This window comes from Clostridium sp. AF17-21AC, assembly GCF_003461365.1.
GTDB classification, from domain to species: Bacteria; Bacillota; Clostridia; order Lachnospirales; family Lachnospiraceae; genus Coprococcus; species Coprococcus ammoniilyticus.
In genome coordinates this window covers 346,030-403,700 of sequence record NZ_QTWY01000001.1, presented here as the reverse complement: position 1 = coordinate 403,700, position 57,671 = coordinate 346,030, and the positions used below count along the sequence as shown (strand labels likewise).

The 57,671-nt window shown below is 41.2% G+C and carries 51 protein-coding genes and 1 tRNA gene (2 of these 52 only partly in view); 2 read left to right on the top strand and 50 right to left on the bottom strand.

Annotation, left to right across the window (positions count from 1 at the left end; all coding sequences use genetic code 11):
- From DWW85_RS01850 to DWW85_RS01740, 24 genes are all read right to left on the bottom strand, one after another.
- On the bottom strand, positions 1 to 679 hold the 5' portion of the coding sequence (locus tag DWW85_RS01850) for a tRNA-dihydrouridine synthase family protein (RefSeq protein ID WP_242995987.1). Its footprint begins 260 nt before the window's first position; only the first 679 of its 939 coding nucleotides appear in the window; it begins with the start codon at positions 677 to 679; its stop codon lies beyond the left edge, outside the window.
- Between the two features lie 182 nt (positions 680 to 861).
- The gene (guaB, locus tag DWW85_RS01845) at positions 862 to 2,313 is read right to left on the bottom strand and encodes an IMP dehydrogenase (RefSeq protein WP_008401827.1); all 1,452 of its coding nucleotides are present in this window, start codon (positions 2,311 to 2,313) and stop codon (positions 862 to 864) included.
- A gap of 172 nt (positions 2,314 to 2,485) precedes the next feature.
- Entirely contained in the window at positions 2,486 to 4,531 is a 2,046-nt protein-coding gene (locus DWW85_RS01840; RefSeq protein WP_117807324.1) for an LTA synthase family protein, read from the bottom strand.
- A gap of 455 nt (positions 4,532 to 4,986) precedes the next feature.
- Positions 4,987 to 5,058: transfer RNA gene (locus tag DWW85_RS01835), tRNA-Gly, on the bottom strand.
- A gap of 127 nt (positions 5,059 to 5,185) precedes the next feature.
- A complete protein-coding gene (gene lgt, locus DWW85_RS01830; RefSeq protein WP_117807323.1) occupies positions 5,186 to 6,166 on the bottom strand; it encodes a prolipoprotein diacylglyceryl transferase in 981 nt (326 codons plus the stop codon).
- A 29-nt stretch (positions 6,167 to 6,195) separates the two neighbouring features.
- The gene (gene ychF, locus DWW85_RS01825) at positions 6,196 to 7,293 is read right to left on the bottom strand and encodes a redox-regulated ATPase YchF (RefSeq protein WP_117807322.1); all 1,098 of its coding nucleotides are present in this window, start codon (positions 7,291 to 7,293) and stop codon (positions 6,196 to 6,198) included.
- 233 nt (positions 7,294 to 7,526) lie between these two features.
- Positions 7,527 to 8,228 (bottom strand): TraX family protein, encoded by a 702-nt coding sequence (locus tag DWW85_RS01820; protein WP_008401875.1) that lies wholly within the window; start codon positions 8,226 to 8,228, stop codon positions 7,527 to 7,529.
- Between the two features lie 19 nt (positions 8,229 to 8,247).
- Complete coding sequence (rlmD, locus tag DWW85_RS01815) at positions 8,248 to 9,456, bottom strand: 23S rRNA (uracil(1939)-C(5))-methyltransferase RlmD (RefSeq protein WP_117807321.1); 1,209 nt, start codon at positions 9,454 to 9,456, stop codon at positions 8,248 to 8,250.
- A gap of 107 nt (positions 9,457 to 9,563) precedes the next feature.
- Positions 9,564 to 10,154, bottom strand: coding sequence for a prolyl-tRNA synthetase associated domain-containing protein (locus tag DWW85_RS01810; protein ID WP_330599184.1), 591 nt, complete (start codon positions 10,152 to 10,154; stop codon positions 9,564 to 9,566).
- The gene (locus tag DWW85_RS01805) at positions 10,138 to 11,805 is read right to left on the bottom strand and encodes a GGDEF domain-containing phosphodiesterase (RefSeq protein ID WP_147340889.1); all 1,668 of its coding nucleotides are present in this window, start codon (positions 11,803 to 11,805) and stop codon (positions 10,138 to 10,140) included. Before DWW85_RS01805 ends, DWW85_RS01810 begins: the two co-directional genes overlap by 17 nt.
- 152 nt (positions 11,806 to 11,957) lie before the next feature.
- The gene (locus DWW85_RS01800; RefSeq protein WP_117807319.1) at positions 11,958 to 12,443 is read right to left on the bottom strand and encodes a low molecular weight protein-tyrosine-phosphatase; all 486 of its coding nucleotides are present in this window, start codon (positions 12,441 to 12,443) and stop codon (positions 11,958 to 11,960) included.
- Positions 12,444 to 12,638: 195 nt separating this feature from the next.
- Positions 12,639 to 13,052 (bottom strand): hypothetical protein, encoded by a 414-nt coding sequence (locus DWW85_RS01795; RefSeq protein ID WP_117807318.1) that lies wholly within the window; start codon positions 13,050 to 13,052, stop codon positions 12,639 to 12,641.
- A gap of 72 nt (positions 13,053 to 13,124) precedes the next feature.
- A complete protein-coding gene (locus tag DWW85_RS13030) occupies positions 13,125 to 13,250 on the bottom strand; it encodes a hypothetical protein (protein WP_278286972.1) in 126 nt (41 codons plus the stop codon).
- Positions 13,251 to 13,716: 466 nt separating this feature from the next.
- Positions 13,717 to 15,006, bottom strand: a complete 1,290-nt coding sequence (locus DWW85_RS01790; RefSeq protein ID WP_117807317.1) for an IS110 family transposase — start codon at positions 15,004 to 15,006, stop codon at positions 13,717 to 13,719.
- A 115-nt stretch (positions 15,007 to 15,121) separates the two neighbouring features.
- A complete protein-coding gene (locus DWW85_RS01785) occupies positions 15,122 to 15,865 on the bottom strand; it encodes a hypothetical protein (RefSeq protein WP_117807316.1) in 744 nt (247 codons plus the stop codon).
- Positions 15,866 to 15,904: 39 nt separating this feature from the next.
- Positions 15,905 to 16,546 carry a hypothetical protein gene (locus tag DWW85_RS01780; protein WP_117807315.1) on the bottom strand — a complete coding sequence of 214 codons (642 nt, stop codon included), beginning with the start codon at positions 16,544 to 16,546 and terminating at the stop codon, positions 15,905 to 15,907.
- A 14-nt stretch (positions 16,547 to 16,560) separates the two neighbouring features.
- Positions 16,561 to 16,917, bottom strand: a complete 357-nt coding sequence (locus DWW85_RS12845; protein WP_242995983.1) for a P-loop NTPase fold protein — start codon at positions 16,915 to 16,917, stop codon at positions 16,561 to 16,563.
- A 244-nt stretch (positions 16,918 to 17,161) separates the two neighbouring features.
- Positions 17,162 to 18,052 carry a Fic family protein gene (locus tag DWW85_RS01770; RefSeq protein ID WP_117807314.1) on the bottom strand — a complete coding sequence of 297 codons (891 nt, stop codon included), beginning with the start codon at positions 18,050 to 18,052 and terminating at the stop codon, positions 17,162 to 17,164.
- 296 nt (positions 18,053 to 18,348) lie between these two features.
- Positions 18,349 to 19,395 carry a Fic family protein gene (locus DWW85_RS01765; protein ID WP_117807313.1) on the bottom strand — a complete coding sequence of 349 codons (1,047 nt, stop codon included), beginning with the start codon at positions 19,393 to 19,395 and terminating at the stop codon, positions 18,349 to 18,351.
- A 119-nt stretch (positions 19,396 to 19,514) separates the two neighbouring features.
- Positions 19,515 to 19,889, bottom strand: coding sequence for a DUF4186 domain-containing protein (locus DWW85_RS01760; protein ID WP_117807312.1), 375 nt, complete (start codon positions 19,887 to 19,889; stop codon positions 19,515 to 19,517).
- A gap of 73 nt (positions 19,890 to 19,962) precedes the next feature.
- On the bottom strand, positions 19,963 to 22,977 hold the full coding sequence (locus DWW85_RS01755; RefSeq protein ID WP_117807311.1) for a diguanylate cyclase: 3,015 nt from the start codon (positions 22,975 to 22,977) through the stop codon (positions 19,963 to 19,965).
- 118 nt (positions 22,978 to 23,095) lie between these two features.
- Complete coding sequence (locus DWW85_RS01750; protein ID WP_226800974.1) at positions 23,096 to 23,929, bottom strand: class I SAM-dependent methyltransferase; 834 nt, start codon at positions 23,927 to 23,929, stop codon at positions 23,096 to 23,098.
- 81 nt (positions 23,930 to 24,010) lie between these two features.
- On the bottom strand, positions 24,011 to 24,607 hold the full coding sequence (locus tag DWW85_RS01745; protein ID WP_117807310.1) for a TetR/AcrR family transcriptional regulator: 597 nt from the start codon (positions 24,605 to 24,607) through the stop codon (positions 24,011 to 24,013).
- 35 nt (positions 24,608 to 24,642) lie between these two features.
- On the bottom strand, positions 24,643 to 25,449 hold the full coding sequence (locus DWW85_RS01740) for a 4Fe-4S binding protein (protein WP_117807309.1): 807 nt from the start codon (positions 25,447 to 25,449) through the stop codon (positions 24,643 to 24,645).
- A 209-nt stretch (positions 25,450 to 25,658) separates the two neighbouring features.
- Here DWW85_RS01740 and DWW85_RS01735 point away from each other — a divergent pair, with 209 nt between their 5' ends.
- Positions 25,659 to 26,333 (top strand): Crp/Fnr family transcriptional regulator, encoded by a 675-nt coding sequence (locus DWW85_RS01735; protein ID WP_117807308.1) that lies wholly within the window; start codon positions 25,659 to 25,661, stop codon positions 26,331 to 26,333.
- Between the two features lie 203 nt (positions 26,334 to 26,536).
- Here the strand turns inward: DWW85_RS01735 and DWW85_RS01730 are convergent, their stop codons facing one another.
- Both DWW85_RS01730 and pflB read right to left on the bottom strand, forming a co-directional pair.
- A complete protein-coding gene (locus DWW85_RS01730) occupies positions 26,537 to 27,382 on the bottom strand; it encodes a radical SAM protein (RefSeq protein ID WP_117807307.1) in 846 nt (281 codons plus the stop codon).
- Positions 27,383 to 27,773: 391 nt separating this feature from the next.
- On the bottom strand, positions 27,774 to 30,050 hold the full coding sequence (pflB, locus tag DWW85_RS01725) for a formate C-acetyltransferase (RefSeq protein ID WP_117807306.1): 2,277 nt from the start codon (positions 30,048 to 30,050) through the stop codon (positions 27,774 to 27,776).
- A gap of 228 nt (positions 30,051 to 30,278) precedes the next feature.
- On the opposite strand from pflB, the gene DWW85_RS13025 reads away from it, so the two are divergent.
- A complete protein-coding gene (locus tag DWW85_RS13025; RefSeq protein ID WP_264293231.1) occupies positions 30,279 to 30,407 on the top strand; it encodes a hypothetical protein in 129 nt (42 codons plus the stop codon).
- 481 nt (positions 30,408 to 30,888) lie between these two features.
- Here DWW85_RS13025 and DWW85_RS12640 read toward each other — a convergent pair whose 3' ends face one another.
- From DWW85_RS12640 to DWW85_RS01610, 24 genes are all read right to left on the bottom strand, one after another.
- Positions 30,889 to 31,035, bottom strand: coding sequence for a hypothetical protein (locus tag DWW85_RS12640; RefSeq protein WP_008401909.1), 147 nt, complete (start codon positions 31,033 to 31,035; stop codon positions 30,889 to 30,891).
- Between the two features lie 36 nt (positions 31,036 to 31,071).
- Complete coding sequence (locus tag DWW85_RS01720; RefSeq protein ID WP_147340888.1) at positions 31,072 to 31,491, bottom strand: hypothetical protein; 420 nt, start codon at positions 31,489 to 31,491, stop codon at positions 31,072 to 31,074.
- 145 nt (positions 31,492 to 31,636) lie between these two features.
- Positions 31,637 to 32,425 (bottom strand): YoaK family protein, encoded by a 789-nt coding sequence (locus tag DWW85_RS01715; protein ID WP_347470663.1) that lies wholly within the window; start codon positions 32,423 to 32,425, stop codon positions 31,637 to 31,639.
- A 164-nt stretch (positions 32,426 to 32,589) separates the two neighbouring features.
- A complete protein-coding gene (pckA, locus tag DWW85_RS01710; protein WP_008401912.1) occupies positions 32,590 to 34,194 on the bottom strand; it encodes a phosphoenolpyruvate carboxykinase (ATP) in 1,605 nt (534 codons plus the stop codon).
- A 185-nt stretch (positions 34,195 to 34,379) separates the two neighbouring features.
- Entirely contained in the window at positions 34,380 to 36,728 is a 2,349-nt protein-coding gene (gene feoB, locus DWW85_RS01705) for a ferrous iron transport protein B (RefSeq protein ID WP_117807304.1), read from the bottom strand.
- A 20-nt stretch (positions 36,729 to 36,748) separates the two neighbouring features.
- Positions 36,749 to 37,564: an HAD family hydrolase gene (locus tag DWW85_RS01700; RefSeq protein ID WP_117807303.1), complete on the bottom strand. Its 816-nt coding sequence runs from the start codon at positions 37,562 to 37,564 to the stop codon at positions 36,749 to 36,751.
- An 84-nt stretch (positions 37,565 to 37,648) separates the two neighbouring features.
- Entirely contained in the window at positions 37,649 to 38,842 is a 1,194-nt protein-coding gene (locus DWW85_RS01695) for a nucleotidyltransferase family protein (protein WP_117807302.1), read from the bottom strand.
- A 13-nt stretch (positions 38,843 to 38,855) separates the two neighbouring features.
- Complete coding sequence (locus tag DWW85_RS01690; RefSeq protein WP_117807301.1) at positions 38,856 to 40,580, bottom strand: ABC transporter ATP-binding protein; 1,725 nt, start codon at positions 40,578 to 40,580, stop codon at positions 38,856 to 38,858.
- Positions 40,577 to 41,047 (bottom strand): hypothetical protein, encoded by a 471-nt coding sequence (locus DWW85_RS01685; RefSeq protein WP_117807300.1) that lies wholly within the window; start codon positions 41,045 to 41,047, stop codon positions 40,577 to 40,579. Before DWW85_RS01685 ends, DWW85_RS01690 begins: the two co-directional genes overlap by 4 nt.
- A 27-nt stretch (positions 41,048 to 41,074) precedes the next feature.
- Complete coding sequence (locus DWW85_RS01680; protein ID WP_117807299.1) at positions 41,075 to 41,335, bottom strand: PqqD family protein; 261 nt, start codon at positions 41,333 to 41,335, stop codon at positions 41,075 to 41,077.
- A 50-nt stretch (positions 41,336 to 41,385) separates the two neighbouring features.
- Positions 41,386 to 42,189 (bottom strand): hypothetical protein, encoded by an 804-nt coding sequence (locus DWW85_RS01675; protein WP_242995981.1) that lies wholly within the window; start codon positions 42,187 to 42,189, stop codon positions 41,386 to 41,388.
- Positions 42,190 to 42,324: 135 nt separating this feature from the next.
- Positions 42,325 to 42,942 (bottom strand): hypothetical protein, encoded by a 618-nt coding sequence (locus tag DWW85_RS01670; protein ID WP_117807298.1) that lies wholly within the window; start codon positions 42,940 to 42,942, stop codon positions 42,325 to 42,327.
- A gap of 193 nt (positions 42,943 to 43,135) precedes the next feature.
- On the bottom strand, positions 43,136 to 43,855 hold the full coding sequence (locus tag DWW85_RS01665; protein WP_021944103.1) for a CpsD/CapB family tyrosine-protein kinase: 720 nt from the start codon (positions 43,853 to 43,855) through the stop codon (positions 43,136 to 43,138).
- A complete protein-coding gene (locus tag DWW85_RS01660) occupies positions 43,852 to 44,676 on the bottom strand; it encodes a Wzz/FepE/Etk N-terminal domain-containing protein (protein WP_117807297.1) in 825 nt (274 codons plus the stop codon). The genes DWW85_RS01665 and DWW85_RS01660 overlap by 4 nt, the downstream gene beginning before the upstream one ends.
- Before the next feature lie 23 nt (positions 44,677 to 44,699).
- The gene (locus DWW85_RS01655; protein WP_021944101.1) at positions 44,700 to 45,713 is read right to left on the bottom strand and encodes an LCP family protein; all 1,014 of its coding nucleotides are present in this window, start codon (positions 45,711 to 45,713) and stop codon (positions 44,700 to 44,702) included.
- Between the two features lie 153 nt (positions 45,714 to 45,866).
- Positions 45,867 to 46,583 (bottom strand): CpsB/CapC family capsule biosynthesis tyrosine phosphatase, encoded by a 717-nt coding sequence (locus DWW85_RS01650; RefSeq protein WP_117807296.1) that lies wholly within the window; start codon positions 46,581 to 46,583, stop codon positions 45,867 to 45,869.
- 271 nt (positions 46,584 to 46,854) lie between these two features.
- Positions 46,855 to 48,105 carry an ABC transporter permease gene (locus DWW85_RS01645; protein WP_021944098.1) on the bottom strand — a complete coding sequence of 417 codons (1,251 nt, stop codon included), beginning with the start codon at positions 48,103 to 48,105 and terminating at the stop codon, positions 46,855 to 46,857.
- Positions 48,106 to 48,110: 5 nt separating this feature from the next.
- Entirely contained in the window at positions 48,111 to 49,121 is a 1,011-nt protein-coding gene (locus tag DWW85_RS01640; protein WP_242995979.1) for an ATP-binding cassette domain-containing protein, read from the bottom strand.
- Between the two features lie 162 nt (positions 49,122 to 49,283).
- A complete protein-coding gene (locus tag DWW85_RS01635; RefSeq protein WP_117807294.1) occupies positions 49,284 to 51,263 on the bottom strand; it encodes an NAD(+) synthase in 1,980 nt (659 codons plus the stop codon).
- Between the two features lie 332 nt (positions 51,264 to 51,595).
- On the bottom strand, positions 51,596 to 52,795 hold the full coding sequence (gene hydF / locus DWW85_RS01630) for a [FeFe] hydrogenase H-cluster maturation GTPase HydF (RefSeq protein ID WP_117807293.1): 1,200 nt from the start codon (positions 52,793 to 52,795) through the stop codon (positions 51,596 to 51,598).
- 105 nt (positions 52,796 to 52,900) lie between these two features.
- On the bottom strand, positions 52,901 to 54,322 hold the full coding sequence (hydG, locus tag DWW85_RS01625) for a [FeFe] hydrogenase H-cluster radical SAM maturase HydG (protein WP_117807292.1): 1,422 nt from the start codon (positions 54,320 to 54,322) through the stop codon (positions 52,901 to 52,903).
- Positions 54,323 to 54,585: 263 nt separating this feature from the next.
- Positions 54,586 to 55,368 (bottom strand): ZIP family metal transporter, encoded by a 783-nt coding sequence (locus tag DWW85_RS01620; RefSeq protein WP_117807291.1) that lies wholly within the window; start codon positions 55,366 to 55,368, stop codon positions 54,586 to 54,588.
- A gap of 285 nt (positions 55,369 to 55,653) precedes the next feature.
- Positions 55,654 to 57,051 (bottom strand): sodium-dependent transporter, encoded by a 1,398-nt coding sequence (locus DWW85_RS01615; protein ID WP_117807290.1) that lies wholly within the window; start codon positions 57,049 to 57,051, stop codon positions 55,654 to 55,656.
- Between the two features lie 190 nt (positions 57,052 to 57,241).
- Positions 57,242 to 57,671: the final stretch of an MATE family efflux transporter gene (locus DWW85_RS01610; protein ID WP_173783328.1), read on the bottom strand. The gene runs 953 nt beyond the window's last position; the window shows 430 of its 1,383 coding nt (coding positions 954-1,383); its start codon lies off the right edge, out of view — the gene reads right to left on this strand; its stop codon occupies positions 57,242 to 57,244.

Sequence of the window (57,671 nt, the reverse complement as noted above, 5' to 3'; positions counted from 1 at the left end):
TTCCTATGATTCCACGTCCGATCATGATCTTATCAACCTGTGTATATCGTTCCTGAATATGTTTATAGCCGGCAACATCGGTAATATCACCATTATAACAAAGGACACTTTCTGCCTGCTCTCCGTACCGTTCTACTGCCAGATCGAACATAGTAAGGTCTACGCTGCCACCATAATAATCTTCTCTGGTTCTTGGATGAATGATCACTTCGGTAAATGGATATTTCATTAATACATCCAGTATATCCGGGAATTCATCTGCAAATTCCATTCCCAGTCTGGTCTTTACTGATATTTTGCAGATACCGGCTGCAAATATCTCCTCAAGGAAATGATCCAGCTTTACGGGATCTGCCAGCATTCCTGAACCTTTCCCTTTCGAAACAACCGTACCGGAAGGACAGCCCATGTTTATATTAATCTCATCATATCCCATATCAGCTAAAGCTTTTGCCGCTTTTATAAAGCCTTCTGAATGATTCGTCAGAATCTGCGGGATCACTGTTATTCCGGTATTATGTTCAGGGAGAACATCAGCCAGTTCGCGATGTCTGAATGGTTTCCCCTTTGCCGGAGCAATAAAAGGCGTAAAATACCGGTCGATTCCTCCAAAGTATTTCTGATATGCATTTCTGTATATATATCCGGTTATCCCCTCTAAAGGTGCCAGATAAAGCATCTTAATTCTCCTTCCAATTATTAAAACATATGTCATCATGATAATCGCAGATACAGACGTCTTATACTTTTATGTCATCACAGCTGTCGCCAGGCTCAGTACTCAAATATAGCCAGTGATATATGTTATCTGCATATTCTCACCGGCTATATTCTGACTTATATTTCTATTATATACTTTTATTACTCTACACTGTAGTTTGGAGCTTCCTTTGTGATATGGATATCATGTGGATGACTCTCTTTTAATGACGCTGCTGAGATCTTAACAAACTCTGCTTTCTCATGTAATTCAGGAATGTTATGAGCACCACAGTATCCCATACCGGAACGAAGTCCGCCAATCAACTGGAATACAGTATCTTCTACAGAACCCTTGTATGCAACACGTCCTTCTACACCTTCCGGAACAAGCTTCTTTGCATTCTCCTGGAAGTATCTGTCCTTGCTGCCGTTCTCCATAGCTGCGATAGAACCCATACCTCTGTATACCTTGTACTTACGTCCCTGATATAATTCGAAGTCACCAGGAGCTTCATCTGTACCTGCAAATAAGCTACCCATCATACATACATTTGCACCTGCTGCAATTGCCTTTGTGATATCTCCTGAGTACTTGATACCACCATCAGCGATAACAGGAATACCTGCATTCATAGCTGCATCATATGCTTCCATAATAGCTGTGATCTGTGGTACACCGATACCTGCAACAACACGGGTTGTACAGATAGAACCAGGTCCGATACCAATCTTAACTGCATCTACACCCATATCGATCATTGCCTGTGTACCGGCCTTAGTCGCTACATTACCGGCGATAACCTGAAGATCCGGATACTTCTCCTTTACCATCTTGAAAGTACGAAGTACATTTGCTGAATGTCCATGTGCTGTATCAATAACAATAGCATCAACCTTTGCTGATACAAGTTCAGCGACACGATCCAGAATATTTGCTGTACATCCAACGGCTGCTGCACAGAGAAGTCTTCCCTGTGGATCTTTAGCAGAATGTGGATATTTGATCGTCTTTTCAATATCCTTAATTGTGATAAGTCCTTTTAATCTGAAATCATCGTCAACGATCGGAAGCTTTTCTTTGCGAGCCTTTGCAAGAATCTTCTTTGCTTCCGGTAATGTAATGCCTTCCTTTGCTGTGATCAGACCTTCTGAAGTCATTGACTCGCTGATCTTCTTGGAATAATCTTCTTCAAACATCAGGTCACGGTTTGTAATGATACCGACTAATTTGCCATCCTCTGTGATAGGCACACCTGAAATTCTGAACTTTGCCATAAGTGCATTTGCATCGGCAAGTGTATGCTCAGGAGATAAATAAAATGGGTCAGAAATTACACCATTCTCAGAACGCTTAACCTTATCTACTTCCTCTGCCTGCTCCTCGATTGACATATTTTTGTGAATAACACCGATACCACCCTGACGAGCCATAGCGATAGCCATTCTGTGCTCTGTTACGGTATCCATACCGGCACTCATAAGAGGAATCTGAAGCTGTATTTTCTTTGTTAAGTTAGTTGTTAAATCCACGTCATTTGGAAGCACCTCAGAATATGCAGGTACTAATAATACGTCATCAAATGTAATTCCTTCGCCTATGATCTTACCCATTTTTTTCTCTCACTTTCTTTTTTTTATTTGTAAGTTGATATAACAGGAGCATTCAAACGAACGCTCCTGTTATATCCAAAATATATGATGCTATGCTATCAAATAACCTATTTAATGTCAAGATTATTTATTACCAAAAAATTTCTTTTTTATGAGGAATTATCAGTTATCTTTAATTTTCTGCTACCGGAGCCTGATAAATAAACGCTTCCGACTTTCCGATATCAATGCTGTCATCACCAACCTGAGCAACATAGACTTCCTCGCCATCGTCAAACGTGATATCAGGAATAAACAGAGTATTCCGGTCTATATAGATTGTTTCCTTCTTGAATCCGTTGTTGATCCAAACAAAACTGCATTCATTGAAATTCTCACCCTTGATATAATATCCATGGAGCTGCTCCGGCGCTTTCTCCGGGTCATCGGACAATTTCTGATAATCGCCTTCTTTTATATCCGTAATATAGATTGGTTCTACACCATACTGCATATCGGTAGGCTCATATGGCCAGCCATCCGGATACATATATCGCTTACCGTATAACATATCATATTCTACATTCCACATTACATCGCTGTATTCAGGATCATCTTCGCTGTAAAGTGTATGCACCTTCTGCATGGCACTCTTTTCAAGTCCGATCACATCAAACAGCTTCGTACTCAGATCATAAGCCGGAATGTCTTCATCTTTATCAATGAAATGCTTCATATTGCTCCATATGAAATATTCCGTCTGGTACAAATTTCCATTCTCTACGTCATCATTTGTCAGTTCAAATCCCGGTAAATGATCACCATACATTACCAGTACTACATCTTCATCATAATTCTTCAGTTCTTCAATTAAATCCTTGATAAATTCATCCATCTCATGAAGCTGATTGCAATAATATGTCCATTCATTGTCCAGTTCTTCACTTCCCGTACCTGTTACTTTTACCGGATAAGAATAATTCTCATAATCTAATTCACTCGGATATCTTCCATGTCCCTGAACACTGACCGTGAAGATAAAATCCCTGTCCTCTGTAGATTTCAGGGTCTTCATGATCTCTCCGGTCAGTACATTATCCTTTTCCCAGTTTTTCTGGGTATGCTCTACGTCATACATGTATTCCATAGGGGTAAATGTATCAAAGCCAAGATTCTTGTATACGATATAACGGTCATAGAATGTACCGTCATGGTTATGCATCGCATGAGTAGAATAACCAAGCTTTTTAAACTGTGTCGCCATCGTCTCACAGGTTGTGCTTCCAAGTACCGTCTTATATGGATATTCACCAGCACCGAAGTATGCCACATCAAATCCGGAAAGCACCTCAAATTCCGAATTTGCCGTTCCCGCTCCGATTGCAGGCATCGTAAGGAAACCGGACGAACATTCTTCTTTTAATTTTGTGAAATTCGGAATCGGATTCATATTAAAAGATAATTCTTTTACATAAGATGGATCCATGAAGGATTCCAACTGAACTACAATTACGTTTGGCTTTCTCTTTGCAAATTTTGCTCCCGAAGCTTTCACCGTATCCAGTTCATCCTTGATCTCAAGCATCTTTTCTTCACTGTAATCTGACGGCTCGCTGATTCCGACATCCACTACACTGTTTGAAAAGCAATATACAAAACCATATTTATCATATGCTGTTGCCAGATTTGCAAAGTTATCCGAGATTGCCTGCGCATTTAATGCAATCTTTGTAAACAGCATAACCATACAAAAAGATGCAACGATCAGAACCGTTGTACGGATCCTGTAAATATTTCCCTGGATTGTCGGGGACTTTAAGAACAATATGATAACCGCTGCCAGTGCAACAAATAACGCTACACCGATGAATACAACCTGCCATACTGAGAAATACTTATCAATGATGGTGATCGTATTTCTCGCCATCAGCATATCGATCGCTGAAAACGGAGTGATACGAAAGCCTAAAACAATACAGTTCGTTACACCACAAAGCAGCCATGCAAATGAAATAATACCATAACCAAACACTCTCTTACGCATCAGCAGTGCCAATGTCAGAGTAAAGAAGATAATGGAACAGTTATACAGGAACACCAATGGTTCATTCACAATATATTTCATCGTATTGATAAATGAGTGTCTTCCCAATATCTCCAAAATAATATCCAGCACAATTGCAATCGCAACACACTGGAATATAGCTGTACTACACAATTTCTTCAATTTGTCTTTCATCTAAAACTCCATTCTGCCGTGATTCGGCAACCACTAACCAAATACTTAATGCAATCCTGTTATCTTATTCATAAACCGGTAATTTCAGAATAAGATTAAATCGGTTTCATTATAGCATTCCTTTCTTTTTATTCAATCCGCAAATTTTACAAATAATTACCTCATTTTTTCATTTTTTGCGTAATTTTTACTTACTTTTCTTCTATCTATATCTTTGGGAATGCTTTATATGATGGAAAAATATCATATTCCGGAGAAAACTACAATAAAACAATTATTAAATCTTCTTTAGGATTATTAAGAAGAAGCCCTTTGTTCCAGCATCGGATCATCGAAAGTCAGTCGTCTATGCTACTGTTTTTCTGATAAATGGCAGTGGCTCATATGGTTGGTTTCAAAACCTTTGCTACATAAAAATAGGAAGTCTTAAATAAGACTTCCTATAAAATAATAAGAGCGCGAGACGGGGATCGAACCCGCGACCCCCTCCTTGGCAAGGAGGTGCTCCACCGCTGAGCCACTCGCGCATTTTCCATTGTTGTGATTTATTTGCCTCACAACAATGGATATGTTATCATAAGACGTTGTTTCTGTCAACAACTTTTTTCAACTTTTTTAAATATTTTTTTCACGCAATGAATTACCGCATTGAGCCTAGTTGTTTTCATCCTCTGAAGGCGCTTGAACAGACTCATTTTCAATGGTCTGCAACTGCCCTTTTGCTCTGCGAACATAGCCAACGATGAGCACAACTGCACCAACTAAAAAGCATGCAAATCCAAGAAGCTGTGATACACGGATACCGGAATTGCCAATCATTAAGGAATCTGTACGAAGTCCTTCAATGATACATCTTCCAAGGCCATAGCCTGCTACATAGATAAATGCGAATTCACCTGTAAACTTCTGATGCTTTCTATATATAAGAAGAAAGATCAGCAACATCAGATTCCAGAGTGACTCATACAGGAACGTAGGATGTACTGTTATACATTCCATACCATGAAGTGTCTGTGTATTTGCAAGCATAGTATCTGAGATCACTCCACTGTTGATCAGACTGTTTAGTGTTCCTTCATGTCTGTAATAATCAAGAGGGATTCCCATCGCAAATACAGAATCTGTATACGCACCAAACGCCTCCCTGTTGAAGAAATTGCCCCAGCGTCCAAGGATCTGTCCGATCAGCAGACCAAACGTTGCTGTGTCGGCAAGCCGAAGCACATTTACCTTCCGCTTCTTCGCAAAGATGCATCCGGTAATAATACCAGCAATTACACCACCATAGATTGCAAGTCCGCCACCTCTGATATTTAACATACCAAGGATGGTTTCTTTTACATTTCCCGCCACTATATACTGATCCAGTCGGAACAATATATAATAAATTCTTGCGCCTAAGATTACCGGAATGATCAGGATCAGGATAAAGTCCAGATACATTTCCGGATCCTGTCCTGTTCGTTTCGCTTCATTTGTCACAAGGAAGTAGGCAAGGATAAATCCACACATAATGATGATACCATAAAACCGGATCTCAAAGCTGCCAATGGATATATGATCACCTACATGCTTCAGGAAGATTCCCAAATGCGGAAAGATAATACTGTTAAAATATTCTGAAATTGTTTCCATTTTCTTGTTATCTCCTAAAGGAAGCTGTTTTATACATTGAACTTAAAGAGGATGACATCTCCGTCCTCTACCACATATTCTTTACCTTCCTGTCTTACCAGACCTTTTTCTTTGGCAGCTACCATATTGCCACATTCCATAAGATCTTTATAGCTTACAACCTCTGCCTTGATGAATCCACGCTCAAAATCAGAATGGATCTTGCCGGCTGCTCCCGGCGCTTTTGTTCCCTTCTTGATCGTCCATGCTCTGGATTCTGTCTCACCGGCTGTCAGATAACTGATCAGTCCAAGCAGTGAATAGCTTGCCTTTATCAGTTTATCAAGACCGGATTCTTTTACTCCAAGATCTTCCAAAAACATTTTCTTTTCTTCGTCATCCAGTTCTGCCAGCTCCTGCTCGATCTGTGCACAGACAACAAACACTTCTGAATCAAATTCTTTTGCGTATTCTTTTACTTTCTGAACATGCTCATTTGATGCTCCATCATCTGCTACATCGTCTTCGCTTACATTTGCTGCGAAAATAACCGGTTTCCATGTAAGAAGGTTGTATTCCTCGATCCAACCCTGTTCGTCCTCATCTGTTACTTCAAGAGTCTTTGCAAGCTTGCCTTCCTCCAAATGCGCTTTGATACGCTGCTGGAAATCCAGCTCCTTTGCAAGCATCTTATCATTTCTTGCACCTCGTATCGTCTTTGCTATTCTACGATCCAGAACTTCGATATCGGAAAAAATCAGCTCCAGATTAATCGTTTCAATATCACGGATCGGATCAACCGAACCATCTACATGAATAACATTTGTATCTTCAAAGCATCTGACAACATGAACGATCGCATCTACCTCTCTGATATTTGCAAGGAACTGGTTTCCCAGACCTTCGCCTTTGGATGCGCCCTTTACGAGTCCTGCGATATCTACGAATTCAATAACTGCAGGAGTGGTCTTTGCTGAGTGATACATCTCTGTCAGCTTGTCTAACCTCTCATCCGGTACTGCAACAACACCTACATTTGGGTCGATGGTACAGAATGGATAGTTTGCTGATTCTGCACCTGCTTTTGTCAGAGAGTTAAATAATGTACTTTTTCCAACATTGGGAAGTCCAACTATGCCGAGCTTCATGGTTATAATTCCTCCTTAAAACCTTGATTTATAAGGTCATACAACTCATACCATTCAGCCATATTACATTATGTCAGATGGCCGTTCAAAGTTGATGCCACAAGGTAATTTTTCTCTGTATTCTTGTTCTTTACCTGTATAATGGCGCAAAAAAGCCCCAAAATAGCACGATGATTATACTACATTGGGGCATAAAATTCAATGATTATCAGCCGGTTGCCGTCAAATTACTGTCAAATTCCAAGACACATTCTCAGAATTCCCAATATCAGAAGATGCACCGGATAAAACAAATAGTTCACAAGCTTATTCTGCTTTCCACGCTTTCCATTATAAGTAAGCATCAGGCCAAAACCCAGAAGTGCCCATGGTTCCTTATACATCGATGCAAAATTAAACGGAATAGCAATAATCGGTCTGTCATGAAAAAGATACAGAAAATAACCGATCAACACCGCATGGGAATCATAATCCAGACTCAGATTCATGGCTATCAGACAAGTTACTGCTACAATTATAAAAGATACAAGATACCACAAGAACTTGGGCAGTGTCTGCATCTTTTTTTTCAGGGCATCAATAATCCAGATCATCGCCAACACCAGCGCAAGCGTAAACATGATATTATTCCAGTTTGGTTCAAAAAATACATTAGATGTACACATATCAAACGGAACCTCTGATATAATTCCAAATACCAGGAGTGTTCCCAAATATCTCCATCGATTTCTCGTTTTAAAATATCCCTCCACCAACAGGGAAATAAAGATAGGAAATGCGATCCTGCCTAATATATCAAACAGTTCACTCATAACTATTAAAGCCTTACTGTTAAAATATATGAAAAATGTTTTATTAACATGATCGATCAACATTGAAGCAAATGCTATATATTTCAGTTGTGCACCGGATAATAATTTTATCTTTTCTTTCATCTTTAATAACGTTCCTCTCCTACTTAAAAATAACTCTGTCTCTCGTCAATAGCGTAACAACCTCTGTATGCTCAGTAAATGGAAAGAGATCAAATGGTGTGATTTTCAACACCTGATAGCCATGTGTGGTCAGATACTTCAGATCTCTCGCAAGGGTATCCGGTCCACAGGAAATATAAACTACCTTACGCGGAGATAGAGTTACAACAGAAGAAAGAAATTCTTCTGTGCTTCCTGAACGAGGGGGATCCATAAACACAACATCAATCTGCTCATCTGCTTCTGCCAGTTCTACCATAAACCTGCCTGCATCATTTGCATAGAACTCGATATTTTCTATCTTATTCATCTGGCTATTGATCTTCGCATCGCGGATTGCTTCTGCATTCAGTTCCACACCGATCACTCGTTTTGCCCGGTCGCTTGCAATGATACCGATCGTTCCGATTCCACAGTATGCATCTATCACTGTCTCTTTCTTTTTCAGATCCGCATATTTGATCGCCTTGTTATATAATTTCTCCGTCTGAACAGAATTGATCTGGTAAAAGCTTCCCGGCGACAGACGAAACCGTTTGCCACAGAGAATATCTTCTATATAGCCCTTGCCATAGATGACCTGATTCCGGTCACCTAACACCATATTCGTATCCTTTGTATTAATATTCTGAACAATCGTTGTAATCTCCGGATGAAGCTTCAAAAGTGCATTTGCAAAATTCTTCTTCGACGGAAATACCGGAGATGCCGTCACAATGATCACCATGATCTGTCCGGTCTGATGTGCTGTTCGGATCAGCACATGACGGATCAGTCCATATCCGCTGTCTTCATTATAGATCATCATTTTAAATGACCGGAACAGCTCTGTGATATCCTGAATGATTGCATCCGCCCGCTGATCTTCGATCTTGCAGCCTTTTGTCTCTATGACATTATGAGTACCCTCCTGATATCGGCCGGAGATGATCGTACCATTCTTCAGTTTTCTGAATTCCGCACAAACCTTGTTCCTGTAATAATACGGATTTCCCATTCCCACGATTGGATCGACCGGTGCAAATCCTGAAAGCAGCTTTTCCATCTCTGTCTGCTTCTTTACAAGTAATCTCCGGTATTCTTCGTCTGTATATTCGTATGCCACGGGGTTGGGTTTTTTATTCCGGGACTGGACTTTTCTGCCATCCGGTTTTCTATTTCCCGGCTGTCCCTTTATATTTTCTTTCATATTTTATTTCCTTTCAAATCTCTCGTCTAAACATAGCAAAAACCAAACACATGGTCAACAACATTTCCCTGAATGTATATGACTTATGGCCTGGTTTTTTCTTTGCTCTATGCTTCACCTGTCAGGACGACTTTTGTCATATCGTGTCCGACCGCATCCAGATACGATCCGAATACATCTGCCGTGCGCATCCGCAGACTGGATGTATTCACACATGGGTGACAGCCAAGATACTCGCCTTTTAATATGTCTTCATCCACCAGCAGCCGTACATGATGCTCCGTATCATTCATCAGTCCCATGACACTGACAGCCCCCGGTTCGATATCCAGATATTTCTCCATGTCCTCAGCCGATGCAAATGACAGTCTTGCGCTCCCGATCTGTGAAGTGATCTCCTTCGTTTTAAACGGCTTGTCTCCCGGCATCATCAACAGATAAAACTGTGTCTTCTGACGATTGCACAGGAAAAGATTCTTACAGATTGTCGCCTGCAACATCTTATCAATCTCCTCACATACTTCCATCGTAAATGCCGGTTCATGGTCGACTCTCTTATATTCTATTCCAAGATGGTCAAGAAAATCATATACCCGAATCTCCTTCTCCAATCTTCCTTCCGTATTCTCCGGTCTTCCATCCAAAAGTTCCAACAGTACTTTGTCCTCCCGTTCCTTATATCTACCTCTGCTGTTCATCCAGCATATGCTCAAACTCCGGAATCGGAACAGGCTTGGAAAAATAAAATCCCTGAGATACACTACATCCATTATCATAAAGAAAATCTGCCGTTCCCCGATTCTCTACGCCTTCTGCTATAATACTTAAGCCCAAATCATTTGACATGGATATCACATGAGAAATGATCGTCTTACCCTGTTTACTGTCCAAACATTCATCCAAAAACTGCCGATCCATCTTCAATACGTCAAATGGTGTATTCTTCAACATACAAAGGGAAGAATAACCCGATCCGAAATCATCCATTAACAATGTAAATCCCGCCTGTTTCAAACTATTGATATAAGACAATGATTCTGCATTCTCCGTTGTCTCCGTGATTTCTAACTGGAACAGCTCCATCGGAATCTGATATTTGTCGATCAGATTCCTGATATATCCTGCAACATCTTCTTTCTGAAGATAGGTTCTCGACACATTCACCGAGATTGGAAGTGGTTGCCTTCCGGTATCCAGCCATCTTCTGATAACTTTACATACCATCTCCCACATGAAACAGTCTAATTTGTATATAAATCCATTTGCCTCAAATACCGGAATAAATTCCATCGGCGACTTGCATTTTCCATTTGCATCAATCCAGCGCACAAGCGCCTCTGCTCCGACGATCTTCGCATGGCTTCTGTCATACTGGTACTTCGGCTGAAGATAAACCTGAAATTCTTCCCGTCTCAGAGCCTCCTCCTCAACTTCCTCGATCGCTCCCGTCTGTTTCACATGATTCATCAGCGTATCCTCATAGAATACAACCTTATTCAAAATCGTCCGCTTACCCTCTGCACGGGCAAGTCCTGCTTCATCTCCATGCTTGCGATATGCCGTTGAGCTGCCCGGTACGATATTCACTCCATATGTAATGCTTAACTTGATATCACCATATCTCCGAATTTTTTCATCAAGTTTATCAATAAATTCCATGATTTCTTCTCTGGAATTATAATAGGTCACGATCTGGAATACATCCGCTGACAATCTACAATGCAGATGTTCCTTATCACACATCACATCCAGCGTGTCATATATATACCGAAGAATATTATCTCCTGTATCACTGCCATACTTCTCATTGATATACTTAAATCTACGGACATCAAACTGAATATATGCATACTCCCGCTCCGGATGCTCTGCCTGAAAACGCGCAATCTTCTTGAGAAAGAATGCCGGATTCTTATCATTGCTAAACGATGTCACAATCTCCCGATTCTCTAATTCCTGTTTGCGCATGATCCGTATCATGCCCACATACTCCCGAACCAATCCTTTTTCATCTTTCTCAAGGTAACAAAGGACTGCCATCAGAGCTTTCTTCCCTGATCTGGTCTCAAGATGCACCCATGTCTCCAAATCATCCATCTTGATCGGCTCTTTTGTTCCCTGCTCAATCTGTCTATACAAATTGCACATTTTATTCTTCTCTGTTTCTTCTATACATGTGCAGTCGCAAAATGCTTTTAGTAAATTTTTATCATCCGGATTCAACTCATCAGGCAGAATATCATTTTCCTCAATCGTGTAAAACCGATCTTGCAGATTCGCGTAAAAATATATGGCGTCGCGGTGATTTTTCCTTATTCTGTTAATCTCTCTCCATGATTCAAATGCCATAATAATATCTTCTCCCAACAATGAATACTTACCTAATTTTACATGTTCTGTTCCCACAGGAACTTGCTATTATATATATTAACATGTTCTTTAGCAAAAAGAAAGTTCGCATCCAACTTAATTATTCGGAAATCAAGTGAAATTTGGGTTAATCAATTACTTAATTTCTTGTTAATTGTCAACCAGTCAAGAAACGCCTGACAGCCTTCTACAACATCTTCATAAGTCTCCCGAAAATTTCTACTATACCACGGATCTCTGACATCTGCATCTCGTCCGGCAAACTCCAGCATCTTATAGATCTTATCCCCACGTCTGTGTCCGGTCATTCGTTCAATATTCCTCATATTCATAAAATCCATACCGATCAGATAATCGTAATGATCATAATCTGAGGCTGTAAGCTGCACCGCCCGTTTGCCTTTGCAGCTTATCCCATGTCTGGCAAGTTCTCCTCTTGCCGGCGGATACACCGGATTCCCTACACCATTCCAAATCTCTTCTGTGCTGGTGGCTGCCGATGCGATCTCAAACTGATCGGCAATGCCACGTTTTGTTACTATATCTTTTAATATGAATTCTGCCATGGGGGAACGGCAGATGTTGCCATGGCAGATGAAAAGTACGCGTATACTCATAAAAACTCCTTTCAAAATGCGCTGTTCTGCTGCCATTTGCAGCGATTTGCGCGGTGTTAATTCTTCTTTATGTATCGGTCATTTCTGTACATAAAATGCAAACCTTAGCAAAATATCGTAAGATGTGTACAGCAAACGTAGTAGAAACGGAGTAAAAAGTGGGTGGGGTTACTACTCCTTCATACCTGTATCCTTCTATACATTGTAACTAATATATTCTGGAATCTTACCTTCTTCCTGATATTTTCTAAATACATAAAATAAGATGCGGCATACCATCACATCGATATTCAGCTTGCCCTCCGTAACCTGCCAGCAATTACTACAATTTTCTACTTTTATTAAGCCTTCTTCCAACATTTTCCCATAATCAACTGATATAGGTATGCGCTTTGAAATAACTTTCCTCCTACCTGATTGCATCTTCTTTATTTTTTCATGTATCTCAGGTTCTACAAAACATTCTCTCGAAATAATAATCATTCCATCATATAAATGATTTTCGTTATTATATTCCAAATCATTCAGGTTATACCCACCATATTCGTATATTACATTCTGCTCATCTTCAAGAATTAAATTTGCGTGAGCGCCAATTCCTCTACTCATAATATTATACCTATTTTATATTTCTCACTTCGCACTTGATATCTCTATTACATTTTGGACTTCAAGTACCAACTAATGCATTTTTTCTTTCTGTAATTGTTCAAATACATCGTCCCATTCTTTTTCATTTCGCCATTCATCATTCTTTTCTCTTACAGTTGTACCAACAGAATTGTATTTTGTGTTTTCTGATGCCAATTTATATACTTTATCATCATATTCATTTATTCTCTCTATTCTTTTTAGTGCATGTTCAACAAAAGCCTTGATTTTACTTGGTTTGTTGAACAGTTTACGAGTTACATATATTTACAAACTAGAGTTTCCCAGATACGAAGTAGCTTCAATGAGCTCATTTCTGATGATTTTGAGTACAACAAATTAAACGTCTTTGTTTTTCTTTATGAAGGCTTTCTTGTTCTCCCAAATTCCTCCACAGTAACTAACCTCTCATATCTACCAGGATCACCTGCCTCTGCCGGGTCCTAAATTCCTTCGTTCTGCTTATCCATAGTTGGGTGCTGCTTATGCTCCTACAGCAGGGTCTTTGCCCTATAAAAAATGTCAACGCAGCTACTAGCTCTACTTTGTTTTATATACTTTTACATTCCTGTTTCACAGCACCATTGAAGGCGGACGCTTTCCTGTTTACAGTACTTCTTTCTTATGCGGCTATAACTCCTCTTTCATGATGAATATCTGACATCATTTTAAACCGGTCATAGTCCACACCTTTTGTTAATACCGCATAGAATACGCGAATTAACTTACAACTGACAGCAATCATTGCCTGTCTTCGTTTTAATGGATTTTTTACACGAGTCACATAATAATCATAGATTGTTCGAAACTCTTTGTTCCTTGCCAACAATGGTATCATTACCTGATACAAGATCTTTCTGAGTTTTCTTCTTCCTCGCTTGCTGATTCTCGAGCTTCCCTTATGCTTTCCGGAACTGTTTTCTACTAATTCCAAACCGGCATACCTTTGGATCTGTTTCGGCGACTTAAAACGTCTTATATCACCTACTTCGGCAATAAATCCTGCTATTGTAACACTTCCTACTCCTTTAATGGCGAGTAACTTCTCCACATGCTGTACTTTCCGAATAGTCTCTTCCAGTACCTTATTCACAGCTTCCAGTTGTGAAGTCCATAATTGATGTTCCTCAAGCAGCATATATAACTCACTTCTTGTTCCAATTCCTCCATCCAGACCAACACTATTGTATGCAGCTTCTACCAGGTTCTTTGCCCTATCTTCTGTAACGCCTCTGCCACGCATCTTCTTATCGTGCCAGATCTTTCGGATTCCTTCTACTCCAAGTGCAATTACATCCTTCGGCAATGGTGCTTTTTCAAGCACCGCCAAACCACTTGCGGCATCAAATCTTGTATATAATCCCAGATACTCCGGGAAGTGTATTGCAAGCCATCTCTGGATTCTGTTTGCAGATATGTTATGCTGCTTCATAATCCTGTCACGGCTGTATACCAAATCTCTTATCTCGGCATAAATGCCCTCTGGCATGTATGGAATCGAATATCTTCCATCCACAACCAGCTTTGCTATTGTCTTCGGATCTTTTGCATCCGTTTTCTTTGGACTATTATCATCAAGTTCCTTGATCTTCTTAACAGAGAATGGATTGACCATTACCAATGTTTTCTGATGATCCTGTACATACTTTGCAAACGCAAACCAGTAATGACCAGTCGGCTCACAGCCAATCAGAACTGCAGTCTTTTTATTCTCATTTTTCAGTTTTTCTGTCCAAAGCTGAAAGAAATTAAATCCTTCGATATCATTCTGAAATGAAAAAACTCGTTTTGTAAGCTCGCGCCCTCTGTTATCAAAAGCTCTTGCATAATGCGTCTGGCTTCCAATATCAACTCCAACAACCAATGTTGTATCTGTTACTTGCTCAATTTTTTCATTCTGTGTATAATTCATGTTGAACCTCCGGTGTTTTGATTGTTTTGTTTACATCCGCCAAGATGCAACTCAATCATACCTTGAGGTTCTTTTTTATTCAATTGGTGCTTTTAATGAATTACAGGAATGCTCCTCATACAAAGTCTATCTCAAAATAGTCCTGCAAATAATTTTCTAACCAATCATACTTTTCTTTTATTGATATGCTCAACTTTTCATCTTCACGCTTTTTGCTTCTTTCAATTTGGCATAAGCGAAAAATCTTCATAGCAGTTTCATCTGAATCCGGTATAAAAGAAATGCTATTTAAATAATTCAAATAATACAATCCGTCTGTATCTTTTCTAATAATCTCCCCATTTATTTCTCGTTGCATTGCATTATCTCGATACATTTTTTCATTATAATCCATAAGCTCTTGCGCATACTCTGGATCAATAATTATCCTTGGAAACCTAGCTTTTTTTGCCTCGAGAAAGTAGGCTTTATTCATACCTGGTCCAAACCAAACATTTCTTTCATTATCATAATATATCTCACCATAAGTAATGGCTCCACGTGCTATAAATCCATTCTTTAAAAATTCATATAACATTTTCTCTGTATTATAACAAGCAATGCACATTAAAGCATTCATATTTTTTCTCTCTTCTTCCACTCCTTCTTTATAATCGTAAATTATATATGCACAATCAGAAAATACATGAATTTCTCTTTTATATATAGTCCACGGATGTGCTGTATCCAGTTCTTTTTCACGTTTTACAGCCTCGCTGAATATCCTCATAATATTATACCACTCATCAAATCCTTCCCTATCTTGAGAGCCTAAAATATCAACAAATATTATTACTGCTTTTCTAAATCCTTTTTCCATTGCCTATTACCTCTTTTTCATTCAAATTTTCTTTTGCTCCTAGTACAGACGATACATTGTGCATAGTTCAACAAATAGTCTTCCATTTTGATTTTTTATATTATCCAATAACAACGCCTGAAACAAAACATCTCCCACATTCTCCAACCTTACCATTCCATATTCTTTCTCTGTAAAACCATCAACCTGCATATCCTGCATGGCAGCCTCTTTCCTTGCCACCAAACAATGCGTATACAATGCCATGATATACTTGTCCGACATCAAGAAGGCATATGTTTCGTTCCCTTGATATGTATATCGGCACTTTTCCAGATTTTCTTGCGGTATATCGAAATAACATCTGACCATTTCCAGATATACATCTCCATTATACTGCGTCTTTAGCTTTTTTGCATACCTTCTGATTGTTGAGAATATATTATTTCTTTCCATAGCTGTCTTGGTTCGCTTGAATACAGGCTTTTTCCCTCGCAGGTCCATATAAACATTATTTAGGATAGTCTTTCCGGCATACTGTTTGAAATCACCTATCCACAACAAATACGATAACACCTCCAGCAATTTCTTTTTTGACGTTATCTTCTGATACGAATAATCTCCAAATTCAATATGATCCAGCTTCAAAGGGCAGCTCCCCCTCGCTATCTCACGCTCCATTACCCTGTTAATATCTCTCATTGAATGTTGATAAGTTAAAAGCGGAATATCAGGAACTGATAACTTGGTTTACATCTATCCAATTCATCTATGAAAACTACGAGCTGATTTCCCCTTTCAACCAACAACTCCATATAGAAATTTTTTATATTCTCGTGTAAATCTTTTTCTTCTTTAACATTTGTAAGAGGATTTTCACTTTTTAAATTTTCAATAATACCGTTTATGTTTCTACCAGTAAGTGCTTCTAACACAGCGCCAGCCAACTTGAATGCATTGCTATTATCCTCAAAAGCATAATTTATTCCTAACTGCTTTATTATTTCATACACTAAAGATAACACAGGGTATGTATCATTATCATTTTCCCATGCGTCATAATAAACTGCCATATCATAATTCTCTGACACATCCTCAACTTTCTTTGGGAATGGAAGCGCATACACAATACTTGCTTTTTCCCATCATCCATATCACTCATCGGATTTTTTGCATTTATTAATAGCATCGATTGTTTCACAAAAAAAGTCCCACCGAGTTGCGCATAAAAATCAGAGGCGTGGTGGGTTCTGTTAATATTACTGTACAGCATTCAATGTTACTGTCGCACGATATTGTGCCGCAGTATTTTCACTTTTAATATGCAATTCTAAAATAATCCAGGTATGCTTTATATTTATCTTGTGCTGTCAGGCAAGTATCAGTCAGATACCCTTTTTCATTGTCCCATTCTTTCAATCCTCGATAATAAAACATTTTCAAATTATCCTCGATAATAAATGGAACAATATTGTATTTCAGGCATTCCTTGAACATAATCAAACGTCCCACACGACCATTTCCATCCTGAAATGGATGGATACGTTCAAACTTCACATGAAAATCCAGAATATCGTCAAAGGTCTTTTCTTCCTTGTTATTGTACTCTGACAGCAATTTCTTCATTCTGTCTGCAACTTCTTCCGGAAGTGCGGTTTCCATACCGCCGACTTCATTTGGCAGTTTCTTGTAATCACCGACAGCAAACCAATCCTTTCTGGAATCACTGGTTCCATTTTTTAGAATCAGATGCAGCTCCTTAATAAACTTTTCCGTCAATGCCAATTTTGCATGATCAATAATAATATCAATACACCGGAAATGATTTGCTGTTTCAATCACATCATCTACATTAAGCACTTCTTTTTCTATACCAATGGTATTCGTCTCGAAGATATATCTGGTCTGATCGTGGGTCAGCCGACTGCCTTCCATATGGTTTGAATTATATGTTAAATCAATCTGTGTCTTATGATAAATGCCTCCAGCATATTTATTCGCCTTCTCATCCTGCAAAACATCCAGTAAGGTCGTTGTTTTTTCTTTCTTCTTGTTAGTGCGCTCCGGCTTTTCTGCATTTTCCGGAATATTCCATGTCTTTCCGGTAAGAAATACTCCCGGCACACGACCATGGGCACAATAATTTCTTACACTACGTTCAGATACATCCCATTTTTTTGCCATTTCAGCAACTGAAAGATATTGCATCTGCCGCTCTCCTCCTTCCACACGATAAAAAGCATATTCTGTGAACCTTTTATTATCATGATTTCAAAAATCACGTTTACTATAGTTAGTATACCACATTATCGGCAACAAATCCATATTTTGCCCTCATTCTTCTGTCGTTTTTGCCGACGTAGAAAACTCTAAAAAAATACCAACCAGCGAATTTGACGGTTGGTACTTATATTTTAGTTTTGGTCATCTGGATAAGTATTCAGACAAAATCCTGTTATGAATCCACCCCTTACCCCAATTCATATTTACAAAAAATCAACCACCTACCTCACCCCAATATAGCAGGTATTTTTTCCTTTTCCTTCTTTCCTCAATTCTCCTGATGCAACCAGTTTCCGCAATGCACCTTCAATAGAACTGTCACTGAGTGTAGGGCATAGCTCCCGTATATCCTGCTTATTGAAACGTCCAATTTTATTATGACTTGCTCTCCGTACCATTTCAAGTGCAGGTAGTTTTATTTCAACCAACGCCATTCTGTCTTCAAAATCTTTATAGGCAGCAAGAATGGTACCAAGTAAATATTTGATAAATGGCACTACATCTTCTGTTCCATCATGCCAGCCCGGCTGAGCCGCAGCAAGAGCCTCATAGTACAGGTCTTTATTCTTGGCAATCTTTGCTTCCAATGAGACATACTTTCCAACATAGAATCCACTCCGATACAGCAGTAATGTAGTGAGCAGACGGCTCATTCTTCCATTTCCATCATTGAAAGGATGAATACATAGAAAGTCATGTATAAAAACAGGGATAGCAATAAGTGGCTCCAATTCCATATTTCCTATGACACGATTGTATTCCTCACAGATTCTGTCGAGTGCCTCCTGTGTTTCAAATGGAGCAAGTGGTGTAAACAGCACTTCAACATGTCCATCTGGATAAGTAGCACTAATATAATTCTGTACATTCTTTGTTTGCCCTGCAAGCGGATTGTTCATATGGCTATATAACATCTTGTGCAGTTGCAAAATATAATTTTTTGTAATAGGAATCGCATCAAAGCTATCATGAATAACATTCAGCACATCACGATAACCCGCAATTTCCTGCTCATCCCGGTTCTTAGGTGTTGTCTTTTCTTCAACAAGCTGACGAATTCTGGTACTCGTCGTAACAATGCCTTCAATAGCATTAGATGCCTCGGTACTTTGTATTTTTGCAATCTCTACAAGTTTATCAAGTTCCTCTGGACGCTGCTTCAAATACATCTCCTGTTTTCCAGCTTCTTTATAAATAGCAGCAATTAACCCTAAAATCTCTGAATCCCATTTCTGATATTTAATTGCAGAATAATTGAAGTTTCGCATTCCCTTACTTCTCCTTTCTTTTCCTTAAATAATAGTGTTAATTAAGGGAATAGTCAACAAATTAAGCGAATTATCTCATAGTATTCTATCCCAATTAAAGAAATATTATTTTTACCTATCTAATCCTTATTCCTCTCCATCTCTCTCTGAATCCAGGTCATGATCACATCCACAAGATACTCCTGCTGTATCTGGCTCAATTTCCTGCCCGGCTGTATCTTATGCCATTTTCGGATGCACTCCCTGCAGCAGGTTGCAGTTGCATGCTGTGCGATAAATACCGGATGCCCTTTCATCGGCGTCTGTTTTCCATCGTTTGGAATAACCGCCGGAGCTTCCCGCTTTGCAATAAAGTCCTGCGCATGCTGCCTTATAGTATCCAGTCCCTTTTCATTTATGTAATCAATATCCTTCTGCTTTAAATGAAAGCTGCTTCGGAACTTGGAATTACCAATTCTCTCAAATAGCTGCTTATACCATTCCTCTTTTGTCATCAAAATTCTCCAAACTTCTTATGGCATCCTAACACTTCCTGTTAGAATGCCATCTATAAACATAAATACTATATTATTTTTCCCCATGCTCCTTCACGACCAGTCTGCCTCTTCCGCTTTCCTTCGCCTCGTATAATGCATTATCTGCTTCCTCATATAACCGGTTAAAGGTTGCTTCTGACTTAGCGATAACTGCGCCCATAGAGATGCCGGTACCTCCCTCTGCAGATTTTACTGTCAGATTTACTTTGTCAAATATCTGCTGGGCATGTTCTTTGATCGCCTTCTCCGGCACACTCTTATTGAAGAACATCATTACCGCAAATTCGTCCCCACCCATACGACTGGCAAAATCTTCATTTCGTAAAGACACAAGCAATGTCTGGGCGACTAAGATCAGATATTTATCACCATTATGATGACCATAGGTATCATTATATTGCTTAAATTTATCAACATCTATCATGATCATCATTGCATTAAAATCACCTGATAACAGCTTCATCTCCATATCATTCCGAAAAGCCGCATGATTCAAAAGACCCGTCAGGGAATCTGTACGATATGTATTCTCCCAATTCCGCAATCTGACTTCTGCCTTATTCTGCTCTGCATCTGTCAGGATCTTCATGGAATAAGTACTCGATACATCTGAAATAATAATCTCTGCACGATCCTGTTTAACTGCCGAATCGTAAAAGACACGTCCATAGCAAAAGACATAAATATCCTTTCCATCCTTTCGATGGAGTCTGTGTTCCTGCAATACATATGTACTCTTAGCCAGATTGGCATTTGTCCGGCACAAATATTCTGTCCGATCAGCTTCAGGGATCAGATCCATCTGATTCATGGAATTTTTTTCTACATCCTCACCGGAATAACCTGTCAGCTTCTCGAAATTATCATCCACAGACAAAATATTCCATGAACCATCCAGCAAATATCTGCTGCATTGCACTGTATGTACACAGAATGCTTCCTGAAGTGTACTGTTCTCCTCCGGTTTTGCCACTTGTTTGCGTTGAGGCTTTTCCTTCTCCTGTCTGAACTTATGAACTCCCTTTACGGTATCAGAATAATTCTCTGATATCATTTGAATAAACTCGGAAACAATAAACGGATCAAATTGTGTTCCGGCGCAATTTTTTAATTCTTCAAGTGCATCGGATACAGGCATTCCATTTCTATATGGACGGTCACTTACCATCGCATCAAATGAATCAACAACAGCAATTACACGTGACAGTACCGGTATACTCTCCCTGCTCAGTCCGTCCGGATAGCCCTTTCCATCCCACCTTTCATGATGATGTCTGATTTCCTCTGCGATCTGCTTCAATTCTACATTACTGTTTGCAATATCGTAGCCCTTTTCAACATGTGAACGCATGATCTTCCATTCTTCATCGGTAAGTTTTCCCGGTTTGTTCAATATCTCCATCGGAACACCGATCTTTCCGATATCATGAAGCAGACAGAGAAGGGACAAGCGGCTTTGCTGTATATCGGATAACTCTATACGTTTACCAAGCTCTGCACCCATAATCTGTGTACGGCGAACGTGATGCTCCGTATCACTGTCACATTCCTCAAGTGCCCGTATCAGAGATGCCAGCATATCCGAATGAATGGATTTGCTGTCTACTAATTTCTTTGTACGCATAGCCTTAGTTGTATTTCGAATGCTTTCAACTATACTGTGTGTCTCATCTTCTACTACACTGACTGCGTACTGAATACTTCCGTCGAACTTCTCCTTAAGTTTTCCGGCACATACTGCCATCTCATCTTCACTGCTTCGGCTACACAATGCTATAAGATGTGCCTCGGTTCCTCTGACATAATATGCCCTTTCAGGAAAACAGGTTCTCATATTTTCCGACAACAACCGGATCTTCTGATCCCCTGCTTTTTTTCCAAGTGTGCTGTTGATAACAGACAAACTGTTAATATCACATACAGCAACTCCTACCGGGAACGTAAAATGATCATTTTTTTCCAATGCAAGCTGTTTGAAATTTTCCCATTTCTGAAATCCTGTAAGCATATCCGTCTCAAGTGCGATATCTGTAAATACAAACATCTGACCAATCTTATGGCCGTTTTTATTTTCAAGCTTCTTTACATCACACCGCAATGTTTTTTCTTCCGTTTCCGACTTAATATAGCATTGCAGGGAAAAGCTGTCGTCATCTGATTCCGGATCAAACGACAATCCATATACATCCAGAAAACTCTGAAGATCTTTACATCCGGTCAACAGTTTTTCTCCTAGGAAAAAATCAGCCCTTTCATTATGCAGAATCAGGCGCTCGTCATCATCAAACAAAACGATGCCCTGCCCTATATTTTCAAATATACTTGTCTTCAATTTATTCAACATCCCATGTGTGGAATAATCAAAGCAGCTCCAATAAATGATAAATGATACTATACTGTATCCTCCGATCGAGTAGTCCAGTAAATTCACTACGGATTCGCCCGGTAAAAATAAAAAGATTGCATTTATCCCTACAATAATAAGAATTCCTATGATAACACTTAAATACTGCCAACGATACTCATGCGGAATCTTACAGATCTTCCGAATCAATAAACCTACCACCAATAACACCATTACATACGAAAATATCAGATGGAGCTCATACAAGGGCTTCATCTGATAGCTATACTTTGCAATCAGCGTATCCCGTGGTTTATATTCAATTGCAATTTCCATAAATGGATTAACTGCAAACACGATCAATTCATATATACAATATAAAAAGCAGAATGCTACCATCCATTTCCCATATCCGGAAAACTTTCCTTTTGTGAAATAAACCATGAAAATTAAAAGAGAGACAAGCATAAAATCTATACTTATAAAATATATACTCGACATAACCGCCATGCACATATAGGAATCACTTATGATACTGATCAGATAACTAATATCTACAATAGCCGCACCCATACAGGCAAACCCCAGAAATCTACCTGTTGTTTTATTCTTTTTAAAAGATTTTACCGCTAATAATATATCTGTAGCAGCAATAATAATTGATATGACTATATATGCATTGATCACAACTGTCTCATTCATAGTAAACCTCCAATATTCAGACAAAATCTGAGTTTATTTTACTATTTTTGAGGCAGCATGGCAACACCTATGCGTATCACAAACGCCGGCAATTTACCAAATCCGTTAAATTCAACTCTTATCGTTTATTCAGTATCAGAATCTTGTTTGAAAAATTCCTTACAGCCGGAATCTTTCCAAGCACCTTATATACAGGAACAAATTCCTTCATTCCTTCTACCAGACTGATATCTTTTTCGCTCCGGAAAGAAGGTGCCACACTCTGAAATACTTTTCCGCTTTTCACACCCCAGATGAATTTCGCCTGGCTTCCCTCTATGGACTTCTCTTTCATATGCTTCACAACAAATGGTGCCATTACCTCAACCAGAACCTTTGCCTGTGTAAATGTCTGATCAATAATCTCAAACATCTTACGCACATCCTGCTCCGTTAAATACATCGTAAGCCCTTCTATGACCACCAAAACCGGTTCTCCATGATACTCGATATCCAACGTATACGATGGATCTGTTGCAGACTTAGCAATCTGGTAAATCGGTCCATTCTCCTCAAGAAAACGACTTCGGATATCCATGGTCTCAGGAAGATCGATATTGTACCAACGCTGATATTTTCCCTTCATCCGGTAACACCGGGTATCCAGTCCACAGGCAATATTTACAACAATGGTATCCGGATGCTTGGTCAGATAATCATTTACCAGACGATCCAGTACGATCGTTCTTGCAATTACACCGCTGCTCATCAACTTATCGGATTCCGCCTTTGAGAAATCATAATCCAACCTGGATACGATCTCGATTGCTTTCTCGTCATAGATATTGTGATTTTCTTTTCTGGATTCTGCTGCTCTTGCAAATAAAGTCTGCAGCATCGTCTCCGGTACTCCCTGTACACTGACCTTTGTCTTATTCTGATTTTCTGTCTGCATTGCTTTTCCTTCACTCATTGTTTTATTCTCCTTTTCTGCATTTACATAACAAATGTTATTTTTTGTTATGTTGTAAAAAAAGAACCCCACAGCTACATATCACATGCTGTGAGGCTCTCTTAGATTCTGTATTAATTTGTCTGTTCCACCCATTGAGTAGATCCCGATCTTCTCAACCAGATACAAACTATCTTCCATACTGTAATTTCCTTTAATAATCTCCAGACATCCATCCAAACGGATCTTTGCCAGTATCTTTACAAGCTTCTCATCCGGCTCACATTCCATCCGGCTCTTATAAAATGTATATATCGACTGCTCCATCAGTTGTTCTACCTTGGAACGATACATTTCATAACAGCTTCCTTGCGCCTTCTCCAGAATGACCACCGCTTCTTTTCGGTGTTCCAGAATAAATCGCATCATCTGAACATCTAACTGCGTACCAAGCTCCGGCTCTGCAAGCTCTAACTCCATATATCTGACAAGCAATTCTTCATACTGCACAACCAGTGGTTCAAAAATCTCCCGGAACAACGCTTCTTTATTCTTAAAATAAAAATACATTGCACCGGTCGTAACTCCTGCCCGGCTGCAGATCATTCGAAGACTTGCTTTATTATAGCCATGCATGAAGAATTCGTCTAATGCTGTCTGTTTGATTTTCTCTATTGTGTTTTCCTGATCATTCATCATAACACATGTTATGTTAGATGCTTCTAACTAAAATGTCAAGCATTATTTAACATAATTTTGCCATCTGTTGAAATTGTAACCACATTCCACGGAAGGAATTTGCCGCTGTTCTGAAGAGCATTTTTTACAGCCATCTCAATACCACCACAACACGGGACCTCCATTCTCACAACCGTAACGCTCCGGATATTATTATTCCGGATGATTTCTGTCAGCTTTGCAGAATAATCTATCATGTCAAGCTTCGGACAGCCAACCAAAGTGATATGTTCCTTAATAAATTCCCGATGGAAATTCGCATATGCATACGCTGTACAATCCGCCGCAACAAGCAGCTTTGCTCCATCAAACCAAGGGGCGGTCACCGGAACAAGCTTGATTTGTACCGGCCACTGGCGCAGCTCTGACTCCTGCTGTCCCATCATCGATGCTAACTGCTGTACAAGCTCAGGTGATACTTCACCATTTTGCACAGTCTTACTCCCAGCTTCAACAGTTCTTGTCTTTTTGTCATACCGGTCTCTGTTAAATGTCTTCATAGCCGTACCCGGACAACCACATGGTAGTGGTTCTCCTGACGGACTGCCTGCTTCATCTACTATCTTCTCAGTTTTTGCCGCCAATACCGCTGCCTCATCATAGTCCGCTGCTTCACGTTCAACAAATGTAATGGCTCCGGTCGGACAGGTAGGAAGACAGTCTCCCAGTCCGTCACAATAATCATCACGAAGCAGCTTTGCTTTTCCATTCACCATCCCGATCGCGCCCTCATGGCATGCCGATGCACATGCCCCACAGCCATTACACTTTTCTTCATTAATTTCTATAATCCTGCGAATCATCGTTTTTCCTCCTAAATACCCGATACCTGATCATTCTATGATATTTGCTGTTATATCTGTCGCTTCTTTGATCGACATTATACATCGCAGCTTACTTTCATCACTTAACTGTCAATCAGGTTCTTGATTTTATGTGCTTATTCTAATATACTTATTTCAAAATGTATGTTGGATTTCCAACAAAATAACATTTAGGAAATGGAAATTTTATGAACAAACTTGATCTTACATCCTATATTGATACCCTGTCAGCCTGCCGCCTGTTTACCGGCATCGATGAACAGGATCTGCCGGCTATGCTTACATGTCTGGACGGAAACCATATTCATGTAAAAAAAGGGAATCCCATATTCGTAGAGGGCGATCCGGCACGCTTTATCGGAATCATTCTTACCGGAACAGCGCAGGTGATCCGTGAAGATTATTATGGGCACCGAAGCGTCATGACAGATCTACAACCCGGTGATCTGTTTGCAGAAGCCTTCTCCTGTGCAGGTCTTTCTACTGTACCGATCAGCGTCTTTGCCATGACTGACAGTGATATTCTGCTTCTGGACTGCCACCACCTTCTGACCTCCTGTTCGAATTCCTGTGATTTTCACAACACCCTGATCCGGAATCTGCTGCACGAAATTGCCCGAAAAAACCTTGCGTTAAACCAAAAAATACGCTATATGTCAGAGAAAACAACCCGTGATAAATTAATGGCATACCTCTCCGACCAGGCAAAACAGAATCATTCGGATACCTTCACTATTCCTTTCAATCGTCAGGCACTCGCAGACTATCTCGGTGTAGAACGCTCCGCCATGTCCGCTGAAATCAGTAAACTAAAAAAAGGCGGAATTATTGACACTAAAGGATCAACTTTCCGTCTATTCTAAAAACATGCTTGCAAAGAGCATATCTTACTATATAAGTTTGTGGCATAAAAATGGAAGATGAATTATTATTATGCAGCAAGCCTTTCCGAGCGCCGGTACTTAAGTTACGTCTTTCGTAACTTTACGTACCGCTGCGCCGAGGAATAGAGCGAAAGCGTCTTGCGAAATAATAAGTAATTTCATCTTCCATTTTTATTCATAGCCTAATTTTCAAGAATGCTCTTTGCCAGCTTCTGCTGTTCTTCCGTTGGAGGATCGATTCCCTCTAATTTATAAGGAATTCCAAGTCTCTCCCACTCCTGAATACCCAGCTTATGATATGGAAGTACCTCTACCTTATCCACTGTTTTAAGAGTATCTATAAATTCTTTTGTCTTCTTCAGATCATCCTCATCTGTCGTAATTCCCGGAACAAGTACATGTCTGATCCACATATGCTTGCCCTGATCGGACAGATACTGTGCAAGCTCCAGAATATTCTGATTTGAGAATCCTGTTAATTCACGATGCTTATCATCATGGATCTGTTTGATATCAAGTAGAAAAAGATCTGTAAGGCTCATCAGTTCATTGAACTTTGAGAAGAACGGTTCTTCTCTGGTAAATGGATTTCCGGCCGTATCGATCGTAGTATGGATACCCTGCGCCTTTGCCAGCTTGAAAAATTCGATCAGGAAATCCATCTGAAGTAATGCTTCACCACCGCTTACAGTGATACCACCCTGACCTTTCCAGTATGGCTTATAACGAAGTGCCTGCTTTAACAGATCTTCCGGAGTTCTAGCCTCGATCTTAACACCTTTATCTTTGAGCAGTTTTGTATTCTCTTCAATTTTTTTCTCAAGTGCTTCTCTTTCATCATCGCTGACATCGTCAGCATACAGTCTGCTGTAATCTGTTACAAGATTCCATGTCTCAGGGTTATGACAATATTTACATCTCATCTTGCATCCCTGTAAAAATACAACAAATCGAATTCCCGGACCATCGACTGCTCCAAAGCTTTCTGTTGAATGAATATATCCTAAAATCTGTTTCTTTTCCGGCATGTTCCACCTCTAAGTTCTTTCTATTATTTTACAAAAATACACATTAAACAACCACGACTATGCATCTGTTTCCACCACTCACAGCTTCATAGTCTCTTTCTATTTTCTCTCTGATACACAATTTTCATACATGATATAATGAACGCAAAATTATTTGCTCGCAAGGATGCTGATTTTGCGAAATGCATAGAATGTGCGAAGCACATGATATAATGAACGCAAAATTATTTGCTCGCAAGAATGCTGATTTTGCGGAATGCATAGAATGTGCGAAGCACATGATATACGGATAAAAATCCGTCTGCCTTATGCTGTAAAAAAGTCCCGGAGATAGACTCCCCGGGACTCCAATCTTTTACTTATCTGTTAAAACATTCAGACTGTGTAAGATTTACAGTGAGTCATGGAATGTTCTATTGATAACGTCGAGCTGCTGCTCACGTGTAAGTGAGATAAACTTAACAGCATATCCTGATACACGGATTGTGAAGTTAGCGTACTCTGGCTTATCCGGATTCTCCATTGCATCAAGGAGCTTATCCTTACCGAATACGTTTACATTTAAGTGGTGAGCACCCTGATCGAAGTATCCGTCCATAGCGCTTACAAGCTTCTCAGCTCTTTCTTCCTCGTCATGTCCGAGTGCTGATGGGTTCATTGTCTGAGTATTTGAGATACCATCTAATGACCACTCATAAGGAATCTTAGCTACTGAGTTCAGTGAAGCAAGAAGTCCTGATGTCTCTGCACCGTAACTTGGGTTAGCACCTGGTGCGAATGGTGTCCAAGCACGTCTTCCATCCGGAAGGTTACCTGTGTACTTACCATATACTACGTTTGATGTAATTGTCAGGATAGATGTTGTAGGCTCTGAATTACGATATGTGTGTCTCTTCTTGATGTCTGTAAGGAACTCATGAAGAAGCCATACACCGATGTTATCAGCTCTGTCATCATCATTACCATATTTAGGGAATTCTCCCTCGATCTCAAAGTCTTCTGCAAGACCTGTTTCTGCGTTACGAATAACCTTAACCTTAGCATACTTGATAGCTGACAGTGAGTCGATTACGTGTGAGAATCCGGCAATACCTGTTGCAAATGTACGACGTACATCTGTATCGATAAGTGCCATCTCTGCTGACTCATAGTAATACTTATCATGCATGTACTGAATCAGGTTCAGGATATTTACATAAAGTCCTGCTAACCAATCAAGCATCTTCTTGTACTTAGCAAGAACTTCATCATAGTCAAGATACTCCGCAGTAATTGGAGCATACTCAGGACCAACCTGCATTGGCTTGCCTGTCTTCTTGTCTAAGAACTTCTCATCTTTACCACCGTTGATAGCGTAAAGGAGACACTTAGCAAGGTTTGCACGAGCTCCGAAGAACTGCATCTCTTTACCTGTCTGTGTAGCTGATACACAGCAGCAGATTGAATAGTCATCACCCCAGATAGGCTTCATAACATCATCATTCTCGTACTGGATTGAGCTTGTTCTTACTGAGATCTTAGCAGCATACTTCTTGAATGTATCCTGAAGAGCTGAAGAATAAAGAACTGTAAGGTTTGGTTCTGGAGCCGGTCCCATGTTCTCAAGAGTATGAAGGAATCTGTAGTCGTTCTTTGTAACCATTGAACGTCCGTCAACACCGATACCACCAACTTCAAGTGTAGCCCATACAGGGTCACCTGAGAACAGTTCGTTGTATGACTTAATTCTTGCGAACTTAACCATACGAAGTTTCATTGTGAAATGATCGATAAGCTCCTGAGCCTCAGCCTCTGTAAGCTTTCCGGCCTTAATATCTCTCTCAATATAAATATCAAGGAATGTTGATACACGTCCTACTGACATAGCAGCACCATTCTGAGTCTTGATAGCTGAAAGGTATCCGAAGTATAACCACTGAACAGCTTCCTTAGCGTTTGAAGCAGGCTTAGAAATATCATAACCATATGACTGAGCCATAACCTTCATCTCCTGCAGACGTCTGATCTGCTCTGCAAGCTCTTCTCTCTGACGGATAATATCATCAAACATATTACCATCGCCACAGTTTGCCTTGTCTTCCTCTTTCCAAGCGATCAGCTGATCGATACCGTAAAGAGCAACTCTTCTGTAGTCACCTACGATACGTCCACGTCCATAAGTATCAGGAAGACCTGTTACGATATGTGTATGACGTGCAGCTTTCATCTCTGGTGTATAGGCATCAAATACTGCCTGGTTATGTGTCTTGTGATACTCTGTAAAGATCTTATGGAAGTTCTCGTTTGGCTTGTAACCATACATCTCAAGAGCTTCCTCAGCCATCTTAATACCACCATAAGGCATGAATGCTCTCTTAAGTGGTTCGTCTGTCTGAAGACCAACAACCTGCTCAAGGTCCTTTGTCTCAGGATCAATATATCCAGGGCCGTATGCTGTGATGCTTGATACAACATCAGCATCCTCCTTTAATACACCGCCGTTATCTCTTTCTGCTTTCTGAAGAGCCTGAAGCTTGTCCCAGAGCTTGTTAGTAGCATCTGTTGGTCCGGCAAGGAAGCTCTCGTCTCCGTCGTACATTGTGTAGTTGTTCTGGATGAAGTCTCTGACATTACATTCTTCTTTCCAGAGTCTACCTGTGAATGAATCCCATTCCTGGTTCTGTAACATAATAATTTTTTCTCCTTTCAATTTTATATTATGTGAATATATAATACACTCTAATGGTATTATACAGAATCTTTTTTTATAATTCAACAATCCTTATCATTTTTATTGTATTTCTTTTCGTACATTCGCATAATTTTTACAAATTTTTTTAATCTCTAAAAAAAAGCTTGACACAGAGTGAACTCCAAGAACTATCATTTAATTATCAAAGACAAGGAGGATCGTCAAATGAATAAATTATCAGACACATTTGAACTGAAAAATGGAGTATCAATTCCATGTATCGGATATGGAAATGAGATCAGCGTTGGCAAAGGAATTGCCGAAAGTGGAATTGCGATACATGGAACGCCATGACAGATTTGTATAAATCCGGCAAAATCAGTAACACCATATCGAATCGTTGAAAATGCCAACATGTGCTTATCATATTGAATACCGGTTGTTTTCCTGCCGGCACATCCAGTGCCAACCGCAGCTTAGTCGCCGGCTTTATATCTATCGTTCCTGCCATTTTATCCCTTACTTTCTTCTTTATATATCGTTCATTTTGAACAGACGAATCTATACTTTATCTCCCATCCTGATTTTTGTCGATTTTTAAGTATATGTGACAAATATTTAAACATATTGTAAACAGAAAATCCAGTATTTTATATCAGGAATGCGTTAATTACGGCAAATAACTGCATACGTGAAAAAAGCTGCCGGAATCCATCATATATCTCCCTTTTCACCTGCATTATATCAGGCAAAACCGGTTAATAAATGACCAATTCCGACAGCTTTTTGTCTCAGCTATTGTTTCTTATAACATTCTATATAATAGCTATATTGCTTATGATTCTCTGCTGTTCTTTTCTGCATCTGCAGATATCTTATCGCTATCCGATTCTTTTTTAATAAAAGTCTCATTAATGAAAAAGAATCCTCCGAGACCGATTGCAACAACGCCAAAAACAATAGCAAATATATCCATACCCATTTTATTATTCTCCTTTTCTTCTTACATATTCGGTTTTCAAATGTAAGAAGTCAGGAGTTTCTTTCCGTCCTTTTTATGTATATACTCAAGCCTTCGATACCATTGAGATGCATGCACCAGTGTGCCGATCTTCACCCACCATTTTCTGGTATCACAAACGAACCCTGATAAGGTAAACAGAAACGGTAAAACCAGGATCCACAGATCAACTGTTTTCTCTGATTGAAACGATTTCAAGTTCTGCGTTTCAAACACTGTACGAAGAACGCTTCCTGTCGGAAGTATCCCTATTTCATTAATTGATGTCGTCCGGACTTCACGAAGCACCGATTTATTCTGTTCAAGCCCCCGCTCCATTCTGGAGCTTTCTATATCACCTATGCCCAAAACGGTGGCAGCTAATATCAATATGATACAATATATCACACATATTTGTTTCTTCTGTTGTTGAAGCATAGCTGCCACCTCACTTTCTGTAGATTTCTTTCTGCATATCCTATACTTACTGCATGCCGCATAATCAGCACACTTGAGAACGAATAATTTCGCGTTCATTATCTCATAAATATAACAAAATGAATATTCTTTATTTTACTCTTATCTATTTCTTAATTTCTTCGCGGAGCTGTGTTCCAAGTTTCTGAATATCTTCTTCCAGGTCATCCTCCAGCTCATGCACATCTTTTTCAAGACGATCCTTAAACATCAGAAGGAAACTGATAAGAAGCAATCCGCTGGATACCCAGATAGCATGGAAGCCCAGATGTACCGACAGAATGCCTCCGATTCCGGCTCCGACCGCAAAGAACAGGATCACACCGAAATAATACAGTGACATTTCTAACTGCTCCGGTTTCTTTTCTCTTAAATATACAGATAAGGCTGCTGTTCCACTCCTGAGATTTCCGATACACATCGTACTCGCATAAGAATGTCCGTTGACTTTCCGGAATGTCTGAACCTGCATTGCACAGGAGAAAGATACCAATACCGTTGCCAGCATGTTCCATCCTTCTGTTAAAAATCCAACAAAGAACAAAATAAAGATCTCCATCAACAAAATGGATTGCCTCCAATGAAGCTTCTTTGCGTATTTGAACCGTCCCTGTACCTGTTCTGCAAAGAACACCCCAAATGCAAATGCAAACAACGGATACAGATATCGAAGTCCTGCCTGCCATTCACCCATCATAAAATGCTGACTCATCAGCACTACATTTCCTGTCTGTGCATTTGAAAACACTTCATCTCTTGTAAAATATGTATAGGCATCCTGAAATCCACCGGATAACGCCAGAAACACACTGGTAATAAACGCTTCCGACATCTGCCGTTTCGCCTGTCTGTTCTGCCCAACTTTCATCTCGATCAACTCTCCGTTCTTCTTCAAATACTATCAGACACAATATAGTTAGCAAGAACGATATGCCATGCTACAAAGAAAAACCGGATGTGAAACCCACACCCGGTTCTTCTTTGTCCGAAGTATATCCTGACGTTATAGTGTCTCAGGTGTATCTCACGAACATATATTGTATTCTGATCATTCAGATATTATTTCTGAGGACCTGCTGCAACTAATGCCTTACCAGCTTCGTTGCTCTCGTACTTAGCAAAGTTCTTGATGAATCTGTCAGCAAGATCTAATGCCTTTGTCTCCCATGCAGAAGCATCTGCATATGTGTCACGAGGATCAAGAATTGCCGGATCAACACCCGGAAGCTCTGTAGGTACTTCAAAGTTGAAGTAAGGGATCTTCTTTGTAGGAGCTGAAAGGATAGCACCGCTAAGGATAGCATCGATGATACCTCTTGTATCCTTGATTGAGATACGCTTGCCTGTTCCGTTCCATCCTGTATTTACAAGATAAGCCTTAGCTCCGCTCTTCTCCATCTTCTTAACAAGCTCTTCAGCATACTTTGTAGGATGTAACTCAAGGAATGCCTGTCCGAAACATGCTGAGAATGTAGGTGTCGGCTCTGTGATTCCACGCTCTGTACCGGCAAGCTTAGCTGTGAAGCCTGACAGGAAGTAGTACTGTGTCTGCTCTGGTGTCAGAATAGATACCGGAGGAAGTACTCCGAATGCATCTGCTGAAAGGAAGATAACATTCTTTGCTGCAGGAGCTGATGAGATAGGACGAACGATGTTCTTAATATGATCAATTGGATAAGATACACGAGTATTCTCTGTAACGCTCTTATCTGTGAAGTCGATCTTACCATTTGCATCTACTGTTACGTTCTCAAGAAGAGCATCTCTTCTGATCGCATTATAGATATCCGGCTCTGAATCCTTATCAAGGTCGATAACCTTTGCGTAGCAGCCACCTTCGAAGTTGAATACGCCGTTGTCATCCCAGCCGTGCTCATCATCACCGATCAGGAGACGCTTAGGATCTGTTGAAAGTGTTGTCTTACCTGTTCCTGAAAGACCGAAGAAGATAGCTGTGTTCTCACCGTTCATATCTGTGTTTGCTGAACAGTGCATAGCTGCCATTCCCTTAAGTGGAAGGTAGTAGTTCATCATTGAGAACATACCCTTCTTCATCTCTCCGCCGTACCATGTATTGATGATAACCTGCTCATGGCTTGTGATGTTGAATGCTACACATGTCTCTGAGTTAAGACCAAGTTCTTTATAGTTTTCTACTTTAGCCTTTGATGCGTTGTAAACAACGAAATCCGGCTCGAAGTTCTCAAGTTCTTCAGCAGTTGGCTTGATGAACATATTTGTTACGAAATGTGCCTGCCAAGCTACTTCTACGATAAAACGGATAGCCATACGAGTATCAGCGTTTGCTCCACAGAAAGCATCAACTACAAATAATTTCTTATTTGAAAGTTCCTTCTTGGCAATATCCTTAACGGATGCCCATGTCTCTTCTGTCATTGGATGATTATCGTTCTTGTAACCATCTGTTGTCCACCATACAGTGCCCTTTGAATTCTCATCAACAACAATATACTTATCTTTAGGTGAACGTCCTGTATAAATACCTGTCATTACATTAACAGCGCCAAGCTCTGTTTCCTGTCCTTTTTCATATCCTTCAAGAGTAGATTTAGTCTCTTCCTCGAAAAGTGTTTCATACGAAGGGTTGTAAACGATCTCTGTAGTTCCAGTAATGCCATACTTGCTTAAATCAATATTTTTCATTGTACACAAATCCTCTTTTCTTTCTAAGTATTATTCTATGGAGGTTAGTTTGTACTACCAACTTCCACAGTCAATTTGTATTATAGCCATCCCTAATCAAAAAGTAAAGAAAATCTTTACCGGATATGACTTTTTTACATTTTTTTTATAATCATCACGCCTGTATTTTATAATTTATATTTGTTTTAGAAACACAGACAGATTGCATAGACAAGTGCCGCCATGATCCATGCAACAACACACTGTCCGACCACAACTACCAGTGCCCATTTGCTTCCAAGTTCCCGTTTTACGGAAGAAACGGCTGCTACACATGGAGTATACAGCAGACAGAATATCAACAATGACAGAGCGGATGCCGGTGTCAGGATCTTATGGATAACATCCATGCTTCCAGTCAGCACAGACAATGTTGATACTACACTCTCCTTGGCCATAAATCCAGATATCAGTGCCGTCGATATCCGCCAGTCTCCGAAACCAAGCGGTGCAAATACCGGTGCGATCAATCCTGCGACAACTGCAAGGATACTGTTCTGTGAATCTGCCGTCAGGTTAAAGTGCAGATCAAAGCTCTGTAAGAACCAGATCACGATCGTTGCCACAAAGATAACCGTAAATGCCCGCTGTAAGAAATCCTTTGCCTTTTCCCATAATAACTGCAATACATTTTTCAATGCCGGCATTCTGTAGTTTGGAAGCTCCATAACAAACGGAACTGCCTCACCCTTGAATAATGTCTTTCTGATAATAAGCGCCACAAGGATTCCTATCAGTATTCCCACAACATACAACCCGACCATAACAAGTACTTTATACTTTGGGAAAAACGCTGTTGCAAAGAATGCATAGATCGGAAGCTTTGCAGAACAGCTCATAAACGGGGTCAACAGGATCGTCATCTTACGATCACGCTCCGACGGAAGGGTACGGCTCGCCATAATGCCGGGAACCGTACAGCCGAAGCCAACCAGCATCGGCACAATACTTCTTCCGGATAACCCAATCTTTCTGAGTGGTTTGTCCATGACGAAAGCAACACGAGCCATATATCCACTGTCTTCCAATAACGAAAGAAATAAGAACAGCACCACTATAATCGGAAGAAAACTCAGCACACTTCCAACTCCCTTAAAGATACCATCGATCACAAGTGAATGAATCACCGTGTTCACCGACCATGCAGTCAGAAGCTGATCCATCTGCGCTGTCAGATAATCAATCCCTTTCTCCAGCAGATTCTGAAGTACCGCTCCGATCACATTAAAGGTCAGAAAGAAGACTGCTCCCATGATCAATATAAAGGTCGGTATCGCGGTATACTTTCCCGTAAGAACCGCATCGATCCTCCGGCTTCTGATACGTTCCTTACTCTCTGCCGGTTTGACAACCGTTTGTCTGCAGATCCGCTGTATAAAATCGAACCGCATGTCTGCAATTGCTGCTGCACGATCAATTCCACGTTCTTCTTCCATCTGGCTTACAATGTGTTCTATCATCTCCGTCTCATTCTGTTCAAGATGCAGAGATTTTTCCATCTCTGCATCCCCTTCTGCCACCTTCGCCGCAGCAAAACGAACCGGGATTCCCGCATTCTCTGCATGGTCTTCGATCAGATGCATGATTCCATGCAGGCACCGGTGCACCGAACCACCATGATCTTCCGGATCACAGAAATCCTGTCTGCCCGGTCTCTCCTGATATCTGGCGACATGAACTGCATGTTCGATCAATTCATCTACACCCTGATTCTTGATCGCAGAGATTGGAATAACCGGAATTCCAAGCATACTTTCCAGCTGGTTAATACGGATTGATCCTCCGTTCTCACGAACTTCATCCATCATATTCAGTGCCAGCACCATCGGTATATCAAGCTCCATCAGTTGCATCGTCAGATAGAGATTTCTCTCAATATTGGTTGCATCCACGATATTGATTATGCCCTTTGGTTTTTCATCGAATACAAACTGTCTGGTTACAATTTCTTCGCTACTGTACGGCGAGAGAGAATATACACCCGGAAGGTCGGTTACTCTTGTGTCCGGATATCCTTTGATCATTCCCTCTTTCCGATCAACCGTTACTCCGGGGAAATTACCTACATGCTGATTCGAGCCTGTCAACTGGTTAAATAATGTCGTCTTGCCACAGTTCTGGTTACCAACCAGAGCAAAGGTCAGGATCTCATCCTTCGGCAGCGGATGTTCATCTGCTTTCACATGATACTTTCCGCCTTCGCCAAGTCCCGGATGTTCTACTAAAGCTTTATCCTTTTTGTTATCTTTCCTATGTTCGTCTTCATCTGATTTTTTATCTGATACCTCGATCTGCTCAGCATCCGCCAGTCGGAACGTCAGTTCATAATCATGAATACGGATTTCAAGAGGATCGCCCATTGGTGCATATTTGATCAGTTCAACCTCAATACCGGGTATCACGCCCATGTCAAGGAAATGCTGTCTCAGTGCTCCATCACCGCCAACTGTACAGATGGTTGCGGACTGTCCCTCTTTCAAATCTTTGATCGTCATTTGTATCGCCTCTTAACTCTTTATAATAAATATTTATCAATTGCTTCTGCACATCCATCATGGTCGCAGTCATTGACAACAACCGCAGCAACTGCTTTTACATGTTCATTTGCATTTCCGACCGCAATCGCTAATCCTGCAGTTTCCAATATATTCAGATCGTTATCTGCATCACCAACCGCAATCGTTTCATCGATTTCAATACCCAGGTGCTCACACAGCCGGAACAGCCCGGTTCCTTTGGTAACTCCTGTCGCCGAACATTCCAAAGCGGTCTTCTCCGCATCCGCAAGAACAAGATCCAGTCCGGCAAGTCTCTTTCTGGTTCTCTCTCTGCCTTCTGCTGTCGCATGATACAGGTTCAGCTTCGGGACCTCAAATGGATGTTCCTTATAATATTCATAGATATCATCGACCTGTGTTGTAACCTTCTCATACATTGGCCGATAGACGCCCATCCCAAAGCGTTCCATCTGGGGTATGTCCTTTTTCTGCACTATGGATTCGATTGCAAGCAGATGCACCATTAGATCTTCTTTTTTACTTTCTGCCAGAATCTTTTCTGCCAGTTCAATAGAGATTGCATTCGAATACAGGATCTTCTCCTCTTTCACATCATACAGAATCGCGCCGCTGGAGCAGACAACATAACGCAGTCCCGGTATCCGCTTAAAATATTCCCGAAGCTCTGCCACACATCTTCCGGTCGAAAGGATCACTTCCTTTCCTGCATCAAATGCGCGGTTCACAGCTTCCAGTGTCTGCTCTGATATCCGCTTTTCGGAATTTAATAAGGTTCCATCCATATCAAAAGCAATCAACTTGTATTTACTCATATCCATGTCTGCCTTTCTGTTTTTATATTCAGATTTGTTTCATTCCGATACTGTTATTCTCTTTCATTTATATTTGTTTTGTGTTTATTTTTTTCTTATTGCTTTAATCTCTTCCGTAATCTTTTTCCGGTTCTTTATCAATCCACGCACCCAACGGAAAACAGTATAAAACGGCAACAGAATCTTATGACGGTATACCATCGGTACATTCTCTTTATAAAATCCCATATCCGGGAAAAGTCTCCGCCACATATACCGCCATTTTGTTCCGGTTGTGATTGTGTCTCCATCTGCCTGAAGTTCTTTCAGCGCCCGTTCCACCATGCCGGCGACCGTTCCGTATGTGCCAGAATACATCAGTTCGGCAAGAAGCTCCCGCTCCTGTTCTGTAAGCCGGCTCTTCTGCCCCATATCCTCCGATGCAAATATCTTATGTGCAAGACTCCGCAGCGTCTGCTCAAATTCCGCTGCTCCAAATACAGCTAACTCCTGCCCGATGTATTCATAATCAAAATGATCGACATATGCTTCATTCAGAATATAGCAATCTGTAAGTGTCCGTATTCCGGTTCCTGAACCTTTATGATGCTTATAAGCATGGGCGATCACATAAATATACAGATCATTTTCTTCAAAATGATAACCAAAGGAATTGCTTTCATCTTTTATCAGTCTGTCCTTCACATCCTGATAATATTGATTCCATTCTGCTCCCGGCTTCTCTGAAAACAATACCCGGTGCATCTCGAAATTATAGACCGGTTCTTTCAGATAAGTATCATGTGCTCCAACGCCATAAGCTTCCGTCTGATATCCGTGTTCTTCCATATACGACCGGATCTTCTGACTGTATACAGGATCAAACAAGATATCATTATCTGACATTTCCCTCATTCCGGGCGTCTTATACAGATCCTTTATGATGCTCCCCTTTAATGGCATATACCAGATACCTTCGGCTTCCATATATCTAAATAACTGCTTTCTTGCAGCATCTAACAGCATATTCTTACGCAACGCCTTATCCCTTTTCTCCCGCCATGCCGCAAGAAGCTGCGGATACTCTGCCGCAAATGTCTGGTCCACCTTTAACGCAGGTTCAATGGCGTCATAAACCAGAGCGCCTAACATATGATATTTGCTCCACTTCCAGACAGCCTGCAGATCCATCTGATGCAACCGTTCCGTTGATACCGGTTTCATATGAAGTCCACACGCCACTAACTCCAGAAAATCCCATTCATTTTTTCCAAGTGTCCTGATGTTATACTGAATCATATTATCTCATTCCTCATTCTTCCCTGTCCGTCATCATTGCTATCGTACGGTCACACACCTGCAAAGCTGCCGGCCGGTGGGTAACGATCAGGACAGTCCGATCTGTCATTGCACGGAGATTGGAAAGCAGCCGTTTCTCTGTCTGTTCATCCAGTGCACTTGTCGCTTCATCAAGGATCAGAACCGGGTGTCCGGAATAAACCGCCCTTGCAACTGCCAGACGCTGGATCTGTCCCTCCGATAATCCATGTCCCTGTTCTCCAAGTGGAGTTTCCATCTGTTCCGGAAGCTGATAAACAAATTCTGCGCAGGCAGCTTTGAGTGCCTGTGTCAGTTTCTCCGTGTCGACATGCTCACCAAATGCCACCGCTTCCTTTATTGTTCCACTCATCAGATGATTTCCCTGCGGTACATAAGCAAACAAAGACCGGAAGCCTGCATGCATCTTATGCCTTTCACCGCCAAATATTACGTTACAATCCCCGGAATCCAGTGCATACAGACTCATTAATATTTTAAGCACTGTACTCTTTCCACACCCGGATGGTCCGGTCAGTGCCAGGAATTCTCCTCTTGCAATATGCATATTAAAATGCTCCAGAACCTTTCTTTCACAGTAGTCTGTATCTGTCTGCGCCTGAACACCCAGCAGATCCGTATCTCTCCGATAGGCAAAGGAGCCATTCACAATCTCAAGAGCCATAAACTGTTCCCGGAAATCGGAAGGGAGTATCTCTGATCCCGTTCTGTCCGGTTCAAAGGTTTCTGCCTGCATCAGCCGTTCTGCACTGGCAAGGCAGGCAAAATATTTTGGAAAATACCCAGACAGATTCGCAAACGGTGTCTGGATCTGTGCGACAAGCTGAAGCACTGCTATAAAGGTTCCATAGGAAACCTGTCCTTTCAATATTCCATACCCACAATATATGGCTCCCAGAATATAAGCTCCATTCATTGCTGCACCGAACCCGATATTACAGATATTGGAAAATCTGTTTTTCTTCATCCGGCTGCCCTGATGTGCATTCATATACCGGTCTGCTTCATCTGCCGTTTTCTGTTCTTTTACGAATGTGTGAAGGATCACCAGACCGGATAACCGTTCCGATAAAAAAATCCGTAATCTGCCATCTGCCTCCTGCACTTTTTTATGAAGACGTTTCAACACCCGCCGGAATATCCAGGTCAGAAAGACAAGCAGAAGACCTCCCGGTATCAATACATAAGCAAGTTCCGGCATAATACCGATCAGCAGAACAACCGCGATCAGGATCCGTGTCAGCATCCCGCATACACCGGGAACGATCTGCGCCAGTCCATCCGCCACGATCACAGTATCTGAAGTCAGGCGGTTCATCCATTCTCCGGAATGGATCTGTGTGACTTCGCGGTAACTTCTTCCCATAAGTTCCGAAAACAATCGTTTCTTCCAGATATTTTCATAAGTTGACCGTGTTTTTTCTTCCAGATAACGGTCAACCGCCCGGAACGTGATCTGCAGGATCACAAGCAGTACAAGTCCTGTTCCCGCTGCCACAAAACCGGAACGTTCTCCTTCCACCGCATGATCGATCAGATTCCGGAGCAGTAATGCGAGCAGGCCGCCGGACATACCAAGAAGGACAGATATTATAAGCAGGAAAACGATATAATACCGCTTTCCTGCTATACCCTGCCACATCCATACAAATGTTTTCCTGTTCTGTTCACCCTGCATCATCCTGCTTTGTTTCTTCATCTGCTCTTACCCATTTTCCTGCGCAGCCGAGCAGCTCTTGCCTTTACAAATAAAATACCTGCCCGGATATAAAAAAGATCACACCATATATGCACATACCATCTGTATCGCTTATCCGTAACCGGAATCTCTTTTCCATCCCGTATCACCCCAGTAAGCACTCCGATAATATCCGGATCCGTAATATCATATTCTCTCCTGTAATTGTGATCCCCACAGATCACATAACCATCATTTCTTACAGAAAGGATCCTGTGCAGGATATAATGATCTCCCCTTTTATAAAGCACCGCATCATACTTTTTAAGCCGTCCTTCCGGTCTGGACTTTATGATCATAATATCACGATGTTCCCGAAGGAGAGGCATCATACTGCGTCCTACATTGGTATATATAATGGTTCCATATTTGTTTAACTGTTCCTCATAAGTAGAACAGCTATCATATCCCTGTTTCTCCGTTTTCATTTTCTCTCTTTTTGCTGTTCCGGCTTCTTAATATTCGATCGCACCAATGGAATCCAGCTTCTTCAATATTCCCTTCACATCCCTGCGGACAACAGCCTCCGGTGCATCATATGCATCTGTCATTGCATGAACGATATCATCCTCTGTCACAGTTTTTTTCAGACATTCTACGATAAAGCCCGCTGTCTCATTGCTTCTGACCAGACCGGAAAAGCTGTCGGTTCCGGCAGCTACCATGATCTGTTCTCCATCTGTTTCATATGTAATAAATTCATCTTTTAATTTCATTTACCGCTCCATTATTTCTGTATATTTTCGTTTTGTTGTTTTATATGTTTTTAATCTGCATAATCTATATCTGTATTCATTCCATTGTAGGAAGTCTCCACTGCCTGCATGGACATATTGCAGCCCAGCCGGTACAGCTTTGTTTTATCCATGATCTGCTCCGCCAGACGGATTGTCGATGATAATACCGCCGGCTGATCTGAACGATAACTCTGCTGTAATATCATCTTCCATGCATCCCGCTTCCTGATCTGTTCGATATGATTGACCGTATCCCGTTCCAGAATACATACTGCCTTTAATGGAACCATGATGTTGTTCTGCAGATGATCCTTGCCCGCCCATGGGGTTCCGCATGCCAGCACGCCTTTGCCGGTTACTTTCAACAATGGCTTATCGTCATTTACCATCACAGCACGATTTCCAAAATATTTGCGCCACAGCTTGGTATGTGTAGATTTTCCGGTTCCACTCTTCGCCGTGAACAGATACGCTTCTCCATCCACCGCTATCACCGAACCATGAAATAACAAGGTATTGTATGCGATCATCTGATCTGCGATCTTCCGGTATAACGCCAGCGTTTCCAGATATGCATCACTGTAGTATCCAAACCACGGTCTTCCCGGTCCTTTCCTTCCACCGACCTGTTCCTGCTTCTCCGACCGATCCCGTTCCGCTGCGATATCCCTCTGTGTGATCATCACCGAAAATGCCTCCGGTCCCGTTGTCAGGTAGTCCCGACAATATTCTCTTGTACTTCTGTAATTCGCATAGATCTTTATCGTTACATCTGCAAGCCGGATCCAAAATATAAATTTTTCATTCCCAAATCCCATCTTTTCATTCTTCATGTTCCATATACCACCATCATTTAAAATCCTGCCTTAGTTTACCACACAGTAAGGATGACGTGCAATAAGAAAAAAGACACCCTCGTGGCCAGGGTGCCTTCAATGCTATAGCAATTTAATGTATTGTGTTAAATATTATTTAACTTTGATCTTGATTGTCTTTGTTGTTGCTTTGTAGTTCTTTGTTGCAGCAACCTTAACAGTTACTCTGTAAGTACCTTTCTTGATACCCTTAGCCAGAGTGATCTTGCCTTTCTTTACAACAATCTTCTTTGAGCTTCTCTGATAAGTTACTTTAGCCTTATCCTTTACACCAGAAACCTTGAATGTATAAGATTTAGCTTTCTTCTTAAATTTTGAAGCCTTGACAGCTTTCTTGTAACCATTTGTAACCTTCAGCTTCTTCTGAGTTGCCTTCTTAATTGTGTATGAAGATGACACTTTTCCGGCATACTTGCCCTTACCAGTGATCTTTACTGAGTAAGTACCAGCATTTTTGCCGCTTGTAACTTTAACAGTATAGTCTGTACCGGCCTTTAATGTTACTTTCTTGCCGCTCTTGGTTTTATACTGAACCTTGATCGTCTTAGGAGTCTGTTTCTTACCTGTATAAGTAAGTGTAGAACATGTAATTGTTGTGTTCTTCTTTGTTAACTCCTGTGAAGTAACTGACTCTGTTGCAGCCATTGCTGTACATGGAATCATAAGAGCGATAACCATGATAATAGCAATCAGCTTCTTTAAATTCTTCATATTGAGTTTTCTCCTTCCTAGCACATTTTCGGATAAAAATCGTTCTGATCATTTTGAAAACTGAAGTTCTCTCACCACTTTAACCAGAACATCTATGATAAAACAGCCGTCTGCCACGTATCGGCCGAATCATCCAACCTGAATCCATCTGCCAGATCCTGTTGAACGGATCCGCTATCTATCTGGATCTGTTCTATTTTCCACTTTTCTGGTCTTTTCCATAGCCGTATCCATAGCCATAGGATTTATATTTTCCATAATAACTCTTGTATGCACGTCCGGACACTTCTACCCGGTTCAGGATCACACCCAGCAGTTTACAGCGAACCTGTTCCAACTGCTGCATGGATTGTTTTATCACGTTCCTGGACGTTTCACCACTACGGACAACAAGTACTGCACCATCACATAAGGAAGCAACCTGTGCAGCATCTGCGACACTGCCAAGTGGCGGCGAATCTATGATCACATATCTATACTGCTCTGCCAGTTTATTAAGCAGTTCTGCAAAACGATCATCCTCCAATAATGCAGATGGATTCTCTAACAGATTGCAACATGGCACGATATAACCATTTGGGATATTTGTTTCATATACAACATCCTCATATTCTGCCTGCCCGGACAGATAATAGCCCAGATCCTTGATCTCGCCTTCTGTCTGGATATTATGTCTGCTCTTGATCACTGATTTTCTCAAATCCACATCAAGAAATACAGTCGGAAATCCGGCTTCTGCCATCATCTTCCACAGATTCATGGAAATGGTACTTTTGCCTTCATTTGGCAGACTACTTGTGATCAACAACTTCTTTGTATTTTTCCCACAAAACTTGATATTTATACGAAGCCTGTTCATTGCTTCTTCGACAGCATACGGCATTTCTTTAAAATCAATATTTATCTTTTTCATTTGCTTCGTCTCCCTTTCAATCCAGATTTTGTTTCTCCATATTCAGCGCCGTCCTCATTCTGTCCCAGTGACTCACTGTCTGGAATTGAAGTAAGCGGAACAATTCCAAAGTATTTTTCCATATCGGATGCTGTATGGATCGTATCATCCAGGAGATATCGTATGATCAGGATCAGACAGTAAATAAATGCGCCCGCCAATGCTCCGATCAGTGTATATTTCAGATAACTTGGTCCTGCCTTCTGATCCGGTATTCTTGCAACCTGAGCAATATTCGGTGCATTGGTACTCATTGTATCCGGAAGATATTCTACCGCAATCTCAGCCAGTGTGTTTGCTATGTCTTTTGCCTGCTCCGGATCTGTACTTGTAACTGTTATCTTCAGTACTCTTGTATCCGCCGGATTCTCAAGTACGATCATCTGTGCAAGCTCTGCCGAATCCATTGACAAATTCAATTTGGAGATTACCTGATCCAATACAGGATAACTGAGCATTAATTCCTCATAATCCTTTGTCAGCGACATACCAATATTCAGATCGGACAGATTTACAACGGAATCCTCCGATGCAGATACGACATACAGTTTTGCGGTCGACTGGTACGTCGGTTTGATCATAAAATATGCATATGCATTTAACAGGACTGCACCAAGCAAAAATGCAAGTATGATAAAATGTAACTTATCCATCAGTGCATATCCCAGATCAACCAGATCTATCTCTTTATCGTCATCATCAACGGTCACCATCGTCACCTTATTGATCTTTTCTTCTTTTCCATTGTCCGACAACGGTACTTTTTTATTTTCTGCGCTCATGTTCTCCTCCATCCAAAGCATCTCTATTCTGTATATTCTTTATAAAACAGCTCTGCGATCGCTGCATTCAGACTTTCCTCATCTGCCTCAAAGGTAGCGAAATCAAGTTCATCCAGCCCTTCTGTTCCGGAAATAGATACCTCGCCCTCGTCCTTCTCTTTCACAACAAGAAGTGCCAGCTTGCTGAATTTATTTGCCGATATATTCGTCACCATATAATCTCCCAGTGCATTGTACAGATCCAACGGATAGGTACTGTCTGTCTGACATTTCTCTTTTATATTTTTCTTAAGCCCTTCCATATATACGGACTGACGTTTCATTCTGTTTTCATTTGTTTCATCAGCGACATCCCAACGGTCATGTACATAATGTACCGCCTGCTCATCACTGAGCTGAACCGTATCTCCAATCTTAAGGGATGGATCCACTTTGGAAAAATCATCCTCAATCGTAACTGTTACTCCTCCTGCCATATGATTGATGATAGAAATTGCTCCCATATTTACAGCAGCATATCCGTCAATCTTCTGACCACCAAGCAGCTCTGATACAGCATCCACGGTATTCTCGCAACTGGCTTCCAGTCCATCTCCGCTTGCATGTGCAAGTGCAATCTGTACAACAGAATCGCCCAGATAAGAATTGTCGAGATCCAGGGATTTTACATTTGTCAGTGTATTTCTGTTGATCGCCAGAGTCTTAAATGTCCCTTCACTGATATCTCTGACCATCAGCATAAGCACATCACTCTGCCCGGATTCTCCATAATCCTCTGCTTTTTTTACTTTATCCAGTGAATCGATACCCATGAACAGATAGGTCTCTATATTCTTCTTCGGAAGATATTTCTTGCCATTTATACGGACAACTCCCTGCTCTGCCTCATATGCCTCCTGCTTCCGGAGCTTCTGCCGGTCAATTGCCCGGAACACAATAACTGCCGCTAAACAAAATATGATAACTGCTGCAATAGTAATTGTCAGTTTTTTATATAATTTCAGTTTTTCCTGTCTGGAATGTATCCTGTGTGCCATCTTTCTTTCTCTGATCAGAACAGGTTCCCTATCAGATCAGATCCTCCTGTCGGCCATGTTTTTTCACATATGATAAGTGCTGTCAATATAATAAACAGTATAATACTGATTATGATCGCTACTTTTTTTGACATCTGTCTATCCTCCAACCTTTTATCTCAAACCAAGAAGCTGACATCCATATGCATCAATCTCTGCAAGAATGTCTGCACCTGCTTTCTTTTCCAGTCTCTGTCGTCCCTCCATCAGATTCGGAGGGCGATGATGAACTCCATGACAGTCACTTCCCAGAATATGTGCCTGCCTCTTTTGAAACATGCGGATTAACATCCCGCCCTGTTTCCAGTCTGACAAACTTTCTGCATTGATCTGTATGGTAACCGGAAGCTCCATCAGCTTTTTTATGTACGGCTTATTCCCTGAAATCTTCATAAAGCGTTCCAGATGAGCGATAATGATCCGGAGTTGTCTCTCATGGATCAGCTTTTTTACCTGTAAAAGATCTTCATCCGTCCACGTCCGGAACGGCATCTCAAGCAGCAGAAGCTCTGTTCCCTGGATTGTCAGCCGGTCAACCTTATCTGCATCTCCGATTCCATCAAAAAAAGCAACTTCCGCTCCAAGCAGAAGCTGTGGGGTATCCGATATGTTTTCAGTCGTTACTGCCTCTATCAGGCTTTGATATGCATGTTCCCGTTTTTCAAGAAAATGTTCAATTCGATCCTCGTCCGCATAAAAGTGCGGTGTCGCGATCATTCTGTCTACACCGGCATTCCGACTGAGCCGAAGCATCTCTATGGATGTTTCTATATTTCTGCTTCCATCGTCAATTCCCGGAAGAACATGGGAATGGAAATCGATTACTTCCATATTTTACTGTAACCTTTCTTTTTAAGCCATTGAAATTATATTCCAGAAGCGAACAGATATCACAGCCACTCTTTTTGCACTGCGAATTTAGAAATTGCTTTCATTTTTATTTTACCCTGTCTCCCCTGTATACCCGCACCAAGTGCGTTCAATAATTTCACATGAAATTATGCCACATCCGCCTTTTAATGTAAAGGTATAAGGAATATTTTCTACATTTTTACATCAACACAGCACGCATGTGGCCTTTTTATTGTCTTATTTTTATATCTTATTTTTCTCTTTTTAATTCTTTTAATGCTCTGGATAACCTGATTGGATTGCCATACCGAAGTGTTGAATTACGGAAGATCTTACCTCCCAGAACACCCATACCGATCACCGATATATATAAAATTATTGCTGATATAACAACTTCCCATGTTGCTACATCTCCCATCGCAACTCTTGCAAACATTGCACTGTAAGAACTGATCGGTAGATATGAACAGATCCTGATGACCAGTCCGTCTACATTTGTCAGGTTCATCAGTACGACAAAATACACGATCATTACGATCATCTGCGCCGTACCGGCTGATTTGTTCAAATCCTCGATCTTAGATACCAGTGCCCCAAGTGCTCCATACATAAATGCATAGAACAGAAATCCACCAAGGCCGAATACCGCAAATGCGATCAGAACATCAGATGGGATATTTAATACAGACCCCATAAAGCCGCCCCAGTAGTCTTTATTAAAGTTGTATGAGATCAACAGGGCTGCCATGATCAATCCGACCTGAAAGAACGTAGCAACTGTTCCGGCAAATACCTTTCCAAATAAAATATCTCTGGAGTTCGTTGTTGTTACCAGAATCTCGATCGAGCGGTTGCTCTTTTCATTTGCCACACCGGTTGCGATCGACATTCCATACATAACGATCAGCATGAAGATCACGATAACCAGAATATAACAATACCAGTAATTGCTTGTGCTGTCCTTACCGAGGATAACTTCTTTTGCCTGGATATCTGCATAATCAAGACTCATAAGTTCATCAAAATCCAGATCATGTGCTTCACTGTACTGTTTCTTGGACAGCATGGACAGATAACTGTCAAAGGTACTGGTGTAATCATCAAACATGCCTTTATTATAAACATAATAGGTATATTCTGATGTACTATAAACTACATAACCAAGTTCCGCATCTTCACTTTTAACCAGCGACTCTACTTCTGCTGCATCCTTACATTTCTGCAGTTTAACATCCGGATATACCTGCGCCAGCAATCCTTCATCCATAATACCGGATGCATCATAATATGCATATACGGATTCATTCTCCTGATCCGATTCATCCTCTGCATCTGTCTCTTTATCAGACGAAGGACTTCCACTTGTAAACGATTCCTTAATTCTCGGTGCGAACATGATGCCTACGCAAAGAAGTGCCAGTAAGATCGTTGAAATCAGATAGGATTTACTGCCAAAATAATTACCCAGTTCAAACCTTAATATTGTACCAATCTTTTTCATATATCTTAACCTCTCTTTCCAAACAGACCCTTTTTCTGCTTTGGTTCAAATTCAGAAAAAGAAGTTCCGATATTATTTTTTTCTTTTATATCTTCCGGTGTCTCCTCATCTCCGACTGCCGATACAAATATATCATTCAGGGAAGGCTCATAAACTCCATAGCTCCTAAGCCTGATTCCCAACTCTTTAAAACGGGAAAGCACCTGCCATTCATCCTGTTCCGGCAGAATCTGTGTCACAACATGATGCTTGTTATGGCTGATCACCTGCACCTGATCTGCAAACTTATCACGAAGAATCTGTTCCAGTTCTTCCGACTCCATTCCAACAGCCGCAACTGCTTTATGTCCTTTTCCGTATTCTTCCTTGATCTTGTCAAGGTTGCCTGCCAGTGCCACTTCACCATGATTGATCACTACGATATCTTCACAGAATTCTTCCACATAGCTCATCTGGTGGCTGGAGAAGATAACGATCTTTCCGTCTGCGATCCGTTCATTTATAACATCCTTTAAGATCTGGGAATTCACAGGATCTAAACCGGAAAACGGCTCATCTAAGATCACGATGTCAGGATCTGCTACTAATGTTGCTGCAAGCTGTACCTTCTGCTGATTACCTTTCGATAACGTATCCAGTTTTCGATTCTCGTACTGGATCACATCCAGACGGGTCAGCCACTTCCGCATATTCTCTTCCGCCTGCTTCTTATTCATCCCACGAAGCTTTGCCAGATATACTAACTGCTCACTGATCAGACGTTTCGGATATAAGCCACGTTCCTCCGGCAGGTATCCGACCTGCCCCGGCTGATAGACAAAGGGGGCTCCATCTAATAAGACCTGGCCTTCATCTGCATGGAAAACATCCATGATGATCCGGATCGTTGTGGTCTTTCCTGCGCCATTTCTTCCCAACAGTCCGAGTGCGCTTCCACCCTCTACCGAGAAATTGATCCCATGCAGGATCTCTGTGCCATCAAAGCTCTTTTTGATGCCCTGTAATTCTAATTTCATATCTCTCTCCTTTTTATGAACCGACATTCATATCCCTGTTATGAATGTACGATCAGTTTCAGGTTGCAATTTCCATCTACTATATCATAATTCAACTCTGAAACAATCTTTAATAAGCTTAATTATCGTTTGTAACGGTTCATATTTTTCTCTATTCCAGTTCTATTCGAAAGTAAGGAAATCCTCAAATTCTATCTCGGATGGCAGTCTCAGATCCCCTCTTGGGCTTACCGATACCGTACCGACCTTTACGCCATCCGGCATACAGTTACGTTTAAACTGCTGACGGAAAAATCTGGTATAGAATACCTTCTGCCATTTCTTTATCTCTTCATCTGTAAATGTATATGCTTCTATTTCCCCATCTTCCGAAGCTTCTACACTCTGTCTTACCGCTTCTTTACAAAGGTCATAGACATCTTCCGGCTCCATACCATAACGCAGTGTGTAATACAAGAAGAAATCATGTAGGATATAGGATCCAACAGTATCCTCTGTCTTCTGTGCGATCGTTCCATCCGCATTCGGTGGAAGCAGTTCAGGACTTACCGGCGTATCAATGATATCCTCGATCACGTCCTTGATTCCCGGGAATCCATTTCGATCCATATCATGTCCAACTTCATCTACCAGAGTCCGGACCAGAGTCTTCGGGATGCTGGTATTCACCGCATACATGCTCATGTGGTCTCCGTTATAGGTACACCAGCCAAGTGCAAGTTCTGACAAATCACCGGTTCCGATCACAAATCCGCCCTCTTTATTGGCTACATCCATCAAGATCTGTGTCCGCTCTCTCGCCTGACAGTTCTCATATGTAATATCATGTACTGTTTCATCCTGCCCGATATCTGCAAAATGCTGACGGACAGAATCTACGATGCTGATCTCCCGGATGTCACATCCAAGCAGTTCCATAAGCGTTGTTGAATTGCTTTTTGTGCGTTTCGTCGTTCCAAATCCCGGCATCGTGATACCGGTTACTGTCTCCGGTGGCAGTCCGAGATTCTTTACTGCCTGTGCGGATACCAGAAGTGCCAGCGTAGAATCCAGTCCACCGGATACGCCAACAACGATACATGACGCATGTGTGGCTTCGATTCTTCTTTGCAGGCCTGCAACCTGCATTGCAAAGATCGACCGGCATCGTTCCAGTCTGTTCTTTGATGGAACAAATGGTGTCATGGAAACCTTTGCGCATACTTCTTTTTTCTCTGCAAATACCTTCTCGCAGTTTACTGTCATGTATTCTCCGGCTTCAAAATTCCGTTTACACTCCGCAAAGGATTTATTTGCCAGACGATCATGGCGGATCTTTGTCATATTAAAATCACGGATCAGGATACCATCTTCAAATGGCTTGATCTCGCCTAATAATTTTCCGTTTTCATACATCAGATTGTGTCCGGAAAATACCATATCCGAGGTTGATTCATAGGCTCCGGCTGATGTATAGACATATCCACAGATACAGGAGGATGACATACTTCCTGTCAGTGTCCTTCTGTACTGTTCCTTTCCGATCACTTCATTGGATGCCGACAGATTGAGCAGGATCTCTGCTCCCTGAAGTGTCAGCAGTCTTCCCGGTGCGATCGGTGTCCAGAGATCCTCGCAGATCTCCATGCCAAATGTAACATGCTCCTCCTGCTGATTCGGATCCGTCATCTCGATCAGGATGGAATTGCCAAATAAAGTTTCCGATCCATCTGCCAGTTCAACTGTCCGGTTCTCTACACATCTTCCACTAAACCACCGTTTCTCATAAAACTCTCCGTAATTCGGCAGGTAGATCTTCGGAACGAGTGCGAGCACCATTCCGTTCCATAAAAAAGCTCCACAGTTAAATAATTCTCCGTCTACTTCATATGGCACACCGACAACAAGTGCTGCGCCCTTTTTGCCATATTCTGCTGTCATTTCCGCCAATTGTAACAGTCCTTCTTCTGCCCTGTCGATCAGATGACGGTTCACAAACAGATCCCCGCAGGTGTATCCGGTCAGTGACAGTTCCGGCGTCACAATAACGTCTACCTGTTCTGCATAGGTTCTATAAACTGTTTCAAGCTCCTTACAGTTCTTTGTTACATTACCAAGATGTACTCTTGGTGATACGGACGCGATTCTTACTAAATGTTTCATCATCGTTCTCCTGAATTATCTGTATATTTTCGTATCATTTGTTCTTTGATATCCGGCATCATCTGTTTACCGGCTTATAGCCTAATTTCCCTATTTTCCGGGAATAATAGGCGTTTCATTATCTCCGGTTATAACGTCTCCACTCGTACAAATGATATCCTCTGTTTCAAATTCTACAATATTCATCTGTGGCGTTTCGTATTTCTTCATAAACTTTGCCTCCTGATTTTGTTTTATATTATATATTATATTACTTACTTTCTGCAGCATTTGTTGTTACCTTTTCCTGAAGCCCATTAATATGATCAGTGACTTCTGTCTTTTCCGGCTTTTTAGACAGGTATTACAACCTTATCTAATATCCCGGTCAGATACGCGATCACCACACCATAATTGGTCATCGGGATCTGTTGCTCCTTTGCATGATCGATCCTTGACATAATATATTTGCGGTTAAACATACAGCCCCCACACTGTATGACAAGATCATACCCCTGCAGATCATCCGGGAAATCCGTTCCACTGACTATATCGATCGTCATATTTTCTCCATACCGTTTCCGCAGCATCTTAGGAATCTTTTCCCGTCCGATATCTTCTTTTAACGGTGCATGTGTACAGCACTCTGCAATCAGCACATGGGATTCCCCATTCAGCTTTCCTATCGCATTTGCTCCCTCTATATAATATTCGATATCTCCCTTATGTGCGGCAAATAACACAGAAAAGGAAGTCAACATAGATTTCTTAGGCTTATGCTCATAGACATAGGCAAATACCTGTGAATCCGTTATGATCAGCTTCGGTGCCTCTGTCAGATGGGATAAGGCTTCCACATACTGATCTGTCGTCACGCTCATAACAAGGCATTTTTTATCTAACAATTCTCTCAGTGTCTGCACCTGTGGCAGGATCAGTCTGCCCTTCGGTGCCTGAATATCCTGCGGCATAACAAGCATGACCAGATCTCCCTTTGTTACCAGCTCTCTAAGGATCGAAGAAGCACCATATTGCTCCGGCAGGTTCCGTACAAGCTCTTTTCTTACCTGATCCATACCGTCTCCAGTCGCGGCACTGATAACAATCGCACGCTGTCCTGTCTGTTGATACAACGTTTCATTTATCTTTTCTGTATCATTCCGGATATCTGCCTTACCGATCACCCATATGACAGGTGTCTTCTTTTCCTTAAACTGTTCATACCAGTGAAGTTCCTCGTCCATGTCAGTATCTACAAGCAGAATGATCGCTATATCTGTTTTCTCGGCTGCAAGCCTTGTCTTTTCCAAGCGTTCCTCCCCAAGCTCTGTCGCATCGTCAAAGCCCGCTGTATCGATCAGGGTACAAGGGCCAAGCGGATAAACTTCCATTGCTTTGTACACAGGATCAGTGGTTGTCCCTGCAACATTCGCTACGATTGATATATTCTGACCGGAAAATCGGTTGATAAAAGAAGATTTTCCGCTGTTTGTCTTTCCAAATACTCCGATATGAAGTCGATTGCCCGATGGTGTCTCATTTAACCCTGCCATGTGCTGCCCTCCCTGTTGTTATACGCTGTCTGCTTCAGCATTTATCTGCGATCTCTGTTATCTGCAATCCATTCATCTGTTAAGATCGCTTCTTCCTATCATCTGTTAGAACCGGAAGTCTCTCTGTCCTTCTGCAATATCATGTATATGATCTGCCGTGATCTGTCTGACCTTCTCATTCGGGATCCGGGCAAGCTCACGTTCGATCAGCTCCAGACCGATCTGCTTCGTCTCAGGGCTTGCATAATCTTCCAGATATTCCTTCAGCGTCATAAGAGCATTTGGATGACAGCAGTTTAAGATCTGCATACTCTTACAGAGTGCCATAAACCGGTCTCCAGTTCTTCCTGCTCTGTAACATGCTGTACAGAAGCTTGGTATATAATCCATCTTCATCAGCCAGTTCACAACCTGATCCAGCGTTCTGGTATCGCTGACATCGAACTGAGCCGATGTGATATCTTCTGATGTCTCCGGGATATCATATCCACCTACACTTGTTCTCGAACCTCCACTGATCTGTGAAACACCAAGTGGCAACACTTTCTCACGAACTGCCTGACTCTCTCTGGTTGATATGATCATTCCCGTATATGGTACTGCAATACGGATCAGTGCGCAGATCTTTGCAAATGTATCGTCACTGATTCCGTTATCGAATACATCCGGGTCGATATCATCTGCACGTTTGATCCTCGGAACACTGATCGTATGCGGGCCTACCCCATGAACCGCTTCCAGATGCTCTGCATGCATCAGTAACCCTGCAAATTCATACCGGTACATTTCCAATCCGAACAGTACACCAAGTCCTACATCATCGATACCACCTTCCATGGCACGATCCATGGCTTCGGTGTGGTAATCGTAATCATGCTTCGGACCTGTCGGATGTAATTTCAAATAGCTTTCCTTATGATAAGTCTCCTGAAACAGGATATAGGTTCCGATGCCTGCATCCTTTAACTTCGTATAATTCTCAACTGTTGTCGCTGCTATATTGACATTGACACGGCGGATTGCACCGTTCTTATGTTTGATACTGTAGATTGTATTAATACATTCCAGAATATATTCGATCGGATTATTCACAGGATCTTCACCGGCTTCGATCGCCAGACGCTTGTGTCCCATATCCTGAAGTGCGGTAACCTCTCTTACGATATCCTCCTGTGTCAGCTTCTTTCTTGCAATATGTTTATTCTTGCTGTGATATGGACAATAGACACATCCATTCACACAATAATTAGACAGATACAGCGGCGCAAATAACACGATACGATTTCCGTAATAATCTTCCTTGATCTCCCTTGCCAGATCATACATCTCCCGGATCTTATCCGGCATCTCACAGGCCAGCAGCACAGACGCTTCTCTGTGCGTCAAGCCCTTTTTTAATCTGGCTTTTGCAAGGATCTCATTAACCATCTGTACGTTATCTTTATTCGCATCGGCATATGCCAATGTCTCTCTGATCTCTTCATCTGAAATAAATTCTTCTGCTTTTAATGATTTTACATCATACACTTGTATCTGCCTCTTTTCTTCTGCTATATAATTCTTCCTGTATAATCATCCGGTCTGCCTCGCGCGTTCTATAAAATCAATATATCTGTGAGCAGACCTTTGTTATGCTTCAAGCTATACTTAATAACAGTATAGTGGAACACTCCGAAAATATCAACTGCCATAAAAATGCAGTTATATAGTTATATAAATCATAAAAATGCAGCATATAGTTATCCTTTTACAATAACCATAACCTGCATTTTCACGTTCTGACTGTTCTATTATCCAAGTGCTACATCAAGCACCATCATCAATGAAAATCCTACTGCAAACATGATCGTACCAAGATTCGTATGCTCACCCTCTGCCATCTCCGGTATCAATTCCTCAACTACAACATATAGCATAGCTCCTGCCGCAAATCCCAGAAAATACGGAAGAACCGGTACCATGATCGAAGAAAGTGCGATCGTAAGCAGCGCTGCGATTGGCTCTACGATACCGGAAAAGAATCCATAGCCAAATGCTTTCGGTTTACTGCAGCCTTCCGAACAAAGCGGCATTGACACGATCGCTCCCTCCGGAAGATTCTGGATCGCAATACCGATGGATAATGCAAGTGCCGCCGTCAACGTAATGTTCGTGCTGCCACTGATCCATCCGGCATAGACAACACCGACTGCCATTCCTTCCGGAATATTATGTATGATGATCGCAAATACCATCATAGTCGTACGTTTGAAATTGCTCTTGACCCCCTCTGCCTCCTTACTGTCAATATGTAAATGTGGCATCAGAGTATCGATCAGTAATAAAAATATAATTCCCAGCCAGAAACCGATAGTTGCTGGAAGAAATGCAAGCTTCCCCATTGCTTCCGACTGCTCCATCGCCGGAATCAGCAGGCTCCAGATAGATGCAGCCACCATAACACCCGCCGCAAATCCGGACAATGCTTTCTGCAATAACAAATTCATCTGTTTCTTCATAAAAAATACACAGGCTGCTCCTGCCGTCGTTCCAAGAAGCGGCAGTCCCAGACCAACAATTAAACTTAATATCATATATATTCACGCTCCATAAATTATTTCCATTTATTATATGAATCATCTCTCCTCTGTTTCCTTATTATAGCGGAATACTGTTAATTATGCCATGACCTGTTTTTTTCTTATCTGTATTTTTCTATCATTTGAGGTCTGTCTGCCACAGATTCTTCAATATATTTCATATTACAAAACCGACCGTCGATGCAAGATTTAATATCCGGCTTCCGACGATCGGTCTATATTAGATAATATTCATTTGAAAACTTAATATTGCTGACAAATTATTTATATTTTACAGCTTTAAATAAATGTCAATAAGCCTATCGACTTTAAGAACAGGATAAACAACAGGATCGGTGTTATGAATTTCACCATAACCACATACATACCTTTTCTGCTGAATTTTTCTCCGTTCTTCTGCACTTCTTCGATAACCGTCTGCGGTTTGGAAATCCATCCGATCAGGATACAGGTTCCGATTGCTACGATCGGCATCATAATGTTATTACTAATGTAATCCATGATATCAAGGATCTGTGCGATCGATCCGTTTGGAAGCTTTACTTCAAAGTACAGCTTGTTATATCCAAGACATACGATCGTTCCAACAATGATCGCGATAATCAACTCAATAATACCGGCCTTTGCTCTGCTTGTATGGAATTCATCCATGATACTTGCCACGATTGCTTCCATGACAGACACTGCACTGGTAAATGCCGCAAATAATACCATTGCGAAGAACAGACAACCGATCACATTTCCCACCTTACCCATCTGGGCAAATACTTTCGGAAGTGATACGAACATCAAACTTGGACCCTGTGCCATTCCCTCTGTTCCTGAGAATACATATACAGCAGGAATGATCATAACGCCTGCAAGAAATGCTACAACCGTATCAAAAATCTCAATCTGTCCAACTGATTTATTCAGAGCTGCATCATCTTTTACATAAGAACCGTAAGCGATCATAATACCCATGGCAACAGACAGACTGAAGAATAACTGTCCCATTGCATCCAATAATACCGTAAAGAAGCTTTTCACAGTAAGTCCGTCCAGATTCGGAATCAGATATAATTTCAAACCTTCTACACCGGTTCTGACAATTCCATCATCTCCGGTCTTTTTGATCGTTATGGAGAAGATCGCGATTCCTATAACCAGAAGGATCAGCAACGGCATGATGATCTTGGAAAAAGATTCAATTCCTTTATTAACACCACGAAATACGATAAATGCCGTAACAGCAAGAAATATCAACATCAAAATGACCGGTTCGATATCTGATGTAATAAACCCTGTAAAATAACCGTCCTGCGCTGCCTCTGTACCCTTACCGGTTAAAAATGCAAGGAAGTATTTGACAACCCAGCCACCGATCGTTATGTAATATGGGAAAATAATAACCGGAACCAGACTTGCAATGATTCCAAGGAATCCCCATTTCTTATTCAGCTTCTTATAAGCGGTAAGCGGACTCTGCTTGGTCTTCCGACCGATTGATACTTCTGTCACCAAAAGTGTATATCCAAATGTCAGTGCAAGGATCAGGTATATGACCAGGAACAGTCCACCGCCATCCTTTGCTGCAAGATATGGAAAACGCCAGATATTTCCAAGTCCTACTGCGCTTCCCGCGGCCGCAAGGACAAATCCAAGCGAGCCTGAAAAAGTATTACGTTTCTTTTCCATATTTTGTTTACCCCTGTCTGTATATCACAGACTCTTTCTAATTTATTTGTTATCCTCTTAGATTCTATGGAAGCTTCTCCAAATTCTCTCATAGAACAAACACCTTTTTAATATAGCATACCAAACAATCTTCTGTCATCTGAAAAATTCTACTTTTTTTACGAACTTACTCATATTGTACCGCATACGGTCAGATTACCTTTTTGCCGATCCATCTGCCGCTTAGGTACCGCCGGATGAACAGCACGCCACGTACGAACTGATCCATGATCATAGCGACCCAGACACCAAATACACCCATACCCATATATTTGCCGAGCACATAACTGAACACGATACGGCAGATCCACATCGTACAGATGGATACGATCATGCTATACTTAACATCACCGGCTGCACGGAATGTACATGGAAGCGTAAATGCTACCGGCCAGATCGTAGATGCCGCGATACCATGAAGCATCAGGATCTTCTCGGCAGCAGACTGCGCTTCGTAAGATAGTCCATACGCTTTCATGACCAGAGGAAGAACCGCAAATGTAAACAATACCGTAACTATGATACACATATATGCCATGACCAGAACTTTGATCGTATAATATTTTGCCTGCTCGTAATCT

Bases quoted from the DNA above. Each gene is read 5' to 3' on its own strand.
- guaB (WP_008401827.1), bottom strand. From the start codon at position 2,313: ATGGGTAAGATCATAGGCGAAGGAATTACATTTGATGACGTATTATTA.
- DWW85_RS01840 (WP_117807324.1), bottom strand. From the start codon at position 4,531: ATGAAAGACAAATTGAAGAAATTGTGTAGTACAGCTATATTCCAGTGT.
- lgt (WP_117807323.1), bottom strand. From the start codon at position 6,166: ATGGAAACAATTTCAGAATATTTTAACAGTATTATCTTTCCGCATTTG.
- ychF (WP_117807322.1), bottom strand. From the start codon at position 7,293: ATGAAGCTCGGCATAGTTGGACTTCCCAATGTTGGAAAAAGTACATTA.
- DWW85_RS01820 (WP_008401875.1), bottom strand. From the start codon at position 8,228: ATGAAAGAAAAGATAAAATTATTATCCGGTGCACAACTGAAATATATA.
- rlmD (WP_117807321.1), bottom strand. From the start codon at position 9,456: ATGAAAGAAAATATAAAGGGACAGCCGGGAAATAGAAAACCGGATGGC.
- DWW85_RS01810 (WP_330599184.1), bottom strand. From the start codon at position 10,154: ATGAACAGCAGAGGTAGATATAAGGAACGGGAGGACAAAGTACTGTTG.
- DWW85_RS01805 (WP_147340889.1), bottom strand. From the start codon at position 11,805: ATGGCATTTGAATCATGGAGAGAGATTAACAGAATAAGGAAAAATCAC.
- DWW85_RS01800 (WP_117807319.1), bottom strand. From the start codon at position 12,443: ATGAGTATACGCGTACTTTTCATCTGCCATGGCAACATCTGCCGTTCC.
- DWW85_RS01795 (WP_117807318.1), bottom strand. From the start codon at position 13,052: ATGAGTAGAGGAATTGGCGCTCACGCAAATTTAATTCTTGAAGATGAG.
- DWW85_RS01790 (WP_117807317.1), bottom strand. From the start codon at position 15,006: ATGAATTATACACAGAATGAAAAAATTGAGCAAGTAACAGATACAACA.
- DWW85_RS01785 (WP_117807316.1), bottom strand. From the start codon at position 15,865: ATGGAAAAAGGATTTAGAAAAGCAGTAATAATATTTGTTGATATTTTA.
- DWW85_RS01780 (WP_117807315.1), bottom strand. From the start codon at position 16,546: ATGAGAGATATTAACAGGGTAATGGAGCGTGAGATAGCGAGGGGGAGC.
- DWW85_RS12845 (WP_242995983.1), bottom strand. From the start codon at position 16,917: ATGGCAGTTTATTATGACGCATGGGAAAATGATAATGATACATACCCT.
- DWW85_RS01770 (WP_117807314.1), bottom strand. From the start codon at position 18,052: ATGCAATATCTTTCAGTTGCTGAAATGGCAAAAAAATGGGATGTATCT.
- DWW85_RS01765 (WP_117807313.1), bottom strand. From the start codon at position 19,395: ATGCGAAACTTCAATTATTCTGCAATTAAATATCAGAAATGGGATTCA.
- DWW85_RS01760 (WP_117807312.1), bottom strand. From the start codon at position 19,889: ATGACAAAAGAGGAATGGTATAAGCAGCTATTTGAGAGAATTGGTAAT.
- DWW85_RS01755 (WP_117807311.1), bottom strand. From the start codon at position 22,977: ATGAATGAGACAGTTGTGATCAATGCATATATAGTCATATCAATTATT.
- DWW85_RS01750 (WP_226800974.1), bottom strand. From the start codon at position 23,929: ATGAGTGAAGGAAAAGCAATGCAGACAGAAAATCAGAATAAGACAAAG.
- DWW85_RS01745 (WP_117807310.1), bottom strand. From the start codon at position 24,607: ATGATGAATGATCAGGAAAACACAATAGAGAAAATCAAACAGACAGCA.
- DWW85_RS01740 (WP_117807309.1), bottom strand. From the start codon at position 25,449: ATGATTCGCAGGATTATAGAAATTAATGAAGAAAAGTGTAATGGCTGT.
- DWW85_RS01735 (WP_117807308.1), top strand. From the start codon at position 25,659: ATGAACAAACTTGATCTTACATCCTATATTGATACCCTGTCAGCCTGC.
- DWW85_RS01730 (WP_117807307.1), bottom strand. From the start codon at position 27,382: ATGCCGGAAAAGAAACAGATTTTAGGATATATTCATTCAACAGAAAGC.
- pflB (WP_117807306.1), bottom strand. From the start codon at position 30,050: ATGTTACAGAACCAGGAATGGGATTCATTCACAGGTAGACTCTGGAAA.
- DWW85_RS13025 (WP_264293231.1), top strand. From the start codon at position 30,279: ATGAATAAATTATCAGACACATTTGAACTGAAAAATGGAGTATCAATT.
- DWW85_RS12640 (WP_008401909.1), bottom strand. From the start codon at position 31,035: ATGGGTATGGATATATTTGCTATTGTTTTTGGCGTTGTTGCAATCGGT.
- DWW85_RS01720 (WP_147340888.1), bottom strand. From the start codon at position 31,491: ATGCTTCAACAACAGAAGAAACAAATATGTGTGATATATTGTATCATA.
- pckA (WP_008401912.1), bottom strand. From the start codon at position 34,194: ATGAAAAATATTGATTTAAGCAAGTATGGCATTACTGGAACTACAGAG.
- feoB (WP_117807304.1), bottom strand. From the start codon at position 36,728: ATGACGATCAAAGATTTGAAAGAGGGACAGTCCGCAACCATCTGTACA.
- DWW85_RS01700 (WP_117807303.1), bottom strand. From the start codon at position 37,564: ATGAGTAAATACAAGTTGATTGCTTTTGATATGGATGGAACCTTATTA.
- DWW85_RS01695 (WP_117807302.1), bottom strand. From the start codon at position 38,842: ATGATTCAGTATAACATCAGGACACTTGGAAAAAATGAATGGGATTTT.
- DWW85_RS01690 (WP_117807301.1), bottom strand. From the start codon at position 40,580: ATGAAGAAACAAAGCAGGATGATGCAGGGTGAACAGAACAGGAAAACA.
- DWW85_RS01685 (WP_117807300.1), bottom strand. From the start codon at position 41,047: ATGAAAACGGAGAAACAGGGATATGATAGCTGTTCTACTTATGAGGAA.
- DWW85_RS01680 (WP_117807299.1), bottom strand. From the start codon at position 41,335: ATGAAATTAAAAGATGAATTTATTACATATGAAACAGATGGAGAACAG.
- DWW85_RS01675 (WP_242995981.1), bottom strand. From the start codon at position 42,189: ATGAAGAATGAAAAGATGGGATTTGGGAATGAAAAATTTATATTTTGG.
- DWW85_RS01670 (WP_117807298.1), bottom strand. From the start codon at position 42,942: ATGAAGAATTTAAAGAAGCTGATTGCTATTATCATGGTTATCGCTCTT.
- DWW85_RS01665 (WP_021944103.1), bottom strand. From the start codon at position 43,855: ATGAAAAAGATAAATATTGATTTTAAAGAAATGCCGTATGCTGTCGAA.
- DWW85_RS01660 (WP_117807297.1), bottom strand. From the start codon at position 44,676: ATGAGCGCAGAAAATAAAAAAGTACCGTTGTCGGACAATGGAAAAGAA.
- DWW85_RS01655 (WP_021944101.1), bottom strand. From the start codon at position 45,713: ATGGCACACAGGATACATTCCAGACAGGAAAAACTGAAATTATATAAA.
- DWW85_RS01650 (WP_117807296.1), bottom strand. From the start codon at position 46,583: ATGGAAGTAATCGATTTCCATTCCCATGTTCTTCCGGGAATTGACGAT.
- DWW85_RS01645 (WP_021944098.1), bottom strand. From the start codon at position 48,105: ATGAAAAAGATTGGTACAATATTAAGGTTTGAACTGGGTAATTATTTT.
- DWW85_RS01640 (WP_242995979.1), bottom strand. From the start codon at position 49,121: ATGAAATTAGAATTACAGGGCATCAAAAAGAGCTTTGATGGCACAGAG.
- DWW85_RS01635 (WP_117807294.1), bottom strand. From the start codon at position 51,263: ATGAAACATTTAGTAAGAATCGCGTCCGTATCACCAAGAGTACATCTT.
- hydF (WP_117807293.1), bottom strand. From the start codon at position 52,795: ATGGCAGGGTTAAATGAGACACCATCGGGCAATCGACTTCATATCGGA.
- DWW85_RS01620 (WP_117807291.1), bottom strand. From the start codon at position 55,368: ATGATATTAAGTTTAATTGTTGGTCTGGGACTGCCGCTTCTTGGAACG.
- DWW85_RS01615 (WP_117807290.1), bottom strand. From the start codon at position 57,051: ATGGAAAAGAAACGTAATACTTTTTCAGGCTCGCTTGGATTTGTCCTT.